Source organism: Streptomyces cavernicola (assembly GCF_029968035.1).
Lineage (GTDB): Bacteria > Actinomycetota > Actinomycetes > Streptomycetales > Streptomycetaceae > Streptomyces > Streptomyces cavernicola.
Genome location: NZ_JASCIQ010000036.1, coordinates 1 through 57,671 on the forward strand (window position 1 = coordinate 1; position 57,671 = coordinate 57,671).

A 57,671-nucleotide genomic window follows, 5' to 3' on the forward strand; every position below is an offset into this window, starting at 1 on the left:
CTGAGATCCGGGCCTTCGGTTTCAGTAGCGGGGACAGGATTTGAACCTGCGACCTCTGGGTTATGAGCCCAGCGAGCTACCGAGCTGCTCCACCCCGCGTCGGTGAGCACAACAGTACGCGAGGCTTTCGACCAGCGCAAATTCCTTGCCACGAGGCCTCAGCGAGGCCCTCGGAGCGAGCCTCAGGCGGTCAGCTCCTGCTGCAGCGCGTCCCGCAGCCGCCCGGCCCGCTCCGCTACCTCCGCCGGACCGAGCCGCACCGCCTGGGCGCACCACTTCTGCCCCTCGGCCAGGTCGCCCCGACGCGCGTAGAGCAGCGCGAGGCGGAGCGCCGCCCGCCCGTGCCCGGCCTCGGCCGCCCGCGTCCACCACAGCAGCGCCTCCGGCTCGCTGCCCTCCCGCGCGAGCAGCAGGCCGAGGTTGAAGGCGCCGCCAAGACTGCCCGCCTCCGCCGCCGCGCGGTACCAGCGCGCGGCCTCGACCACATCGCCGCGGGCCGCCGCCAGCGTGCCGACGCGCACCTGAGCGCGCCGGTGGCCCAGCTCGGCCGCCCGCTCGTACCACTCCTCGCACTCGCTCTTCTCGCTGACCGCCTCGCCGAGCACCGTGCCGGCGGGCGCGCGCGTCTCGCTCCGGTCGAGCAGCGTGCCCAGGCGGTACGCGCCCTCCGCGCTGCCGCCGCCCGCCGCGCACCGCAGATGGCGCTCGGCCGTCCGCAGATCGCCCTCGCGGATCTTGGCGATGCCGACCTGGAGCGCGGCCTCGGTGTGCCCGGCCTTGGCGGCACGCTCGTACCAGACCAGTGCCGTCTCCTCGTCGTTCCGGCCGGCGTGCAGGATGCCGAGGTTGAACGCGGCGTCCACGCTGCCCGCCTCGGCGGCCTTGGAGAACCACGGCTCGGCGCCCGCGGTGTCGCCGACCTGCAGGAGCAGCACGGCGAGCGCGTTGGCGGCCTCGCGGTGCCCGGCGTACGCGGCGCGGCGGTACCACTGCTCGGCCTGTGCCGTGCGGCCCTGCTCGGCGCAGAGCAGCCCGAGGTTGTACGCACCGTTCACGTCGCCCGCGTCCATCGCCGCGCGGTACCAGCGCTCGGCGGTCTGCGTCTCGCCGCGCTCCGCGTGCAGGGCGCCGAGGGCGTTGGCCGCGTTGCCGTCGCCGTCCTGGGCGGCCTTGAGCCACCACACGGAGGCGTTCTCCTCGTCGCCCGCGTCGCGCAGCAGGAAGCCGAGCGCGCAGGCGGCACGCGGTTCGCCGTCCTTGGCGGACGTGAGGTACCAGCGGCCCGCCTCCTTCAGCTCGCCGCGCTGCTCCAGGATCGCGCCGAGCTGCAGCGCGGCCCGGCGGTGGCCGCGCGCGGCAGCCTGCCGGTACCACTGCTCGATCTCCTCGGCGAGCGTCAACTGTGCCCCGGCCGCGACGTCCTCGACCGGCGCCACGACGCTGTCGTCCGCCGCCGGTCCGTCGAGGGCCGGCTCGTCGATGCCGATCACCACGGACGCCGAGCGCAGCAGCCCGGCGCCGAACACGACGGGCCGGGCCGCGCCGCGCTCGGCCGCGCGCACGGTGTGCCGTCCGGTGTTCGGTCCGCCGGTGACGACGCGGTGCCGGGTGCCGGTGGACGGGCCGCTGCCGGGCGGGAGTTCATCGGCGGCGCGCCGCTCCAGGGCACGGGCCAGGCGGTACGCCGCTTCGCGGTGGCCGCGCTCGGCGGCGGCGCGCATCCAGCGTTCGGCGCCGACGTCGCTGCGGTGCTCCAGGAGGTCCGCGAGTGCGTACGCGCCCAGGACGTGGCCCTGTTCGGCGGACTGGCGCAGCCAGTACTCGGCGGCGGGCTCGTCGCCGCGCTCACGGTGGTGGCGGCCGAGGGCGTGCGCGGCCGGGGCGGATCCGGCGACGGCGGCGATCCGCCACCAGCCGGCGGCCTCGTCGGCGTACCCGCGCTGGTGCAGCAGGACGCCCAGGTTGTTGGCCGCGGCGCGGTCGCCCTCGGCGGTCGCGGCGCGCAGATGGGGCTCCGCGCCGTCGAAGTCTCCTCGGCGGAGCAGCAGGGCGCCGAGCACGCTCATCGAGGCGACGTCGCCGGCCTCGGCGGCAAGCCGATGGCGTGCCTCCTCCGCGACCGAACCGGGGTCGTCCCGGTCGTCGGCCGACTGCATAAGTCGCCCTGTTTCCAACAGAGTTGCCTTGTCCCCCATAACGTCCATCGTCGCACCACCTGCAACCCGGGTACACCTTGTATACCCATGCCAGTGAGGTCACTACAACGTTTTGTCGACATGCCCACAGAGAGATAAGTCAAACACAGATCTCTCAACTCGCCCCGCCCGCCGCACTGGTGACTTCAACACCGCCGGTCAGAGCGGTGCACAGATAGGCCAAAAGGGGCGTGGCGCACGCATGACGAAGGCCCGGATCCTGATTCAGGATCCGGGCCTTCGTCATTCAGTAGCGGGGACAGGATTTGAACCTGCGACCTCTGGGTTATGAGCCCAGCGAGCTACCGAGCTGCTCCACCCCGCGTCGTTGTGTTGCAACCGTACCACGGTGCGGAGGGGCGGCTTGACCGCCGGGGACGGGCTCCCGTCCCCGGCGGCGCCGTCAGCTCTTGTCTCCCGGCTTCTCGCCGCTCTTGTTGCCGGCCTCCTCCTCGCGGGCCTTGGCCTCGGCGTCCGTCGCCTTCTTCAGGGCCTCTTCGAGGTCCTTCTGCGCCTCGCCGTACGCCTGCCAGTCGCCCTTCTTGAGGGCTTCCTCGCCGCGTTCGAGGGCGCCCTGCGCGTCCTCGAGGGCCTGCTGGACCGTCGGGTTGGTGGACGGTGGCTGGTCCGGGCTGGTCGGCGGCTGCTCCGGACTCTCGCCCTCCGCACCGAAGATCGCGTTGAAGGCCTCGCCGAGGGTGTTCTTGAAGACCGTCTCGCGGTTGTACTGGACGCCGACCTTCTTCAGCAGCGGATAGTTGGCGCTGCCGCCCTTCACGTACACCGGCTCGATGTAGAGGAAGCCGTCGTTCATCGGCACCGTGAGCAGGTTGCCGTAGACGATGTCCGAGTCGGTGCCTCTCAAGTTGCGGACGAACTCGGCGACTTCGGGGTCACCGTTGAGCTCGCTCTGCACCTGCTGGGGGCCGGGGACGTCCGACTTCACGTTGAGAACGCTTATCGAGCCGTAGCTCTTGCTGGTGGCGTCGGCGTCGACCGCCATGAACGCTCCCAGGTTGGGCCGCCCGTTGGGGGTGAACGTCGTCGTCAGCGAGAACTTCTGGTTCTTGTCTCCCGGCATTTTCAGGCTCAGGTAGTACGGCGGAACCGCGTTCTTCTCGTTGTTGGTCGGGTCGTTGGGGACCTGCCAGACGTCCGAGCCGCTGTAGAACTGCGAGGGGCTCTGCACGTGGTAGCGGGTCATGAGCTCGCGCTGGACCTTGAACAGGTCCTGCGGGTAGCGCATGTGCTCGCGCAGTTCCGGGGAGATCTCGCTCTTCTTCTTGACCGTGTCCGGGAAGGCGCTCATCCACGTCTTCAGGACCGGGTCCTTCTCGTCCCACTGATAGAGCTTGACCGAGCCGTCGTACGCGTCGACCGTCGCCTTGACCGAGTTGCGGATGTAGTTGACCTGGTTCTCCTGGGCCACCACCGTCCGCTGGTTGTTGGCGGCGGTCAGCGAGTCGGCCGTGGTGTCGCCGAGCGTCGTGCGCGAGGCGTACGGATAGCCGTTGCTCGTCGTGTAGGCGTCGACGATCCACTGGATCTTGCCGTCGACCACCGCCGGGTAGGCGTCGCCGTCGATGGTGAGCCAGGGGGCCACCGCCTCGACGCGCTCCTTGGGCGTGCGGTTGTAGAGGATCCGGGAACCCTCGCCGATGGCGCCCGAGTACAGGATCTGCGGCTCGCTGAACGCGACCGCGTACGCCGCCCTGTTCACCGGGTTGGAGAGGTTGACCCCGCTCTTGCCCTGGTAGCTGGTGGTCTTCTCGCCGTCGGCCTCGTAGTCGAGTTCCTTCTGCGGGCCGCCCACGATCGAGTACTGCTGGGTCTTCTCGCCATAGTAGATCCGCTGCTGGTACTCGCCGAGCTGGCCCTTGGTCGGCAGTCCGGACTCGGTGAAGTCCGGGGAGCCGGCCGGGTCGGCCTTCGGGTCGGTGCTGGTGCCCTTGGCCGTGATCGCGCCGTAGCCGTGGGTGTAGGTGAAGTGGTCGTTGATCCAGTTCCGCTTCGGGATGCCGTCGAGGTCGAGCTCGCGCAGACCGATGACGGTGTCCTGCTCCTTGCCGGCCGCGTCCTTGTAGCGGTCGACGTCGAGCGTGGTCGGGAACTGGTAGTACTTCCGCTGGCGCTGCAGCTGGTCGAAGGTGGGACCGACGACGTTCGGGTCGATCAGGCGGTAACTCGCCTGCGCGTCCGCGTCCTTGCGCAGCTGCTCCTTCGGCATCTGCTCACCGGTCTTGCCCTTGCCCGAGTAGTCGGCGACCTTGGCGCCGTCGATGCCGTACGCCTTGCGGGTCGCCTCGATGTTCTGCTCGATGTACGGCGACTCCTTCTGCTGCTCGTTCGGCTCGACCTGGAACTTCTGGACGATGGCCGGGTAGAGGCCGCCGATCAGGATCGCCGAGAGCACCATCAGGCCGAAGCCGATGACGGGCAGCTGCCAGGTGCGCCGCCAGAGCGTCGCGAAGAACAGCACGGCGCAGATCGCCGCGATGCAGAAGAGGATCGTCTTGGCCGGCAGGTACGCGTTCGCGTCGACGTACCTGAGGCCCGTCCAGTTGCCCGCCGCCTTGAACTCGCTGGACTTGACCGCGAGTCCGTACCGGTCGAGCCAGTACGCCACCGCCTTGAGGGCGACGAAGATGCCGAGCAGCACCGACAGGTGACCCGTCGCCGCGGCCGTGGCACGCGCGCCGGGGCTGGTGACGCGCAGCCCGCCGTACAGGTAGTGCGTGAGGGCGGCGGCGATCAGGCCCAGGACGGCGGCCGCGAAGCCGAAGCCCAACAGGAAGCGGTACCAGGGCAGATCGAAGGCGTAGAACGACACGTCAAGGTCGAACTGCGGGTCCTTCTGACCGAACGGGACACCGTTCACCCACATCAGCCACGTGCGCCACTGGCCCGCGGCCGAGGCGCCGGCGATGAGGCCGACCAGGGCGGTGATCGCGAGGAGGATCCACTTCTTGTACGGAGCGACTCCCATTCGGTACCGGTCGAGGTTCTGCTGCTCCATCGACATGGCGCTGAGCGGCGGGCGCAGGCGGTGCGCCAGCCAGATGTTCACGCCGACCGCCACCGCCATGAGCAGACCGAAGACCGCGAACAGTCCGATCTTGCTCCACAGGGTGGTGGTGAAGACGGAGGAGTACTTGACCGACCGGTACCAGAGCCAGTCCGTCCAGAACCCCGCGAACATGACGAAGAGCATGGCCAGTACGGCCAGGACGCCCAGCGTCAGGAGCAGGGTGCGGACGCGCCGGGAGGGTCGGCCCACTCTCATCCGTGGCCCCGATGGGCCTCCGCCGCGGTCCGGCATCTGGAAAGCCAAGGTGCGCACCTCGAAGTTCGCTGTTGGTCGCTGCTGTTGAGCTGCTGACGAGCTGTTGTCTGGGGGCTCAGCGATCGTAGAGCCCATTGATGCAACTTACTGAAGCTTTACTCAGTTCCCGATCTCGGGCATGAACCAGGCAGGATATTGCTCATGCCCAACCAGACCCCCTCCGGACCCCCGATGGCCGCGAGCCCGCTGACCCGCGCCGTGCTCGAGATCGACGACTACGTCGCCGGCATCGGCTGGGACCAGCCCGCCCGTCTTTTCGCCCTCGTCGACACCGCTCAGCTGCGCAGCCAGGAGCCCGGCCTCGCCGACCGCCTCGGCCTCGGCGACGAGCAGCCCGCCGGCACCCTCACCCCCATCGAGCAGGAGGAGCTGCCCAAGGGCAGCCCGCTCGACGAGTTCCTCGGCACCATCGCCTGGCCCGACGCGGTGGCCGGCTGCGCGCTCTCCGTGGAGCGGCTGATGCTGCCGCCGTCCGCGGAGACCTCGGTCCCGAAGGGCCTGAGCGAGGCCGAGTTGACCAAGTGGGTGGCCGAGCACCCGGACCGCCAGGAGGTCCGGATGACGGTCGCCGTGCTGCGCGACGGCGCGCGTGAGTCGGCGCTGCGGCTGCGCGAGAAGGACTCCCCGACCGAGGTCCTCACCGGCTCGGACCTGGTGCCGGGCCTGGCGGACGCGCTGGCGGCGACGTTCGCGGAGTAACCGTTGCTGTTGCCGTTGCCGCTGCCGCTGCTGCCGTAGTCACGGCTGTGGCTGCGGCTGTACGCCAGTGGGGGCGCCCTCTTCGCCGAGGGCGCCCCCACTTCGCTTGTCGTCTACTTCGCGGCCGTGCAGCTCGGGAGGCTGCCGGTCCGGCCCGCGCGGATGTCCTTCAGGGACTCCACGGCGTCGTCGATCTTCTTGACCTTCACGAGCGTGAGGCCCGCGGGGATGTCCTTCGCTGCGGAGGCGCAGTTCTCGGCAGGGGTCAGGAAGTACTCGGCGCCGCGGTCGCGCGCACCCACCGTCTTCATCTCGATGCCGCCGATCGGGCCGACCTCGCCGGTCTCGGTGATCGTGCCGGTGCCGGCGACGAACTTGCCGCCCGTGAGGTCCTCCGGCGTCAGCTTGTCCACCAGGCCGAGCGCGAACATCAGGCCCGCGCTGGGACCGCCGACGTCGGCCAACTTGATGTCGATGTTGAACGGGAAGGTGTGGTCCGTACCCGCCTCGATGCCGACGATCGCGTGCTTGTCGCCCTTCTTCGGGTCGGCGGCCGCGGTCGCGACGGTGATCCGCTCGGTGCTCGTGGGCTCCTTGCCGGCCTTCTCCGCGGCGGCCGCCTCCTTGGCCGGGACGACGGTGAAGACGACCTTCTCACCCGCCTTGTGCTGGGTGACGAGCTTCGCGACGTCGGACGGCTGCTTCACCGCGGTGCCGTCGACGGCCCTGATCACATCGCCCGCGTGCAGCTTGCCCTCGGCCGGCTTCGCCTTCACGACGGTGGAGACGACGACCCGGGTCTGCACGGGGATGTCCAGCTGCTTCAGGGCGGCGACCTTGGCGCTCTCCTGGGACTGGCTGAACTCCTCGGCGTTCTCCTGGCTGGACTGCTCCTCGGTCTTGCCGTCCGGGTAGAGCGTGTCGTGCGGCACCACGATGTTGTCGTGGCCCAGCCATCCGTAGACCGCCTGGAACAGGTTCATGTTGTAGTCGGCGCTGGTGACGCGGACCGTCGTCATGTTCAGGTGCCCGGTCGTCGGGTACGTCTTGTGGCCGCTGATCTGCAGAACCGGTTCGCCGCCGTGGTCCCCGAGCGTGTTCACCGTCGGTCCCGGAGTCATCTCCGAGTACGGGACCTTGATGAGGACTCCCGCGCACAGAAGCGCGATCAGCATCAGGGTGGAAGCGAGCATCGTCGCGGTGCGGCGTGGCATGGAACGACAGTACGGGACAGGTCTGTCAGTGCACCGCCGGGGCCGGTCCGTACGAGCCCGGACCCGGTGCGACGCCGCAGTTCAGGAGACTCGGGCGGGGTCCGAACCGGAACCTGCGCGCTGCATCCGCGACGGCTCCGCGGCGGCCGCGTCCGACAGGGCGGGCCGGCCTTCGTCGGAGTCCTCGGCGGCTGTGCCGTCCTCCGTCTTCTCCATGGCGGCGCGGAACTTCGCGTACCCCGCGAGCTCCGTGCCGTCGCCGGTCCGGCGGTTGCGGGCAGCCCAACTGCCCCACATTCCCGCACAGATCGCAGACATAAGCGGAATCAGCAACCACGCAAGCGCCGCCATGCCGACCTCCCGACCCCATGAGCGACCTCAACCGACTGATCAGCAGATTAACCATCTGCATGGTCAACGCTCGCCTCAGGGGTGCGGTTACGCAACCGGAGCCACAACGTCCACACCTGTGCGTGCAAGGCTCCACACCGTCGACCACGTACGACTCACCGAACCGGACGAGTCCGGTGAGGGCCGACCGGGGGACGCGGGCGGCTCCGGCAGGAGCGCACGGAGCCGCACAAGGCCGCGCGGAGCCGGCTAGCAGGCTCCGACCCACTCCTCCGTGCCGTCCGAGAAGCGCTGGTGCTTCCAGATCGGCACTTCGTGCTTCAGGTCGTCGATCAGCTTGCGGCAGGCCGCGAACGCCTCCGCGCGGTGCGGGCAGGAGACGGCGACGACCACGGCGAGATCGCCCACCGCCAGATCGCCGACGCGATGCACCGCGGCAAGGGCGCGCACCGGGAAGTCGGCGACGACCTTGTCGGCCACGCGCCGCATCTCGGCCTCGGCGGTGGGGTGGCAGGAGTACCCGAGCGCGTCCACGTCCGCCCCGCCGTCGTGGTTGCGCACCGTGCCCACGAACAGGGCCGTGCCGCCCGCCGTGGGGTCGCCCACGGCCGCGAAGACCTCGTCGAGCGAGAGCGGGGCGTCCCTGATCGCGAGCAGGCGGATCGGGTCCGCCTGCGGGTCCGCCGGGGCGCGGTCGAGGTCGTGCGAAGCGCCGGCCGGGGCCTGTGCCGCCTGCTCACCGGGGTGATCGTTCCGTGCTGCCATACCGTCCATCGTGCCCCACGGCACCGACATCCGGAATAGCGGTTTCGACCGGTCGTACGGCCCTGCCCTCGGAGGGAACTACAGAAGTGCAGGCCGTTCCGCCCCGCATGAACCGCCTCTTCCGGCCGGCCGGAACCGCCACACCGCGCGGTGCCCGTCGTACGCCGTCAGATGCCGCGCCTCCGTCGCGCCCTGCGGACGACCGCTGCCGCACCGAGCAGAGCCACCGTCGCGCCCGCCGCACCCGCGGCCGTCGCGTCCTTGCGGCCGAGCCTGCGGCCCGCCACCGTGTGCCGCCCGGAGACCTCCTCCAGGAGCTCGGCGAGGACCTCTTCGTTCGTCCACTGCGGACGCCAGCCCGCGTCGTGCAGACCGGTGCCGCTGACCACCCACGGGTACATCGTGTACGCGAGGTCGCCCGCAGGGGACGGTGTGAGCCCGATGCGGTGCAGTCGCGCGGCAGCGCCCAGAGCGACCGTCGACGGCAGCTCCATGCGGCGGATCCCGCTGAGCTCCTCGACCTCCTCCTGCTCCAGCCACCCGTCACAGCCGACGGCGAGCTCTCCCTCGGCCTTCTCCAGTACGGCGTACTCCAGCGCGCTGCACAGGTCCTCGACGTGACAGAACTGCCAGACAGGACGCGAACCCGCCACTACGAGAAGGCGGGGCGATTCGAAGTAGCGCGTGAGAGCCGTGTCCGTACCGCCCACCAGCACGGCAGGGCGCAGCACCGTCACATTGAGCCCGGGGTGGGCGCGCGGCGCACGGCGCGCGAGGCGCTCGATCTCCAGGAGGTCGCCGACCCCGGTCGCCTCTGCGGTGGCGCGCAACTCGGCGTCCTCCGACAGCGGCAGGTCGTTGTCCTCCAGAGCGCCGTAGACCATCGCCGACGTGCACAGCACGACCCGGTGGACGCCCGCCGCGGCCGCCGCCGTGAGCACCGTCTGCGTGCCCCGCACGTTGTACGCGGTGCGGGCCGCGGAGTCGGACTCCAGGTCGAGGTCGAGCGCCAGGTGCACGACGACGTCCACGCCGCGCAGCTTCTCCGCGATGGCCGGGTCACGGACGTCGAGGATGTGCCACTGCGCCGCTGCACACTCGCCGCGCCGCTCGTCGATGGCCACGACCTGCTTGATCTCGTCCGAGGCCGCGAGGCGCTCGGCGAGCAGCGCACCGATGCCCGATGCGGCTCCGGTCACCGCGACGACGGGGCCGCGGGCCGCGGCCGGGGTTGAGCGGTTTCGCGCTGCGCGAACCTGCGGATCTGGGGAACTCACCAGGCGTCTCCAGCGGTTGTCTTCAGTACGCGCGCGGTTGACGCGTTCGTACCAGGTGGCATCCATCCTGCCGCAGCCCGGAACACTGCGGAGCACCGAGCCCGGAAGCTGTGTCGGTGTCTACGCTGGATGGCAAAGTCGGGCAACGCCGTCGGCACCGAGTCGGCGGCCCAACGAGCCGAGGATTCCCGTGAGTGACACCCCATTCGGATTCGGCCTTCCGCCGGAGGAGCCGGAGAACGGCGACGAGGGCAAGAAGAAGGACCAGCAGGGCGGTGGTGGCCAGGGCGGCGCGGCGAACCCGTTCGGCTTCGGCGGCTTCCCCGGCGCCGGCGCCCCGGGCGGCGGCGACAACCCCTTCGCCGCCATGTTCGGGAACATGAACCCGAACGACCTGGGCGCGGCCTTCCAGCAGCTCGGCCAGATGCTGTCGTACGAGGGCGGCCCGGTGAACTGGGACATGGCCAAGCAGATCGCCCGCCAGACGGTCTCCCAGGGCACCGCGGACGGCACGAAGGACGCGAGCGTCGGCCCCGCGGACCGCAGCGCCGTCGAGGAGGCCGTGCGCCTGGCCGACCTGTGGCTGGACGGCGTGACGTCGCTGCCGTCCGGTGCGAGCACGGCCGTGGCCTGGTCCCGCGCGGAGTGGGTCGAGGCGACGCTTCCGGTGTGGCAGGAGCTGGTCGACCCGGTCGCCGAGCGCGTCGGCACGGCGATGGGCGACGTTCTGCCCGAGGAGATGCAGGCCATGGCGGGCCCGCTGATCGGCATGATGCGCTCCATGGGCGGCGCCATGTTCGGGCAGCAGATCGGGCAGGCCGTCGGCGCGCTCGCGGGCGAGGTCGTCGGCTCCAGTGACGTCGGCCTTCCGCTCGGCCCGGCCGGCAAGGCGGCGCTGCTCCCGCTGAACATCGAGGCGTTCGGCAAGGACCTGAGCGTCGACCTGAACGAGGTGCGGCTGTACCTCGCCCTGCGCGAGGCCGCCCACCAGCGCCTCTTCGCGCACGTGCCGTGGCTGCGCTCGCATCTGTTCGGCGCCGTCGAGGGGTACGCGCGCGGCATCAAGGTCGACACCTCCAAGCTGGAGGACGTGGTCGGCCAGTTCGACCCGCAGAACCCCGAGGAGATCCAGCAGGCGCTCCAGCAGGGCATGTTCCAGCCCGAGGACACACCGGAGCAGAAGACCGCGCTCGCGCGTCTGGAGACGGCGCTGGCACTCGTCGAGGGCTGGGTCGACGCCGTGGTGCACGAGGCCGCCAAGGACCGGCTCTCGTCCGCCGCCGCGCTGCGCGAGACGCTGCGCCGCCGCCGCGCCTCGGGCGGGCCCGCGGAGCAGACCTTCGCCACCCTGATCGGCCTGGAGCTGCGGCCGCGCCGCCTGCGGGACGCCTCGCGCCTGTGGGCGTCGCTCACCGACGCGCGCGGTGTGGACGGCCGGGACGGCCTGTGGGAGCACCCGGACATGCTGCCGACGGCCGAGGACCTGGACGACCCGGACGGCTTCGTGCACCGCGAGCAGTTGGACTTCTCCGAGCTGGACAAGATGCTCGGCGAGGCCGCGAGCGGCTCTTCCGGCGCCAAGCCCGACCTGAAGAAGGACGCCGAGGGCGAGCAGGCCGAGGGCGACGAGAGCGGCGAGGGCGACAGCGAGAAGTGAGCCTCCACGACGACGCGACCCTCGTGCTCAAGGAGTACGAACAGGGCGGCGAGCAGGGCGAGTTGCGCGCCGCCTACCTCGATCACCTGGCGGCGCACCAGGACGGCATGTGGAAGGCCTGCGAGGCGGGGCACATCACGGCGAGCGCGCTCGTCGTGGACCCGTCCCGCGGCCGTGTCCTGCTGACGCTGCACAAGAAGCTACGGATGTGGCTGCAGATGGGCGGGCACTGTGAGCCGGGCGATGCGACGCTCGCTGCGGCCGCCCTGCGCGAGGCCACCGAGGAGTCGGGCATCGCCGGGCTCACGCTGCTCCCCGGCGGCCCGGTCAAGCTGGACCGGCACCCGATCCCGGCGCCCTGCAACTGGCATCTCGACGTGCAGTACGCCGCGTTGGCCCCGGCGGGCGCGGTGGAGGCGATCAGCGACGAGTCCCTGGACGTGCGCTGGTTCGCGTACGACGAAGTGGCGGGCGTGGCCGATGAATCGGTCGTGCAGCTTCTGGAGGCGACGCGCGCGGCACTCTGAGAGCAAGGCATGTGTAAGGGGCGGTCACCACAATGACCGCCCCTTACACATGCTCTCAACAGGTGGGCGTTTCAACCCTGTTGGCGACTACTCCCAGGCGTTGCCGCGGTTCTGACCGCGGGCGCCCTGCTGGCCCATGCCGTACTGCGCGGCGATACCGCTGCCGATCACGGCGTTCTGCGGCGGCAGCAGCTCGCTGGGCTGGACGAGCGCGAAGCCCGTGCCCATGAAGCTGAGCTCCCAGCCCTCACCCGTGTTGCCGCGGCGGCGGCGCACACCGGAGGAATGCGTCTGCGCCTGCATCTGCACCCGCAGGGAGTTGGACCAGGCGACGACCGCGTCCGCGTCGACGTTGACGTACTTCTCCGGCGTGACCTGGAGCATCAGCGGCTGGCCCGACGTCATCAGGGCGACCTTGCCGCTGCCCGTGATGTTCAGCTGGTACTTGCCGGAGCCGGAGATGCCGAACTGGCTGTCCACAGCGATGACTTCGGTGTGCAGCTGGGAGTCGAGCGCGAGGACGTAGCTGCTGTCCACGGTCAGGCCCTGCTGGTCGACGTCGACGATGTGGATGTACTGCGCGAGGTTGGCCAGGTAGACCGTGCCCTGCCCGGAGCAGCGCATCAGGTCGAGGCCCTCGCCGGTGTTGGCGCGGGCGCGGCGCTGCCCCTGCGACTGGTACTCGCCGTCGAACTCCATGAGGCCCTGGTAGGCCACCATGGCGCCCTTGCGGGCGAGGACGTCGTCGTGGCCCTCCAGGGCGACCCGCAGCATCTGCGGGTTCTGGATGGCGTAGCGATCCTGGGTCTGCTGCTCTTGGTGAGCGAAAAGCGGGCTGTGCATGATGTGTTCGCTCCCCCTAGCCCCGGATCCGGAGACGGTCGCTGCTGTCCTCACTGGGCTGTACGACGACGATGCCCTGGCCCGAGAAGGCCATCTGGTACGCCTCGCCGCTGCCTCGGCCGATCATCGAGGAGGCCTTGAAGCTGCGCTTTCCCTTCACCTTGAGGTTCGGGGACCAGGCCACCAGAGCGTCCGGGTCGACGTACGTCTCGTCCTCGCCGCTGCCGCAGTCGACGACGATCGGGGCGCCGCGCGAGGTCAGCGCGACCCAGCCCTGGCCACCGAGCTTCACGTTCCACAGGCCCTGGCCGGCGAACTTGGCGAGCCCCTTGACGCGTTCGACGCCCCACTGGAGGCTCGCGTCGAAGGCGAGCAAGTTGGTGCCGTTGACGGAGAGGCCCTCGCCGTTGAGGTTGATGACGACGACGTCCGCGCCGTAGTCGGCAAGGTAGAGCATGCCGTCGCCGCTGGCCTTCATCAGCGGGGTGCCCTCACCGGTGATCCACTGGCCGGCGATCTGCCGCACGGCCGGCGGGTTCGGCTCGTACTGGACGAAACCCTCGTACGCGACCATCGAGCCGGTACGCGCGAAGACGTCCTGTCCGCTCTGCATGGCGATCTTCACCATGCTGCGGCCGTGATTCTCCATCCGGGCCGCGACGGGAGTCGGGGCGAAGCCCGCGAGCTGCTGGTTCATTGACTTCGCTCCCCTTAGATCTCGTAGGGCTGGACGATGACGAAGTTACTGCCGGGCGCACCGCGGAACTGGAGGTTCACGGTCTCGCCGCTGTGGCCGGGGAAGGCCTGGCGGCGCAGCCGCACCTGGCTGGAGATGATCACCTGCGCGGTGGCGGACCAGGCCACGACGGAGTTGGCGTCCACGAACGTCGTCGGCGTGACCGGCAGCATCACGGGGGTGCCCTTGGTCTTCACGATGACCGTGCCGGTGCCCTGGAAGTGCATCGTGAACAGCGCGCCGCCGGGGATGCCGTGGCCCTCGATCCTACGGACCTCGTGCTGCAGCGACTCGTCGTACGCCAGCACGTTCTCCGCCGAGACGCAGATCGCGTCGCCCTGGAGCTCGACCGGGTGCAGGTGTGCCTCGTTCTCGGCGAGGAAGACCTGGCCGCGGCCGCTGCAGCGCATCAGCTGCATCTCCTGGCCGGTGGCGTTGCCGACGATACGGCCGGCGAAACCGGCGCCCTTGTAGCTGAAGTCGACCTTGCCCTGGTACAGCACCATGCTGCCCTGGCGGGCGAGAACCGGCTGGCCGTCCGCACCGAGGTCGACGCGGACCATCTGCTCGTTCTGCTGCGTCCAGCGCTGGCCGGTGGGCGCTTCGCGGTACTTCTGCAGCGCGCCGGCGACACCGGCGGGAGCGGCACCCTGCGGCGCACCCTGAGGCTGGCCGTACGGGGCGGGGGCGCCGGGCTGCTGACCGGGGAATCCGGCGGGCGGCTGCTGGCCGTAGCCGGGCGGCATCTGCCCCGGGGCCTGGCCGGGCATCTGGCCCGGAGCCTGACCCGGCATCTGGCCAGGGGCCTGGCCGAACTGCGGCTGCTGGGGCGCCTGCGGCGCGGCGGCGGGCTGGCCCGGCTGCCCGTACCCGGGCGGCATGGGCGGGGTCTGGCCGGGCGCGGGCGCGAGGGGCGCGGCGATGGTCGGCTGCGCGTGCACATCGGGCTGCGCCGGGGGCGGCGTGGCTCCACCGGGCGGCGGCGCGAATCCCTGCGCGGGCTGCGGCGCCTGGGGGGCCTGCGGGACGGGCTCGGGAGCCGGAGCGGGGGCGCCCGGCGCACCGAAGGACGGGGCCGGCGCGGGGGCGGGCGCGGGCTCGGCCTGGGCGGGCGCACCGAACGACGGTGCGGGTGCCGCTCCGCCGGGCGGCGGGGCGAAGCCGGGGGCTGCGCCGCCCCGCGGCTGAGGCGCGGCGGCCGGCTGCTCCTCCTCGGCGACCTCGCCGCCGAAGTTCTTGAGCAGCGCCTCGAGGCCGCCGTCGAAGCCCTGGCCCACGGCGGCGAACCGCCAGACGTCCTTGAGGTAGAAGTCGCCCAGCATCACGGCGCGCTCGGTGCTGAACTCCGAGCCGTCGAACGCGTACCGCGCGACCTCTTCGCCGCCCGCGACGATCCGGATGTAACCCGGCGCGACCTGCGACATCTGGCCGGCGCCGTCGATCGTCGCCGTGAAGGACAGCTTCTGGATCTGCGGCGGAATCCGGTCGAGCGTGACGCGGAAGGACTCCGTGTCCCCGGCCTGGGTGCCGAGGAGCTGAATGGACTCCTCCGGCGACTTCGGCTGGTTGAAGAACACGAAATAACGGTCGTCCGAGAGCTGTTCGTTGGCATCGAGGCCGAAGCAGCTGATGTCGAACGTGAGACCCGGGCCGTTGATCTGCACGCCTACGTACAGATCGGTGCCCTGGGTCAGGTCACTGATCTTGGCCTTGTGGCCGCGTTGAAATTCCCTGGCCATGCGTAACGACCGTCCCCCATCCCGAATGTGAATGCGTCGCGCCAGGCTAACCGCTAACTCTGACAACGAGCGAAGCCGGGACGCACCCGGTACAGAATCGCTGCCCGAGGCGTCACAGTGCGCTCACAGGTGTTACACAAAGAGCGCGTGCCGACCGTTGCCCTGGCTGTTCCCAGCAGCGAAAACCGGAGGTCGGAAGCGTTCTCGGCCTCTGAGCCGCTCAGCTGTTCAGCTTCTCGCCGACATCACGCCTCGCGCGTGTCCTGCGGTTCGCTGCGGGCCGCCGGAAGGTGCGGGAGCCGCTCCGCGGAGACGACCCCTTCCAGGTAGCCGCGGGCCCGCTCGGTGCGCGGGTACGCCTCGAGGAGTCGCCAGAAGCGCGGCCCGTGCCCGGGAACGAGGAGATGCGCCAGCTCGTGCAGCAGGACGTAGTCGACGACGTATTCGGGCATGCCCTGCAGCCGGTGGGAGAGGCGGATGCTGCCCTCTGCGGGAGTGCACGATCCCCAGCGGGTGTTCTGGTTGGTGACCCAGCGCACCGTTCTGGGGCGCGCCCTCCCCTGGAAGTACTGCTCGGAGAGGAGTTCGGCGCGCTCGGCCAGCTCCGCGTCACCGAGGAGCCGCTTGCTCTCCTGCGCGGCGAGCTTGTCGAGCATCACGCCGACCCAGCGCTGTTCCTCCGCCTCCGACATCCGCGCGGGGATGAGCACGATCGTGCGGTCGCCCTCGCGATACGCCGAGACCGTTCTGCGGCGTCTCGCGCTCCGCCTCACCTCGACCGCGCTCACTGCTGAGCCGCGTGGCGGCTGGCTGGTCGCGCTGCGCTCAGGGTTCTCGGCGCGCTGCGGTACGTCGGCGGGCACGCCCCGACGTTACCTGCTGGGGCGAGGGGAAGTCCCGGCTCCGGCAGGGTTCCCGGGCGATCGGCACACCCCGGCCAAGATTTGTACGACTAATCCCCCTTGCCTGTGGACAACTCGCGGCACCGAGTCGACGGGACGGGCATGCTGGCAGCGGCTCGGGGGACGAGCGCGGCCCGATCTCGCGTCGGTCGCGCTCGGCCAGGCCGCCGAGCCGTCGAGTCGGTCGCGTCGGCTGCAACGGGAGAGCAGCCGACGCGACCGAACTCTCCTGCAGATTCACGGCATTTCAGGCGGACCAGATCGGGGGGGACGGTCATGCATCCGAGGGTGAAGCCCGCACTGCGGCGCGGCTGGCGGGACTTGACGACGGTGCAGTTCGGCGTGGCCCGCGCCCACGCCGTGGTCCTCGGCCCGATGGACCCTGCGACGGCCGGCCTGCTCGACCTGATCGACGGCACCCGCGGGCCGTCGATGCTGCGTGCGGAGGGAGAGCGCCTGGGCCTACCGCCGGGCCACGTCGACCAGTTGCTCTCCCGGCTCGCCGAAGCGGGTCTCCTGGACGATGCGACGGGAGGAGGCGGGTGCCCGAGCGCCTTGCGCAAACGTCCGGAAGTGCTGGACCGCCTGCGCCCCGACCTCGCCTCGCTCAGCCTGACCGACCGCGAACCGACCGGTGGCATACGGAGGTTGACGGCCCGGCGCGGCATGCGGGTGCAGGTGCGCGGGGCCGGCCGGGTGGGCGCGACGATCGCCGCGGTGCTCTCGGGCGCGGGCCTGGGCCGGGTCGACGTCCTGGACGGCGGCCGGGTGGAACCGTCGGACGTCGCCCCGGGAGGTCTTCCCGCCGAGTCGATCGGGGAGCGCAGGGACGACTCCGCGCGACGACTCGTCCGTCGCTGCGCACCGCAGCGGGCACCGCGCCAGGCCCGGCCGTTCCGCACCGCCCGCTCCTCTCCCCAAGAGCCGCCGACGGCCGCGGGAACGACCGGTCCGGCCGCCTGCACGACGGACGGGACGGAGCCGTACGCGGACCCGGGGCTCTCGCTCGTCGTCCTGGCCCCGCGTGACGGGGTCGCCGCGTATGCCCCCGACCCTCGTCTCGCCGCCCCGTTCATGGAGTCGGGTACGCCGCACCTCTATGCGGGAGTCATCGAGGGCACCGGGGTGGTGGGCCCACTGGTGCTGCCGGGTGCGTCGGCCTGCGCGGGCTGTCTCGACCTCGGCCGTGCGGAGCGGGATCCGGCGTGGCCGCGGATGCTGGCCCAGTGGCGGTCGGGGCGGACGGGGAGGTCTGGGCAGTCGCGTCCGGTGCAGGCCTGCGACCTGGGCCTGGCGACGACGGTCGCGGGGCTGGCCGCCGCCCACGCGCTGACGTTCCTCGACGGCGCGCTGCCCGCAAGTACGGGCACCCGCTGGGAGATTCCGCTCCCCGAGCTCGACTGGCGACCGGAGCCGGTGGGGCCGCATCGGGAGTGCCCCTGCGGCGCTGCCCGGCAACGGAACCCGCTCAGCGAGTGGGAGCGCTTCATGGATGAGAGGGAGGACACCTCCATGGATGGCGAACCGCACGAGACAATGGCCGGGTGAGCGCCGGATGAGGCGCGGCAGTCTGGGTTTTGGAGGGGCGCATGTCTGATCTTCCCCGGAAGGCGGTTACCCGTACCGCCAAGCTGGCCGCGCTGCCCCTCGGCATCGCGGGCCGGGCCACTTGGGGCCTCGGCAAGATGATCGGCGGGAAGTCCGCCGAGATCGTGGGGCGCGAGCTCCAACAGCGCACCGCCGAGCAGCTGTTCAAGGTTCTGGGCGAGCTGAAGGGCGGTGCCATGAAGTTCGGGCAGGCACTGTCCGTCTTCGAGTCCGCACTGCCCGAGGAGGTCGCCGGCCCCTACCGGGCGGCGCTCACCAAGCTGCAGGAGGCAGCGCCGCCGATGCCGACGGCCACGGTGCACGCCGTGCTCGAGGAGCGGCTCGGGGATGACTGGCGCGAGTATTTCCTGGAGTTCGAGGAGAAGCCGGCCGCGGCGGCGTCGATCGGCCAGGTGCACCGCGCGGTGTGGCACGACGGCCGGGAGGTCGCGGTCAAGGTGCAGTACCCCGGGGCGGGCGAGGCGCTGTTGTCCGACCTGACCCAACTGAGCAGGTTCGCCAAGCTCCTTGGCCCGCTCATTCCGGGTATGGACGTCAAGCCCCTGATCACGGAACTACGAGACCGCATCTCGGAGGAATTGGACTACGAGCTGGAGTCCCAGGCCCAGCAGGAGCACGCCCGGGAGTTCGCCGAGGACCCCGATGTGTTCGTCCCCGAGGTGCTGCACCAGAGCGAGAAGGTGCTGGTGACCGAGTGGATCGACGGCATCCCCCTCTCCGAGGTCATAGCCGACGGCACCGAGGAGCAGCGGGATCGGGCAGGCCAACTCCTCGCCCGTTTCCTCTTCTCCGGCCCGGCCCGCACGGGACTTCTGCACGCCGACCCGCACCCCGGCAACTTCCGGCTGCTGCCCGCCGACGAAGGTGACGAGGACGGGGCGTGGAAGCTCGGCGTGCTCGACTTCGGCACGGTCGACCGTCTGCCCGGCGGGCTGCCGTCCACGATCGGGCACTCGCTGCGGATGACGCTCGAGGGCGAGGCCGAGTCGGTCTACGAACTGCTCTGCGGCGAAGGCTTCGTGAAGGAGAACATCGAACTCGACCCCGATGCGGTCCTCGACTACCTGCTGCCGATCATCGAACCGGCCCAGGTCGACGCCTTCACGTTCACCCGCGACTGGATCCGCAGTCAGGCGGCGCGGATAGCCGATCCGCGTTCTCCGGCACACCAGTTGGGCAAGCAGCTGAACCTGCCGCCTTCGTACCTGCTGATCCACCGGGTGACGCTCAGCACCATCGGCGTGCTGTGTCAGCTGGGTGCGACGGTCCGACTGCGGGACGAACTCGAGGCATGGCTCCCCGGATTCCTCGCCGAGGACGAGACGACGGAGGAGCTCGAAGAACACGAGGAGCCCGAGGAGGATGAGGAGCTCGAGACCGCCGAGGGCGATGAGGCAGTCACGGACGAACCGGCGGCCAAGGCCTGAACTTGTGCCTACCTGAGACGGAGACCGAGGAGGCAGTCGCTCACCACCACGAGGAGTCCAAGCGGCCCTCGATGGACCTGATGTTGGCTCGGGCGCAGTCGTCGCAGTAGTAGCGGCGAACGCTGTCCTCCACGGAAAACGTCCAGGTGATGAGCTGTTCGTCCGTCGCGCGGGCACCGCAGCGGGAACACACCACGTTCTCGGCACCCGGCTGCTCATCTGAGTGATGAGGTCGACTGTCCATTTCGTGACGGTACCGCTGTGCCGGAAGCTCCGGGAACACAACGCACCGCGGGGGCCGCTCCGTTGAGAGCGGCCCCCGCGGGGAGCCGGCGTCACCGACCGGTCGGCCGGTGATCACCTTCGTCCTGTCTCGTCAGTGCATGACCGCCATGGCCAGCGCGCGGCGGGCGAGCAGCGAGGCGCGCTCGGCGCGACGCTGCATCCGGCGAGCGCTGATCAGGCGCACGGCCTGGCGCTCGGCGTCGGCCTCGCGCATGCGCTCATGCATATGTGCCCGTGCCAGGGCTTCGGGTTGGAGTTGCATTTCGCGGGTCCTGTTCTGACGCGAGGAGATCGCGCCGGATTCAGTGGTGGTCTCTGGGATCGCGGAGCCGACGGGCTCGCTGGCGAAGGGCTTCATCGGGGCCTGCTTCATGGGGTCGTGCGTCAGGGGGCGGTCGATCGTTCCGGAGGCGTTCATGCGGCGACCGGGTTCTTGCGCGGGCGGCCACGCGGCCGCTTGCGGGCGACGACCACGCCCTGGACGAAGAGCTCGCCGCCCCAGACGCCCCACGGCTCACGCCGCTCCTTGGCGCCGGCGAGGCAGGCCTCCATCAGCGGGCAGGTGCGGCAGAGCGACTTGGCGTACTCGACGTCGGCCGGCGACTCGGCGAAGAAGACCTCCGGGTCGTAGCTACGGCAGGGGACGGGTACGCCGAGGTTCTCGATGGCGTCGTCGAGCGCGGTGAGCGCAGTGAGCGGAGTCAAGGTGTTCTCCTGAAGGCCGGGCGGGGGGAGCGTCTCTGAAGGCGGTACGGACGGGGCGTGCGCTTCGGTCTGCACGGTCGGTGTCTTCCTCGTCTGGTCGTTCCGGCCGGTCGGCCGGGTGGCGGCTTGGTACCAGTGCTGCAAGTCCGTCGGCCCCTTCGCCCCGCTCTCCCCGTTCGGAGAAAACAGAAGGGCCGCGGATCCCTGGTGGGGTTCCGCGGCCCTGAAGGCGCCTGCCTGATCGTCGATCAGGCTGGATCACTCCAGGGTTCGAGCCCGCGGAAGGCCCACATGTGGTGCTGCGTCGTCGTCTGCTTCCGGAGTCCGGCACCGGCTGCCGCAAAGGCATAGGCCTGCGCCTGTGCCGCTGCTACTGCTGCTTCCGGTGCCTTGGTCGGTCGCTCATTGCGCTCGTCCAGGGAAAGGAACGCGTGGGACAGGGAGGCCGGACGCACGGCGGAGATGCCGACGGGCAGACCGGTGCCCTGGTTCGAGAGACCGAGCGGGCAGGTGGCGACGACCGAGCGATCGGTCATTTTGACGACGGTGTTGCTGAAGCTGGCGTTGATGCTGATCACTGGAATCGCCTCCTCTCGGCGTCTCGGGGACTCGGCGCGAACCGGTCCGCTGGCGTACAAGGTTTTAAGTACAGCACGGATCCAGGGCTTCGGAGAAGCCGCTGTTTCCGTGGTTAAGAACCTATGGGGATTGCTGCGGCGTACGCAAACTATTTTTTCGACGAGTTTGTATCAGTCGTCGTCGTCAACTTCTCCAACTCCCACGGGGCGTTCCTCACCTGCGCAGATGGCCAGAACGTCGGCTCCGTAGCGGCCCAGCTTGCGGGCTCCGACGCCGGGGATGCGGGACAGCTCGGCCTCGGACTCGGGGACCTGCTCGGCGATGGCGATCAAGGTCTTGTCCGTGAAGACGCAGTACGCGGGCTGGCCGAGCTCGGCTGCCTCATGGGCACGCCAGCTGTGCAGACGGTCGTAGACCCCCTCGTCCATGTCCGAGGGGCAGTCCTCGCAGCGCATCAGCTTCATCTCGCCCGCGGTGCTGAGCGTGCGGCCGCAGACCCGGCAGAGGACCGGGCCCCGGGGCTTGCGGTTGCGGGCGGGGGCGCGCTCGACACCGGCGGCGACCGAGGACGTACGTGGAGCTGCCGCGGCGGCCGAGCCGGTGCGCAGGCCGTTGAGGAAGCGGCTCGGGCGGCGGGAGGCGCGGCCGCCGGGCGAGCGGGCCAGCGCCCACGACAGCGAGAGGTGCGCGCGGGCGCGGGTGATGCCGACATAGAGCAGGCGGCGCTCCTCCTCGATCTGCTCGTCGGTCTTGGCGTAGGCGATGGGGAGCATGCCCTCGGTGAGGCCGACGAGGAAGACGGCGTCCCATTCGAGGCCCTTCGCGGCGTGCAGGGACGCCAGGGTGACGCCCTCGACGGTGGGGGCGTGCTGGGCGCCGGCGCGCTCGTCCAGCTCGGCGACGAGGTCCGCGAGCGTGGCCTGCGGCCGGGCGCGGGCGAAGTCCTCCGCGAGACGCACCAGGGCGGCCAGGGACTCCCAGCGGTCCCGGACGGCGCCCGATCCGGCCGGGGGCTTGCTCGTCCAGCCCTTCGTGGACAGCACGGCGCGGACCTGGGACGGCACGTCCACCGCATCGTCGAGCAGGGCGTCGTTGGCACCGAAGCGGGCCGCGCCGCGCAGGGCCGCGCCCGCCTCGCGCACCTCGCTGCGCTCGAAGAACCGCTCGGCGCCGCGCAGTTGGTACGGGATGTCGGCGTCGGCCAGGGCCTGTTCGTAGAGCTCGGACTGGCCGTTGGTGCGGAACAGGACCGTGATCTCGCTGGCCGGGACGCCGGAGTCGAGGAGCTTCCGGATGCGGCGGGCGGTGCCTTCGGCCTCCGAGGGCTCGTCGCCGTACTCCGTGTAGCTCGGCTCGGGGCCCGCTTCGCGTTGGGAGACCAGCTCCAGGCGGTGCTCGGCTGCGCGGCCGTGGGCCTGGGCGAGGACACTGTTGGCGAGGTGGACGACCTGGGGCGTCGAGCGGTAGTCGCGGATCAGTTTGACGAGGGTGGCCTGGGGGTGGCGGATCCGGAAGTCCAGCAGGTGGTCGGGGGTGGCGCCGGTGAAGGAGTAGATCGTCTGGCTGGCGTCGCCGACCACACACAGGCTGTCCCGCTCCCCGAGCCACAGCTCCAGGAGACGCTGCTGGAGGGGGCTGACGTCCTGGTACTCGTCGACCACGAAGTGCTGGTACTGGGCTCGGACCTGCTCCGCGATGTCGTACCTGTCCTGGAGGACGGCGACTGTGAGAAGCAGCACGTCCTCGAAGTCGATGACGCCTCGGTCGCGCTTCAGCTCCTCGTACGTCGCGTAGATCTGGGAGATCTCGGCGGGGTCGCGGGGGACGTCGCGGCCGGACTTGACCGCCGCGGCCGGATAGTCGCCGGGGACGGTCTGGGTGACCTTGGACCACTCGATCTCGCCGGTGACGTCCCGCAGTTCGTTGCGGTCGAGGCGGATGCGGCAGCGGGCGGCGGCGTCGGCCACCAGCTGGACCTTGCGCTCCAGAAGGCGGGGCAGCTGGCCACCGACTGCTTTCGGCCAGAAGTACTGCAGCTGTCGCAGGGCCGCGGAGTGGAACGTACGTGCCTGGACGCCGCTGACGCCGAGCTGGCGGAGGCGGCCGCGCATCTCGCCCGCGGCGCGGTTGGTGAACGTGACGGCGAGGACGCTGTCGGCCCGGAGGATGCCGGCCCGCACCCCGTAGGCGATCCGGTGGGTGATCGCTCGGGTCTTGCCCGTGCCCGCTCCGGCCAGCACACACACCGGTCCGTGCAGCGCGGTCGCGACGGCGCGCTGCTCGGGGTCGAGCCCCTCGAGCACGGCGTCCGCGTCCGGCGGCACGGGGGCGTACTGGCTCGCGCCCGGCGGCGGGAAGAGAGTGGAGTGCGTTGCTGGTGTCACCCCGCCAATGCTGCCAGGTTCGCGAAGGCGGGCGAGTCGCTTGTCCACAGGCACGAAGCATTGGTCGTACTAATGCGGGAATGGTGACCGCCTCGCATACGTTCGGTCTGGTGCGACCAAGCAACGGACGAAACATGAGGAGCGCTGGAGACATGCAGGGACCTGTGACGATGTACAGCACCACCTGGTGCGGCTACTGCCGTCGGCTCAAGGGCCAGATGGACCGCGAGGGCATCGCGTACACCGAGATCAACATCGAGCAGGACCCTGAGTCGGCGGCGTTCGTCGAGAAGGCGAACGGCGGAAACCAGACGGTTCCGACCGTGCTCTTCGCGGACGGCTCGACCCTGACCAACCCTTCGCTGGCCCAGGTCAAGCAGAAGGTCGGCGTCTGAGACGCCTGAGACCCGGTAGCCGGCGCTTCGGCCACGCGAAAACCCCCGCCCTGTGGAGCGGGGGTTTTCGCGTACGGGCGTCTTGGGCGGAGGTCAGTGCTCGCCGCCTCCGGCGAAGCCCACCGTGCCGTCCGGCAGAATCGCCTCCACGCGCGCGCCGTGCTCGACGGTGCGGCTGACCGTGCAGTGCTTCTCGTGGGTCAGGCGGACGCCGCGGGCGAAGACCTCGGCGGCGCGGCCGCCGTTGGCGTCGGCGGTGATGTCCAGTTCGTAGCTGACCCGGACCTTGCCGACCCGGCCGTCGTCCTCAGGGGTGGAGACGGATTCCACGACGATGCGCAGATCGTCGTGGTCCACCGCACGCGCGGTGCGGTCGACGACGAGACCGCCGCAGCCGCCGAACGCCGCGAGCAGCAGCTCCACCGGCGTGAACGACGGCTGGCCCGCCTCGTCGTCGGCGGCGGCGATGCGCACCTCGGCGCCCCGATCGTTGCGCGCGGTCCACTGGCGGTAGCCGGTGCGGACGGTCTCGATGCGGTAGTCGGCCATGGTCGGCGCCCCTCTCTCTGCGGCTCGGTCAGGGTACGGGCCGGGGCAGCGGCCTGCCGTACCAGAGCTCGATGAGGCGGGCGGCGATCGAGATGCCGTACGGCGCCAGGACCTCGCCCGACGCGAAGGCCGCGGTCAGCTCGTCCCGGGAGAACCAGCGGGCCTCCTCGATCTCCTCACCGTCCACCTCGATCTCCGAGGACGTGGCACGCGCGACGAAGCCCAGCATCAGGCTGGACGGGAACGGCCAGGGCTGGCTCGCCACGTACTCGACGTCGCCGACGGTGACGCCGGCCTCCTCGAAGACCTCGCGGCGCACCGACTGCTCGATGGACTCCCCCGGCTCCACGAAGCCCGCGAGCGTCGAGAAGCGGCCCTCGGGCCAGTGCACCTGGCGGCCGAGCAGGATGCGGTCGTCCTTGTCCGTGACGGCCATGATCACTGCCGGGTCGGTGCGCGGGTAGTGCTCGGCGCCGCAGGCCGGGCAGCGGCGGATGTGGCCGGCCGCGGCGATGACGGTGCGCTCCCCGCAGCGCGAGCAGAAGCGGTGCAGGCGCTGCCAGTTCTCCAGGGCGACCGCGTGCACCATGAGGCCCGCGTCCCGCGGGGACAGCAGCAGCCCGGCCTCACGCAGGCCCGCGGGCCGCGCGGACTGGTCCATGCGGCCGGGCAGGGAGTCCTTCTGCAGCGCGAAGTAGCTCACACCCTCGTCGTCGGTGCCCAGGAAGTAGCGGTGGGTCTCGGTGACGGGCGCCTCGAAGGCAGGCGTCGTGACGAGCTCCGTGCGGCCGTCGGGGGTGTCGTCGATCAGAACCTGGCCACCGGAGACGACGAAGACGCGGGTCGTCGGGTGGCTCCAGGCGGCGGCCAGCCACGCCTCGTCGAGGCGGTGGTGGGCGGCGCGGTCGATGCCGCTGGGCGCGGTCAGCGACAGGGGCCGGTCAGCGGTGCGGTCGGTCCAGGTGGTCACAGGTGCTTCCAACTCCCCCGGTGGAACGGGCTGTTCGGCAGGACGGGTACGGCGGGGACGGCAGGCCCTAGTTTCGCGGGCGGCGGGGTCAGCTCGAGGCGGGCCCCTCGGGGGTCGCGGGCCAGGTGGCGGCGAGGTCGCCCCACAGATAGGCGGTGGTTTCGACGCCCTTGAGGAGCAGGTCCAGCTCGACCTTCTCGTTGGGGGCGTGCCAGCCGTCGGACGGCACGGAGATGCCGAGGAACAGCACCGGGGCGTCGAGGACGTCCTGCAGATCGGCGGCGGGGCCCGATCCGCCCTCGCGCGTGAAGCGGATCGGCTGCTCGAAGGCGCGCCCCATGGCCCTGGATACGGACTGCAGAGCGGGGTGGTCGAGCGGCGTCAGGCACGGGCGCGTGGCGCCGAGGAACGTGATGCTGTGCCGGATTCCGGCGGGGATCTGCCGGGCGACCCAGTCGCGTACAGCCTGTTCGACCTTGGCCGGCTGCTGGCCCGAGACCAGCCGGAACGAGAGCTTCAGGAACGCCGAGTTCGGGATGATCGTCTTGCCGCCCGCGCCCTGATAGCCACCGCCCATGCCGTTGACCTCGGCGGTGGGGCGGGCCCAGATGCGCTCCAGGGTGGAGTAGCCGTCCTCGCCCTGCGCGGCGTGCGACTTGGCCGTACGCAGCCACTCCTGCTCGTCGAAGGGCAGCTCGGCGAAGAGCTCGCGCTCGCGGTCGGTGAGCGGCACGATCCCGTCGTAGAAGCCGGGGATCGCCACGCGCGCGTGCTCGTCGTGGAGGGCCGCGGCCAGGCGCGCGGCGGCCGTCGCCGGGTTCGGCACGGCGCCGCCGAAGGACCCGGAGTGGATGTCCTGGTCCGGGCCGGTGAAGTCGATCTCACACTCGACGAGACCGCGCATTCCGGTGCACACCGTGGGCGTCGTCTCGGACCACATGCCGGTGTCGGAGACGATCACCGCGTCGGCGGCGAGGCGCTCGGCGCGCTCCTCGACCAGGGCGCGGAAGTGCGGCGAGCCGGACTCCTCCTCGCCCTCGATCAGCAGCTTCAGGTGCACGGCGGGGGTGCTGCGTCCGGTGGCGGCGAGGTGGGCGCGTACGCCCAGGGTGTGGAAGAAGACCTGGCCCTTGTCGTCGGCGGCACCGCGCGCGTGCAGCCGGTTTCCGTCGATGACCGGCTCGAAGGGCTCGGTGTGCCAGCCGTCCTCGCGGGCGGCGGGCTGGACGTCGTGGTGGCCGTAGACGAGGACCGTCGGGGCGTCCGGCTCGGCGGCCGGCCACTCGGCGAAGACCGCGGGGGCGCCGGCGGTCTCCCATACCTCGGTGGTCGGGAAACCGGTCTGCTTGAGCTTGTCGGCCAGCCAGTGCGCACTGCGGCGTACGTCGTCGGCGTGCTCGGGCTGGGCCGAGACGGACGGGATGCGCAGCCACTCCGCGAGGTCGTCGAGGAAGGCGGCGCGGTGCTCTTCGATGTACGCGCGGACGGCGCTGTCCGGGGTGTCGCTCATGCTCTTGAGCCTAGCCGGACGCCGAGGGCGCCCGGTCGGCGTCCCCCCTCGGTCCTCGCCTCGGCCGACCGCGGCCGTCCATCTCGCGCGCGTGGTGCGGGTTTTCGGCGCTCTGCGCGGTGGCCTCGCCCGCGCCTTGCGCTGCGTCCGGTCCGCCGAGGAGGCGTTCGAGCTCGGCGCGGCCGGGCAGCCGCTCCGGGTATGTGGTCTTGCCCGTGCGGACGAAGACGAACGCGGCCTTCACCGCCTCCACCGGCAGGCCGTGCTGCTCGGCCCAGGCGAGCCGGTAGATGGCCAGCTGCAGCGGGTCGGCTGCGCCGCCGTGGCCGGTCTTCCAGTCGACGATCTCGTACGCGGTGGCGGCGCCGTCGCCGGGGCCCGAGCCGTCCGCGCGGTACACGGCGTCGATCCGGCCCCTGATCACCCGCCCGGCGATGGCCAGCTGGAAGGGCGCCTCCACGCAGTACGGCGTGCGGTAGGCGTACGGGGTGTGCTCGAAGGCCTCCTTGAGGGTCTCCAGGTCGCGCTCGTCGGCGATCTCGGCGTCGGCGCCCGGCAGCTCGTCGGGGTCGAGCATGGGCAGTTCGAGGGCCTCGAAGCGGGACTCGATCCAGGCGTGGAACCGGGTGCCCCTACGGGCCGCGGGCTGCGGCGGGCGGGGCATCGGGCGGGCCAGCTCCTGCGCGAAACCGTCCGGGTCGGCGGCCATCCGCATCACCTCGGACGCGGTGAGCGAGAGCGGCACGGGCACGTCCCGCACGGCTGCACGCGCGCGTTGCAGCTCCGCCGTCAGGGACTCCAGATCCTTGTCCCAGGAGGCGACGGTGCGGTGCTCCTCGGGCGTGAGCCGAGGAGCGGGCGCCCGGCGTCGGCGACCTGGGCGCGCGTGCGGGGCGTTCTGAGCGGGCTGAGCGGGCCCTTCGGGCAGCGCGGGTTCCGGGTGCTGGTGGGGGATCTCCGGGCGGGTGCGCGTCCAGGTGTCCCAGGCGTCCGGCGCGGTCGACTCCGCCTCGGGGTGGACCGACTCCGGCACCTCCAGGGGGAGTTCCTCGTACGGGTCCCCCGGGCCGTCGTCGTACGGATCCCCGGAGCCGTCCGCGTACGGGTCGCCGTACGGGTCGTCCTCGTCCGGCGGCGGGGGCCACTCCGGGTCGTAGGCGTCCTCGTAGGCGTCGGCATCTGGGGCGGGGTCGGCCGGCTGTGCCGTCAGGGAGTCCAGGTGGGCCAGGACGGTCTCGGCGGCCGCGCGGCGGCGGGCCGTCGCGGCGGCGTCCAGGGGCAGCGGCCAGGCGACGTCGGCCGTCTCCTCGCGCAGGGCGGGGTTCTCCTCCTCGGGCTCGGGCTCGTCCGCCCAGGCCTCGATCTCGCCGTTGCCCGCGGCGCAGTGGTCGTGCAGGGCGAGGAGGAAGTCGGAGGGGCCGCGCGGCCGCTTCTGGGCGGGGCCCCACCAGTGGCCGGAACCGAGCAGGAGGGTGCGGGGGCGGGTGAACGTCACGTACCCGAGGCGGAGTTCCTCGGTCCGCTGGTGTTCCTTCATCTCCTCGTGGAAGGCCTTGAGACCCTTGCTGTCCCAGGCCTCGACGTCGGGCAGCGTCGCCGCGTCACCGCGCAGCTCGTGCGGCAGCACCTTGGAGCGGGCGGTCCACTTCTCCCGGCCCTGGGCGGACGGGAACGTTCCGGTGACGAGTCCCGGCACCGCGACGACGTCCCACTCCAGGCCCTTCGACTTGTGCGCGGTGAGCACCTTGACGGTGTTCTCGCCGCCGGGCAGCGCGTTGTCCAGGCCCTTCTCGTACTGCTCGGCCGTGCGCAGGAAGCCGAGGAAGGCGAGCAGGGAAGCGGACGGGTCGTTCGCCGCGAAGGAGGCGGCGACGTCGAGGAAGTTGGCGAGGGTCTCGCGGCGGCGGGCGGCGAGGGCGTGCGGGGAGGCGGACAACTCGACGTCGAGCCCGGTGGTGGCGAGGACGCGGTGCAGTACGTCCATGAGCGGGTCGGCGAGGGAGCGGCGCAGGTCGCGCAGCTCGGCGGCGAGGCGGGCGAAGCGCACGCGCGCGTCGGCGGAGAACGGCAGCCGGTCCTGCGGGCCGTCCGCTTCGAGGAACGTGTCGAGCGCGTCCGCGAGGGAGATCACCTCGGCCGGGTCGACGCCTTCGACGGCCTCCGCGAGGCGCCGGTCGGGGTCGGCGGAATCGTCCTCCACGCGCGCGTGCTGCACGAGGAGGCGGGCTCTGCGGCCGAGCAGCGCCAGGTCCCGGGGGCCGATGCGCCAGCGCGGGCCGGTGAGCAGGCGCACGAGCGCGGCGTTGGCACCCGGGTCCTGCAGCACCTCGCAGACGGCGACGAGATCAGCCACCTCGGGCAGGTGCAGGAGGCCGGAGAGGCCGACGACCTCGACGGGGATGTCACGGGCCACGAGCGCGCCCTGGATCTGCGCGAAGTCGTTCGCTGTACGGCAGAGCACCGCGATGTCGCCGGGCTCCTTGTCGGTGGCCACAAGGTGCGCGATGGAGTCGGCGAGCCACTCGATCTCCTCGGCGTGGGTGCGAAGGAGCGCGCAGCGCACCGAGCCCGCGCCCACGGCGTCCGGCGCCGGGCGGAGCGCCTCCACGCCCGCGTGCAGGGCGCGCAGCGGGGCCGCCATGCCGTTGGCGAGGTCGAGGAGACGGCCGCCGCTGCGGCGGTTCTCGCTCAGGGAGTAGCGCGTGGCGGGGCGGCCGTCGGCGTGCGCGAAGTGCTCGGGGAAGTCGTCGAGGTTGGCGACGGAGGCGCCGCGCCAGCCGTAGATCGCCTGGCAGGGGTCGCCGACGGCCGTCACCGCGTGCCCCGTGCCGGCGCCGAACAGGCCGGAGAGCAGGATGCGTTGGGCCACGGACGTGTCCTGGTACTCGTCGAGCAGGACGACGCGGAACTCGTCGCGCAGGATGCGGCCGACCTCGGGGCGGGTGTCCGCGAGGGTGGCGGACAGGGCGATCTGGTCGCCGAAGTCCAGGAGGTCCCCGGAGCGCTTCGCCGCGCGGTACCGCTCGACGAGCTCGGTGAGCTCCTGGCGCGCGGTGGCGGTCTCGGGGACCTTGCGCAGGTCGGCGTTGGAGAGCTTCACGCCGTCGAGCGCGCGCAGCAGCTCGGTGTCGTACGACCGCAGCCGGGACGGTCGTACGAGGTGCTCGGCGAGCTCGGCGTCGAGGGCGAGGAGGTCGCTGACGAGGTCGGGGAAGGACCGGGTGAGTGCCGGATAGGGGCCGGGGGCGTCGCGCAGCACGCGCGCGGCGAGCTGGAAGCGGGTGGCGTCGGCGAGCAGCCGCACGCTGGGCTCCAGGCCGATACGCAGGCCGTGGTCGGTGAGCAGCCGCCCGGCGAACGCGTGGTACGTGGAGATCACCGGCTCGCCCGGTGGGTCGTCAGGGTCGATCGTGTCCGGGTCGGTCACTCCGGCCTTGATGAGCGCGGTGCGCACGCGCTCGGCGAGCTCGCCCGCCGCTTTGTTCGTGAACGTGAGGCCGAGGACCTGCTCGGGGGCGACCTGGCCGGTGCCGACCAGCCAGACCACGCGGGCCGCCATCACCGTCGTCTTGCCGGAGCCGGCTCCGGCAACGATCACCTGCGGGGCGGGCGGCGCCACGATGCAGGCCGTCTGCTCCGGAGTGAAGGGGATGCCGAGGAGCTCCTTGAGCTGCTCGGGATCGGTGATACGCGAGGACACCCCAGGAAGGCTAACGGCGGCCACTGACAACCCGGGCATCCCGGGAGTCGGCGGCCGCCGTCGGAGTGCGCGCCGAGAGGGCGCGCCAAGGGGTCAGGAACCGGCGATGAGGTCCTGCATGTCGGCGATCTCGGACGCCGGCGGGGCCTCGACCTCGATCTTCTCGTTGTAGCCGCTGAAGTTCATGGTGTTGGGCTCGTCACCGCCCTTCGTGACGGCGCGCAGGAAGAACGGCTCGCCCTCGGCCGCGACGTAGAAGGTGACGGTCTCGCCGCCGGACTTCTTCTTGGTGAGGGTGACCGCCTTCGTGCCGTCGACCTCGGAGTCCTCGCCGCGCTTGACGCCGTCGAGGTCGCCCTCCTTGAAGAGGGACTTGAGGTCGCACATGTCGTCGCTCTGGCCGGAGGGCACCTTCACCCAGCGGTCGCCGACCTTCTGGGCGGTGGCCTCGTCGCCGAGGGTGCCCTTCCAGTAGGCGGCGTCGCCCTTCATGTAGCTGGTCTTGTCGACGACGCGGATGTCGACCCGGCCCATGTCGGCGGACTTCATCTCGCCGTTGCACGAGCCGCCCTTGGCGATCTCGAACTCGATCGAGGTGGGCTTGCCGCTCTGCTTGCCCTCGGCCGAGAGTTTCACGGAGTCGACGGCGCTGGTCGCCTTGGACGCCTTGTCGGCGATCTTGTCGGCGCTCATGCCCTCGTAGGGGTCCTTGTCGCCGAAGCAGCCGGTGACGCCGACGAGTGCGGCCGCGCAGGCCACTGCCGTCGCCAGGACCTTCCGATTGGCTGCCATGTGTATGTCCCCTCCTGGGTACCGATGTCGCGTTACGGTTTACGTGGACTTTACGTCGGCGATGAGTGGCGCCCTGTCACTCCCAGCGTGGGATGGATCACGCCCGGCGACGTCCGCGACCCGCCCGAGCGGTGGCGAAAACCCTCACTCCACCACGTGCCGCCCCTCGGCCCGCGCGCTGCACGAGGCCCGGAACGAGCAGTGCGTGCAGTGCTGGCCGGTGCTCGGTGAGAACCGCTCGTCGAGGACCTTGCCGGCCGCGGTGGCCAGCAGGTCGCCCACCCACTGGCCGGTCAGACCGTCCTGGGTCTGCACCTTGGGGAGGGCGTCGCCGCCGTCCTTCTTGGCGGCGGGCTGGCGCAGCTGCACCAGTTCCGCGCCGCCCGGCTCGGGCCTGTGCCCGTCGAAGACGTCGTCGACGGCGCCTTCGCGCACCGCCAGCTGGTAGACGGCGAGTTGGGGATGGCGGTCCACCTCGGCCGCCGTCGGCGCCTGTTTTCCCGTCTTGAAATCGACCACATAGGCGCGTCCGTCGGCGTCCGCCTCCACCCGGTCCATGGAGCCGCGGATCCGCACCTCGTAGGAGCCCGCTTCCAGCGTCACGTCGAAATCGTGCTCAGTGGCGACCGGTGTACGGCCGGGGCGCGTGCCGTTGGTGTCGACGTGCCAGCGCAGGAAGCGTTCGAGCGCCACGCGCGCGTGCTCCTTCTCCTGGGCCGACTTCCAGGGGGCGTCGAAGGCGAGGGCGTCCCACACCGAGTCGAGCCGCTCCATCAGCACCGAGAGGTCGGCCGGTGTGCGCCCGGAGGCGACCTCGTCGGCCAGTACGTGCACGACGTTGCCGAAGCCCTGCGCGGCCGTCGAGGGGGCGTCGGCCTTCACCTCGCGGCCCAGGAACCACTGCAGGGAGCAGGTGTTGGCGAGCTGGTCGAGGGCGCTGCCGGAGAGGGTCACCGGCTGGTCGCGGTCGCGCAGCGGCACCGCGCTGTGCGTGGGGTCGTACATGCCCCACCAGCGGGACGGGTGCGCGGTCGGCACGAGCGCCCTGCCGTCCTCGTCGCGCAGCGCGGCGAGCCGGGCCAGGCGTTCGGCGGCGGCCTCGCGCAGGGTGTCCGAGACGCGCGGGTCGACGGTCGTGGCGCGCAGTTCGGCGACGAGCGCGGCGACGGACAGCGGTCGGCGCGGGCGGCCCGTGACGTTCTGCGGCTCGACGCCGAGCTCGGTCAGGAAGCGGGAGGGCTGGTCGCCGTCGTCCGCCGCCGACTTCACCGCGGTGACGACGAGCCGCTCGCACGCGCGCGTGGCGGCGACGTAGTACAGGCGGCGCTCCTCCGCCAACAGGGCGCCGGGCGTGAGCGGTTCGGCGAGACCGTCGCGGCCGATGCGGTCCGCCTCCAGGAGGGAGCCGCGGCGGCGCAGATCGGGCCACAGCCCCTCCTGCACGCCCGCTACGACCACGAGGCGCCACTGCAGCCCCTTGGAGCGGTGCGCGGTCATCAGGCGTACGGCGTCGGGGCGCACCGCCCGCCTGGCGAGGGTGTCGGCGGCGATGTCCTGCGCCTCGACCTCGCCGAGGAAGTTCAGCGCGCCGCGTCCGCCGCTGCGCTCCTCGGCGCGGGCCGCGGTCGCGAACAGGGCGCAGACGGCGTCCAGATCGCGGTCGGCGTTGCGGCCCGCCGCGCCACCGCGCCGCGCGGTGCGCTCCAGGCGGGTCGGCCAGGGCGTGCCGTTCCACAGCTCCCAGAGGGCCTCCTCCGCGGTGCCGCCGCCGGTGAGCAGCAGCCGGGTGCGCCGCAGCAGCTCGCCGAGGCGGCGGGCCCCGCTCGCGTACGCCGGGTCGTGCGCGACGAGCCGCTCCGGCTCGGCCAGGGCGCGGGCGAGGAGGAGGTCCGACGGGGGCGGTACGCGATTTCCGGCGGCCCGCTCCTCGTCCCGCAGCGCCCGGCCGAGGCGCCGCAGATCGGCGGCGTCGGTGCTGCCGAGGGGCGAGGAGAGCAGGGCGAGGGCGCGCTCGGTGCTGAGCCAGGGGGCGGTGCGGGTTTCCGGCCGCCCCTCTGTGGCGCTGGTTTCCGGCCGCCCCTCTGTGGCGCTGGTTTCCGGCCGCCCCTCTGTGGCGCTGGTTTCCGGCTCCCCCTCTGTGGCGCTGGTTTCCGGCTCCCCCTCTGTAGTGCCGATTTCCGGCTCAACATCAGTGCTGGTTTCCGGCTCCGCACCAGTGCCGGTTTCCGGGGCAACACCAGTGCCGGTTTTCGGGTCAACGCCAGTGCCGGCCTCCGGCTCAACACCAGTGCCGGTTTCCAGCTCAGCGTCCAGCGTCTCCGTGGCCGCCTCCGCCGCAGCCCGCAGGGCCTCCAGGAGGGGGGCCACCGCGGGCTCCTCGCGCAGCGCCACGTCGTTGCCGTCGACCTCCACCGGGACGCCCGCCGACGTGAGGGCGCGGCGGACCGCGGGGATGCGGATTCCGGCGCGTACGAGCACCGCCATGTCGGACCAGGCGACGCCGTCCTCCAGGTTGGCCCGGCGCAGGATGTCGGCGACGTTCTCCAGCTCCGCGCCGGGCGTCGGGTACGTGAACGCCTCCACGCGGCCGCCCTCGTCCACGGAGCGCAGCGCGCGGTGGCGGCGTGCCTGCTCGGCGGGCAGGCGCGGCAGCGGCATCCGCTGGGTGATCCGGCGCGTGGCGTCCAGGAGGGCGGCGCCGGAGCGGCGCGACGTCGTGAGCACCTCGACGGGCGCCGGGCCTCCGTCGGCCCGCCGGAAGGCGTCGGGGAAGTCGAGGATGCCGTTCACGTCGGCGCCGCGGAACGCGTAGATCGACTGGTCCGGGTCGCCGAACGCGACCAGGGTGCGGCCCTTGCCGGCCAGCGCCTGGAGGAGCCGTACCTGCGCGGGGTCGGTGTCCTGGAACTCGTCCACGAACACCGCGTCGTAGCGCGCGGCCAGCTGGTCGGCGACGTCGTCCTGGCGGGCGAGCAGCACCGCGCGGTGCACGAGTTCGGCGTAGTCGAGGACGCCCTGCGCGTCCAGGACGTCCAGGTACTCGGCGAGGAACGCGGCCGCGGCGCCCCAGTCGGGCCGGCCGGTGCGGCGGGCGAAGTCGCCGAGGGCGGACGGGCCGAGGCCGAGCTCGCGGCTGCGCGCGAGGACCGCGCGCACCTCGTCGGCGAAGCCGCGCGTCGTCAGGCAGGCGCGCAGTTCGTCGGGCCACCGCACGCGCGCGCGGCCGCTGTTCTCGAGGTCGATCTCGCCCTCGAGGAGCTCGCGTACGACGACGTCCTGCTCGGGGCCGGAGAGGAGCCGCAGCGGCTCGACGAACAGCTCGGCGTCCTGGTGGGCGCGGACCAGGGCGTAGCAGAACGAGTGGAACGTGGTGGCGCGCGGCGCGGAGACACCACCGATGCGCAGCGCCATCCGGTCGCGCAGCTCCACCGCCGCCTTGCGGCTGAAGGTGAGCACCAGGATGCGCTCGGGATCGGTGCCCTTGTCGATCCGGGCCGCGACCGCCTCCACAAGAGTGGTGGATTTTCCGGTGCCCGGACCGGCGAGCACGAGCAGCGGACCGCCCGCGTGGTCAACCACCGCGCGCTGCGCTGCGTCAAGACCAGGGGGATCCACTCGGGCCGGCGGAGTACGCACCAGTCGGTACGCACGGGTGCCCCCCTGGCGCACGGATGCGTCGGGAGCGCGCCGGTCGGAAGTAGAGGAGCTCACGTGGATCGCCGGTCCTGGTGGGTGTGCTGGGTGGAGAGGGGGCCGTGGGCCCCGGTGGTCGTGCTGCCGCCGTGCCGCGCGAGCGGCGGCGGCGACGGTTTCGGCTGCCGCCGCAGGACTGCCGTGACCGCCGCGCTCGGCATGACCGCCGCGCTCGACGCTACGCCAGTCGCCGCCCCGGACGCGCCGCTTCCCCGGCTTCGTCCTCGTCACATCCGCCACACGCAGGGCACGCAGCGCGTACGGGGCGCACAGCGCGTACGGCCGCGTCGCCCGTACGGTCCACCGGGCGCCCGCGTCTGCCGGGCATGCCGGAAGCTGTCCCTTGTGAGACCGCGCTCAGCCGTGCCTGCCGCGAGACCGCGCTCAGCCGTCTCCGCCGTCCCAGCGCGCCCGCCGCATGTCGAGGCGCTGCTCACCGGCGCCCGTCGTGCGCAGCGGGGTGGACTCGACGCGGTACCGCTCCAGGGCGCGGCGCTCGTGACCCGGCAGCAGACGGCCGTCGGCGCGCACCACGCGCCACCAGGGCACCGCCCCGCCGTACAGCGCCATCACGCGGCCCACCTGGCGCGGGCCACCCTCACCGAGCCACTCCGCGACGTCCCCGTACGTCATGACGCGGCCGGGCGGGATGTGCTCCGCGACCTGGAGCACCCGCTCCGCGTAGTCCGGAAGCTCCGGCAGGCTCTGCTCGCTCATCCGGCCCATCCTGCCGCACCCCACCGACAGTCCGGTCGGGAGCGGCACCATGGTTCTGTGAACCCCGGGTGTGCGTATCAGGGACACAGTCCGACCACGGAATGCACCCTGATGCCCCCCGTTGTCGGTCGGTCGTGCCACCATCGTCCGGGCGGTGACCGGTGATACGCGAGCACAACGAGACGGAGAAGGATCAGGGAGTGCAGCCCCCCAAGGACGAGCGCACCCCTGACACGCCGTCGCGCCCGGACACCGACGGCCCGCGCGAGCAGCACGGCCCGGACGAGCATGCGCCGGGCACGGCCCCCACGCCGCACGGCGCCACCGCTTCCACCGGCCCCGGGGACGAGGTCGAGGGCGACGAACCGTTGCTGCCCGCGCGCGTGCACCGGCCGTCCGACCTCATGCGGACGCTGGTCGGGATCCTGGCCGTGGTGCTCGTGCTCTCGATCGCGGCCTTCGCGCACGGCACGACGTCCGGCCTCGAACAGGACATCAGCAAGGGCACCGACCAGGCGCCCGATCTGCTGATCAAGTTCGCCGGGCTGAGCGCGTCCATCGCGGTGCTGCTCGTGCCGGTGGCCTTCGCGATCGAGCGGCTCATCAAACGCGACGGGCTGCGCATCGCCGACGGTGTGCTCGCCGCCGTGCTCGCGCACGGGGTGACGCTCGCCACCGACCTGTGGGTGGCGAAGGCCGCACCCGACTCGATCCAGGACGCCCTGACGCGGCCGCTCATGGAGGACCCGGGCGCCCTGACCGACCCGGTGCACGGCTACCTCGCGCCGGTCATCGCGTACATGACGGCCGTCGGGATGTCCCGCAGACCGCGCTGGCGCGTGGTGCTGTGGACGGTGCTGCTGCTCGACGCGCTCTCGATGCTCGTCGCCGGGTTCACCACCCCGTTCTCGATCATCCTGACCGTCCTGATCGGCTGGACCGTCGCGTACGGAACGCTCTACGCGGTCGGCTCCCCCAACGTCCGGCCCACCGGGCAGACGCTGCTCGCCGGCCTGCGGCACGTGGGGTTCCGGCCGGTCAGCGCCGCGCGAGCGGAGGACGCGCCGGAGGCGGCCGACGGCGGGGACCGAGGCCGCCGCTACTTCGTCACCCTGGAGGACGGCGCTCCGCTCGACGTGACCGTCGTCGACCGGGAGCAGCAGGCGCAGGGCTTCTTCTACCGCGTGTGGCGCCGGCTCACGCTGCGCGGCATCACCACCCGCCGCAGCCTGCAGTCGCTGCGCCAGGCCCTGGAACAGGAAGCGCTGCTCTCGTACGCGGCGATCGCGGCCGGCGCCAACGCGCCGAAGCTGATCGCCACATCCGAGCTCGGTCCCGACGCGGTGATGCTCGTCTACGAGCACATCGGCGGGCGCTCCCTGGACGCGCTGAGCGACGACGAGATCACCGACGCGCTGATGCGGGACACCTGGCTGCAGGTGCAGGCGCTGCAGTCGCGGCGGCTCGCGCACCGGCGGCTCGCCGGCGACGCGATCCTGGTGGATCGTTCCGGCAAGGTGATCATCACGGATCTGCGGGGCGGCGAGATCGCGGCCGGCGAGCTGGTCCTGCGGATGGACATCGCGCAGCTGCTCACCACGTTCGGCCTGCGCACCGGCGCGGAGCGCGCGGTGGACGCGGCGGTCGACGTGCTCGGGCCCGACGCGGTCGCCGACTGCCTGCCGCTGCTCCAGCCGATCGCACTGACCCGGTCGACGCGCGCCACACTCCGCAAGCTCGGCCGGGAGCGGTCGCAGCGCGAGCGCGAGGCGGTCCTGGAGGCGTCCCGCAAGTCCCGGCAGATCCGCGAGGAGAGCGGCGGCGCCAAGGCCGGGGCGTCCGACCGCAAGGCGGCCAAGGACCACAAGCAGGCGGAGAAGCGGGCCCTGGACGAGGCGCTCGACGTGGCCCGCGAGGAGGACCTGCTCACCCAGATCCGGCACCAGGTGCTGCGGATCAGGCCGCAGGCGCCGGTCGAGCCCGCGCAGCTGGAACGGATCAAGCCGCGCACCCTGATCAGTTTCATCGCCGGCGCGATCGGTGCGTACTTCCTGCTCTCGCAGCTCACCGGCATCGACTTCGCGAAGCTCTTCGAAGAGGCCAAGTGGGGCTGGGTGCTCGCCGCGGTGGCGTTCTCAGCGCTCAGCTATGTGGCGGCGGCGATGTCGCTGCTCGGCTTCGTGCCGGAGCGGGTGCCGTTCCTGCGGACGGTGGCGGCGCAGGTCGCCGGGTCGTTCGTGAAGATCGTGGCCCCTGCGGCGGTCGGCGGCGTGGCGCTCAACACCCGGTTCCTGCAGCGGGCCGGGGTGCGCTCCGGGCTCGCGGTGGCCTCGGTGGGCGCCTCGCAGCTCTTCGGTCTCGGCTCGCACATCCTGCTGCTGCTGACCATGGGCTATCTGACGGGTACGGAGAAGACGCCGGAGCTGACGCCGTCCCGTACGGTCATCGCCGGGCTTTTGACCGTCGCGGTGCTCGTGCTCGTGGTGACGGCCATCCCGTTCCTGCGGCAGTTCGTGGCGACGCGGCTGCGGTCGCTTTTCGCGGGTGTCGTGCCGCGCATGCTGGACGTGCTGCAGCGGCCGCAGAAGCTGCTCACCGGCATCGGCGGCATGCTGCTCCTCACCGCGATGTTCGTGCTCTGCCTGGACGCGTCGGTACGGGCCTTCTCCACCGACGAGACGGTCTCGCTGAGCCTGGCCAGCGTCGCCGTGGTGTTCCTCGCGGGCAACGCGCTGGGTTCGGCGGCACCGACGCCGGGCGGTGTGGGCGCGGTCGAGGCGACGCTCACCTTCGGTCTGGTCGCGATCGGGCTGCCCAAGGAGGTCGCGGCGCCGGCGGTGCTGTTGTATCGGTTGCTGACTTTGTGGTTGCCGGTGTTGCCGGGGTGGCTGTGCTTCAACCAACTCACGCGCAAGGGCGCCCTCTGAGGCTGGTTGCCCTCGATCGCCCTGCGGGCTCGTCCTCAAACTCCCCCAGCTACCGCTGGGAGGTGCCCCCAGGACGGGCTGGATTTGGCCCCCACTTCTTGAGCGCCGGAGGCGGGCGGGCTGGATTCGGCGGTTCCTACATTATGGACCGCACCTGCTAGGAGCTTCACCCGATCTTCCTTGCAGATGCCGCCCCACCCTGCCTACATTGCCGCACATGCGGTCCTACACCACTCAACAGGCAGCGCGGTTGCTCGGCGTCAGTACGGACACCGTGCGGCGGTGGGCCGATGCCGGGCGGGTGCCCACGCGGCGGGACGAAGGGGGCAGGCGGCTCGTCGACGGGGCCGATCTCGCCGCGTTCGCCGTGGAACTCGGGCAGCAGTCCGGGGACGCCGGCGAGGAGTCGTACACGACCGCGCGCAACGCCTTTCCCGGGATCATCACGGCCGTGAAGCTCGGCGACGTCGCCGCGCAGGTCGAGATCCAGGCCGGACCGCACCGGCTCGTCTCCCTGCTGACCCGCGAGGCCGTCGAGGAGCTCGGCCTCGAGGTCGGGATGGAGGCGGTGGCCCGGGTGAAGTCGACCAACGTCCATATCGACCGTGCCTGAACCGAGCGGCGAAGCCTCGGGTTCGGGTCCAGAACGGGGTTCTCCCATGCAGAGCCGGCCCAGCCTCCGCCATGCCCGCCGTGCCCGCAGTGTCCGCCGCACCGCGCCCGCCGCGCTCGCCGCCGCACTGCTCGTGCCGCTCGCCGCGGCCTGCGGCGGTACGGGCGGCGGATCGGGGGCTGCGGACGACGGCGGGAAGACCACGCTGACCGTGCTCGCCGCGTCCTCCCTGACCGATGTGTTCGAGGCGGCGGGGGCCGCGTACGAGAAGGAGCACCCCGGCACGAAGGTCGCGTTCTCGTTCGCGGGCTCGCAGGAGCTGGCCGCGCAGGTGCGCCAGGGTGCGCCCGCCGACGCCCTTGTGACCGCCGACACGAAGACCATGGCCGGGCTGAAGGCCGAGGTCGGCAAGCCCACCGTGATCGCCGAGAACCGCCTCACCATCGCCACCGGCAAGGGCAACCCGAAGAAGGTCACGGGCCTCGACGACCTGGCGCGCGAGGACCTGAAGGTCGTACTCGCCGCGCCGGAGGTGCCGGTCGGGCGGTACAGCGAGCAGATCCTCGACGAACAGGGCGTACGGGTGCACCCGGTGTCGCAGGAACCGAACGTGCGCGCCGTGCTCAGCAAGGTCGAGCTCGGCGAGGCGGACGCGGGGCTCGTGTACATCACGGATGCCGCGGCCGCCCGTGGCAAGGTCGACACCGTGACCGTCCCGGACCGGCAGAACGCCGTCGCCTCGTACCCGGCCGCCGCCCTGAAGGACTCCGCGCACGCGGACGCCGCCAAGGACTTCGTGAGCTGGCTGTCGTCCGCGAAGGCGCAGAAGCTGCTGCGCGACGCCGGGTTCCAGAAGCCGTGACGGCGCTCCCCGACAGCACCGCGAGGAAGCGGCGCGGGCCGTCGCCGCGCGGCCGGGTGCCGTGGGCGCTGGCCCTGCCGGGCGTCGTCGCGGTCGTGTTCCTGCTCCTTCCGCTCGCGGGCGTGCTCGCGGGCGCGCCGTGGCGGACGCTGCCCGACCGGCTGACCGCGCCCGCGGTGACCGAGGCGCTGGGGCTCTCCTTGGCGGTTTCGGGGTGGGCGCTGCTCCTCTCGCTCGTCCTCGGGGTGCCGCTGGCGTGGCTCCTGGCGCGCGTGGAGTTTCCCGGCAAGGCGCTCGTGCGGTGCCTGGTGATGCTGCCGATGGTGCTGCCGCCGACGGTCGCCGGGGTGGCGCTCCTGGAGGGGTACGGGCGGCGCGGGCTGCTCGGCCCGTGGCTCGACGGGCTCGGCGTGACGCTGCCGTTCTCGACGGCCGGGGCGGTCGTGTCCTCCGCGTTCGTGTCGATGCCGTTCCTGGTGATCAGCCTGGAGGGCGCGCTCGCTGGGCTGCACCGGCGGTACGAGGAGACCGCGCTGTCGCTGGGCGCGGGGCCGCTGCGGACGTTCTTCACGGTGACCGTGCCGATGGTCGCGCCGGGCCTGGTCGCGGGCGCGGCGCTGTCCTGGGCGCGTGCGCTGGGCGAGTTCGGGGCGACGATCACGTTCGCGGGAAACCTCCCGGGCACGACGCAGACGCTGCCGCTCCAGGTGTACCTGCTCCTGCAGAACGACCCGGACGGGGCCGTGGCGGTCTCCCTCCTGCTGCTCGTGGTGGCGACGGCGGTGCTCGTCGCGCTGCGCGGCCGCTGGCTCGGCGGAGGCGCGGGCGGCGGCCACGCCAGGAGGCCGGACCGCGCCGGCGACGGGGCGGGCGCCGTGCCCCACACGCGCGGTGCGGCGGACACGGCGGACACGGCCAACACGGCGGCGGCCGAGTACCGCGAACCCGCGGGCCCCGCAGAGCACCCGGATCCCGCCGGGAAAACGGGCACTGCACAGCCGCCCGCCGCCTGGCCCCTGACCGCCGAAGTGGCCGGCTACACGCGTGTGCGCCTCGACGCCTCCCCCGGCACCACGATCGCCGTCGTCGGCCCGAACGGCGCCGGCAAGACGACCCTGCTGCGGGCCCTGCTCGGCCTCACCCCGCGCGCGTGGACCGACAGTCTGCGGCTCGGCGCGCTCGACGTCGGCGAGCTGCCCGTGCACCGGCGCGGGATCGCCTGGGTGCCGCAGGACGGGGCGCTGTTCCCGCATCTGACGGCCCTGTCCAACACCGCGTACGGGCTGCGCGCCCAGGGCGTCGGCAAGCGGCACGCGCGCGTGGCGGCGCAGGAGTGGCTCGACCGGCTCGGCGTCGGCCACCTCGCGCACCGCAGGCCGGGCCAGCTCTCCGGCGGCCAGGCCCAACGCGTGGCGTTGGCACGGGCGTTGGCTGCGCGGCCGCGACTGCTGCTCCTCGACGAGCCGCTCGCCGCCCTCGACCAGACGACCCGCGCGCGCGTGCGGCACGCCCTGCGCTCGCATCTGGCCGACTTCCCCGGGGTGTGCCTGATCGTCACGCACGACCCGGTCGAGGCGGTGTCGCTCGCCGACCGCGTCCTCGTACTGGAGGACGGCCTTCCGGTGCAGTACGCGGAGCCGGCCGAGGTGGCCCGGCATCCGCGCTCGCCGTGGGTGGCCCGGATGCTGGGCCGCAACGCCTGGCCGGGCACGGTGCGCGGCGGCGGGCTCGAACTCTCCGACGGGGCCCGCCTTGTGCTCGCCGAACCGGGCGACGACTCCCCCGCGCCCGCCGAGGGCTCGCCGGCCCTCGCGGTGGTCGGCCCGGAGGCGGTCTCCGTACACCGGGAGCGGCCGTCCGGCTCCCCACGCAACGTGTGGGAGGGCACGGTCCGCGAACTGACCGCGCACGGCGGCCGGTTGCGGGTCCTCGTCGACGCGGCCCCGGAGGTCGTCGCCGAGGTCACGGCGGCCGCGGCGGCGGAGCTGGGGCTTGCGGAGGGGGCGCGGGTGTGGCTGAGCGTGAAGGCCACGGAGATCACAGTGGTGGGGCTGTGAGCGGCCCGTCCCGCCCTTGCGGCGCCGTACGGGCGCGACGGCGGTAGCTCACCTGTACGGCCCGCGCCGAGAGCGCGCCCTGAGCCCCCGGCGCAGGATGGTGCCATGCCTAACCGTCCCGCCCGTACGCGTGCCGCCGCTCTCTCCGTAGCCCTGCTGACCGCCGCGCTCGCCGCGGGCTGCGGGGACGGCGCAGACGCCGAGGACCTCCCGTCGCAGAAGCTGTCCTGGAAGGACTGCCCGGTGCCGTCGGCCGAACAGGGCGGCGGCGAGTCCCCCTCCCCGCTGCCCGGCGGGACCGACTGGCAGTGCGCCACCATGAAGGCGCCGCTCGACTGGGACGAGCCGGACGGCGAGACCATCGACATCACCCTCATCAGGGCCGAGTCCTCCGGCGACGACGAGAAGCGGATCGGCTCGCTGATCTTCAACTTCGGCGGCCCCGGCGGCTCGGGCGTCACGACGCTGCCCGCCTTCGGCGAGGAGTACGCGAAGCTCCGCACCCGCTACGACCTGGTCAGCTTCGACCCGCGCGGCGTCGGCCGCAGCGCCCCCGTGACCTGCCGTACGGACAAGCAGCTGGACGCCTACTACCAGCAGGACGCTTCCCCTGACGACACCGCGGAGGAGAAGGCGTACGTCGACGAGGTGAAGGGCTTCAACGGCGACTGTGAGGAGAAGTCGGGCAAGGTGCTTCCGCATGTGGCGACCACCGACGCCGCCCGCGACATGGACCTGATGCGCCAGGTCCTCGGCGACAAAAAGCTGCACTACTTCGGCATCTCGTACGGCACCGAACTCGGCGGTGTCTACGCCCACTTGTTCCCGAAAAACGTCGGACGCGCGGTGTTCGACGCCGTGGTCGACCCCACCCAGAACGCGGAGCAGGGCTCGCTCGGCCAGGCCAAGGGGTTCCAGCTGGCCCTGGAGAACTACGCGAAGGACTGCACGTCGAAGGAGGAGGAGTGCCCCGTCGGCGACACTCCCGAGGACGTGCAGGCGCGGATCGCGAAGCTCCTCAAGGAGCTTGAGGCGAAGCCGCTGCCGGGCCTCGGCCCGCGCAAGCTGACGCAGACCGCGGCGACCAACGGCATCGCGCAGTCGCTGTACTCGAAGGACTTCTGGGAGTACCTGACGGAGGGCCTGGAGCAGGCGTACAGCGGGGACGGCCAGGTCCTGATGGCGCTCTCCGACTCGATGAACGGCCGCAGCCCCGACGGCACGTACAGCAACATCGGCGCCGCCAATATCGCCATCAACTGCGCCGACGACAAGCCCCGTTACACATTGGCCGACGTGAAGGCGAAGCTCCCCGAGTTCCGCAAGGCCTCCCCGCTCTTCGGCGACTTCCTGGCCTGGGGCATGGTCGGCTGCACGGACTGGGCGGTCAAGGGCGCCGCCGACCACCCGAACGTGAGCGCCGAGGGCTCGGCCCCGATCGTCGTCGTCGGCAACACGGGCGACCCGGCGACGCCGTACGAGGGCACGCGCAAGATGGTCGACGCGCTCGGCAAGGGCGTCGGCGTGGAGGTCACGTACAAGGGGCAGGGGCACGGCGCGTACGACAGCGGCGACCGGTGCGTGCGGCGGGCGGTCGACGGCTATCTGCTCGACGGCAGGAGCCCGAAGTCGGGCACGGTCTGCCCCTGAACCCGCCGTTCCGGGGGCGCGTCCGCCCCTCGGGCGCACGCCCCCGGCGTTGTCCGAGGCCGCCTCTACGATGACAGGACGATTTCCCAGGGGGGAATTCGTTTGCGAGGGGAAGCCGTCCATGCCCGAACCTGCGTCCGCGTTCCTGCCTGCGCCCGTACGTCGGCTGCGCCGCATCGCCGCGGCCGTCCTCGCAGGCGCCCTGCTCGTCACCGGGTGCGGCGGCGCCGGGGAGCGCTCCCCGGAGAAGGCCGACGTGCGGGACGGCGCCCGCCCGTCCGCCAAGAGCAGCCCAGGGCCGGGGAGTTCGCCGCCCGAGCTGCCCGCCGCGCTCACCGGCCAGCGCCTCGACTGGGGCGCCTGTGCGGACGCGCCCGGCGACGGCTGGCAGTGCGCCACGATGAAAGCGCCCCTGGACCACGCCGAGCCGGCCGGCGAGACCATCGACCTCGCGCTCGTCCGCAAGAAGGCCACCGGTCCCGGTCGGCGGATCGGCTCGCTGCTGTTCAACTTCGGCGGGCCCGGCGGCTCCGGCGTGGCCGCCCTGTCGGCCTCCGAGTCGGCGTTCGGCAGCCTCAACTCCCGCTACGACCTGGTGAGTTTCGACCCTCGCGGGGTCGCCGCCAGCTCGGGTGTGCGGTGCCGTTCGGACCGGGAGCTGGAGGCCGCGGGCGCCGAGGTCGACCTGACGCCGGACACGGCCGCGGAGGAGAAGGCGTACTTCGCGGACGCCGCTGACTTCGGCGCGGGCTGCGAGCGCCGCGCGGGCAAGGTCCTGCCGCACATCGGCACGGCCGACGCCGCCCGGGACATGGACCTGATGCGCGAGGTCCTCGGCGACGGCAAGCTGCACTACTTCGGCTTCTCGTACGGGACCGAACTGGGCGGCACGTACGCCCACTTGTTCCCTGAGAACGTGGGCCGGATCGTCCTCGACGGCGTCGTCGACCCGAGCGCCGACACGATGGGCCACGCCAGGAACCAGACCACCGGCTTCCAGCGCGCCCTCGACAACTACCTGAAGTCCACCGGCGCGGACCCGAAGGAGGGCACCCACTCGCTGGTCGCCCTCCTGAAGCGCATGGACGCGAAGCCGCTGCCCGCCGGCGGCGGCCGTGAGCTGACGGAGAGCCTCGCCCTCACCGGAATCCTCGCCTCCCTCTACAGCGAGCAGTCCTGGTCCTCGCTCACCGACGCCCTCGACGCGGCGCGGGCCGGCCGCGGCGCACAGCTGCTCTCGCTCGCGGACCAGTACAACGACCGTGATCCGTCCGGGAGTTACGGCACGCAGAGCCACGCGCAGCGGGCCATCTCCTGCGCGGACGCGAAGAAGCGGCCGACAGCCGCGCAGGCCAGAGCCGCGCTTCCGGAGTTCCGCCGGATCTCGCCCGTCTTCGGCGAGTTCCTCGGCTGGGACACCGCGGGCTGGTGCCACGCATGGCCGGTCCCCGGCGCGCACGAGACCCCCGAGGTGAGCGCACCGGGCGCCGACCCGATCCTGGTCGTCGGCACCACGGGCGACTCGGCGACGCCGATCGAGGGCGCCGAGCGGATGGTCGACGAGCTCGGCCGCGGCGTCGGCGTCCAGCTCACCTACCGCGGCGAACGGCACACGGCATACGGCGGCGGCAGCAGCTGCGTCACCTCGACCGTCGACGGCTACCTCCTCGACGGCAAGGTCCCGACCAGAGGAAAGACCTGCTCGTAGCCGATGCTCGTAGCACCCCCTACGTTCTCCGACGCCCACCCGACCCACCCGCAGGCCCTGACGGCAGGAGCAACAACAGACATGTCCACGCACATACGCGCCTCCCGGCTCGCGGCGGGCGCGCTCGCCCTGCTCGCCCTCGCGGGCTGCGGCGCCGGGCCGCAGGAGCAGCGCCCCGACGGACTGGCCGGGCAGCGGCTCGACTGGTCCGACTGCAAGGCACCCTCCGTCGCCCAGGGCGGCGGCACCCCGCCCGGCAAGGGCTGGGAGTGCGCCACCATGAAGGCGCCCCTGGACCACGCGAAGCCGGACGGCGAGACCATCGACGTGGCCCTGATCCGCAAACGGGCCACGGACGAGGACCGGCGGATCGGCTCGCTGCTCTACAACTTCGGCGGCCCCGGCGGCTCCGGCGTCGCCACCCTGCCGCTCGCCGCCGCGGACTACACCAAGCTCAACTCCCGCTACGACCTGGTGAGTTTCGACCCTCGCGGGGTCGGCGACAGCGCCGGCGTCCGCTGTGTGGACGACCGTGAGATGGACGAGCTGACCAGCGCGAAGGAAGGCGTCCCGGACACCTCGGCCGAGGAGCGGCGGCTGCTCGCCGAACAGAAGGAGTACGTCGCGGCCTGCGAGCAGCACTCCGGCAAGGTCCTGCCGCACCTCACCACGGAGAACACGGCCCGCGACATGGACCTGATGCGCCAGGTCCTCGGCGACGACAAGCTGCACTACTTCGGCATCTCGTACGGCACCGAACTCGGCGGCGTCTACGCCCACTTGTTCCCGAAGAAGGTCGGCCGGGCGGTGCTCGACGCCGTGGTGGACCCGAGCAAGGGCACCGTGCAGAGCGCCATCAGCCAGACCAGAGGCTTCCAACACGCCCTGGACAACTACCTGAAGTCCACCGGCAAGGACCCGAAGCAGGGCACCCGCGAGCTCGCCGCGCTCCTCGAAGGCCTGGACACGAAGCCGCTGTCGACGCTCGACGGCCGCGAGGTCACCCGGAACCTCGCCCTCACCGGCGTCGCCTCGTCGCTCTACAGCGAGGAGACCTGGCCGTACCTCTCCAAGGCCCTCCTCGAGGCCAAGGCAGGCAAGGGCGACACGCTGCTGCTGCTCGCCGACGTCTACAACTCCCGTGACCCGCAGGGCCGTTACGGCAACCAGCAGGCGGCGGGCGCGGCGATCCGCTGCGCCGACAGCAGCGAACGCTTCACGCTCGACGACGTGAAGAAGCAGCTGCCCGCGTACGAGAAGGAGTCGCCGGTCTTCGGCGCGCTGCTCGCCTGGGGCCTGCCGAGCTGCAACGGCTGGCCGGTGACCGGCGAGCGCGCCACGCCCGAGGTGGGCGCCGAGGGCGCGGCCCCGATGCTCGTCATCGGCAACACCGGCGACCCGGCGACGCCGGTCGAGGGCGCGGCCCGGATGTCGAAGGCGCTCGGCGAGGGCGTCGGCGTGACGCTCACGGTGAACGGCGAGGGCCACGGCACGTACGGAGTGAACGACTGCGCGACGCGCACGGTGAACGCGTACTTGCTCGACGGGAAGGTCCCGTCCGACGGGAAGACCTGCGCGTAGCCGAAAGGCCCGGCCCCCAGCGCAGGGCGCCGGGCCCATGATTCAGCCCGTCCGGCGTTTGAGGACGAGCCCGAAGGGCGATCGGCGGCGCCCAAGTCGACGCCGCCGATCGCCCTACGTAAGCGAGGCCTAGTACACCGGCTTGCTCGGCTCGATCTGGTTGACCCAGCCGATCACGCCGCCGCCCACGTGGACCGCGTCGGCGAAGCCCGCCGACTTCAGGACCGCGAGGACTTCCGCACTGCGGACACCCGTCTTGCAATGCAAGACGATCTTCTTGTCCTGCGGGAGGTCCTGCAGGGCGTTGCCCATCAGGAACTCGTTCTTCGGGATCAGCTTCGCGCCCGGGATCGAGACGATCTCGTACTCGTTCTGCTCGCGGACGTCGATGATCTCGATCTTCTCGTCCGCGTCGATCCACTCCTTGAGCTGCTTCGGAGTGATCGTCGAGCCGAGCGCGGCCTCCTGGGCCTCGTCGGAGACGACGCCGCAGAACGCCTCGTAGTCGATGAGCTCGGTGACCGTGGGGTTCTCGCCGCAGACCGCGCAGTTCGGGTCCTTGCGGACCTTCACCTGGCGGTACTGCATCTCCAGGGCGTCGTAGATCATCAGGCGGCCGACCAGCGGGTCGCCGATGCCGGCGAGCAGCTTGATGGCCTCGTTGACCTGGATGGAGCCGATCGACGCGCAGAGCACGCCGAGCACGCCGCCCTCGGCGCAGGACGGAACCATGCCGGGCGGCGGGGGCTCCGGGTAGAGGCAGCGGTAGCAGGGGCCGTGCTCGGACCAGAACACGGAGGCCTGGCCGTCGAAGCGGTAGATCGAGCCCCACACGTACGGCTTGTTGAGCAGCACGCAGGCGTCGTTGACCAGGTAGCGCGTGGCGAAGTTGTCGGTGCCGTCGACGATCAGGTCGTACTGGGCGAACAGCTCGAGCACGTTGTCGGCCTCGAGCCGCTCCTCGTGCAGGTTCACCTTGACGTACGGGTTGATGCCGAGGACCGAGTCCTTCGCGGACGCGGCCTTCGAGCGGCCGATGTCCGCTTGGCTGTGGATGATCTGGCGCTGCAGGTTCGACTCGTCGACCTCGTCGAACTCCACGATGCCGAGCGTGCCGACGCCGGCCGCGGCCAGGTACATGAGCGCGGGCGAGCCCAGGCCGCCGGCGCCCACACAGAGCACCTTGGCGTTCTTCAGCCGCTTCTGCCCGTCCATCCCGACGTCGGGGATGATCAGGTGGCGGGAGTACCTGCGGACCTCGTCGACGGTGAGCTCAGAAGCTGGCTCGACCAGGGGTGGCAGCGACACGGGAACTCCGTAGATCGGTAATGCGGAACAGTTGTTCCTCAGTAACGCTGCCACACCCTTCTTCATTCCGAGACTGAGCGTCCGATACGCGAGACGATTTCGTCCCAGTACCCGGGCAGCGCCCCGAAGGGGTCGACCGTTCCGTGCCGGTCGGTGCGGTCCGTGAACCAGATCGTGCCCGCGCCCTGCCAGCGGGCCACCCGCAGCGCCTCCTCCAGGTGGCCGCCGGGCACGCCGTGCACCAGGTGGCAGAACCGCTCGGGCGGGTACTCGGCGGTCCACTCGGCCACCTGCGACCAGCGGTAGTCCGACCACTGTCCGGAGAAGGTGACCAGCTGGTCGGCCTCCTCCGCGTACCCCGGATACGGGTGCGTGCCGTGCCCGAACACCAGGTGCGCCTCGGGCAGCAGCGCCCTGAGGGTGCCCGCGACGCGCCGGGTCTCGGGCAGGGCGGCGCGCTCGCCCGGGGCACGGTGCAGCAGGAAGCCGTCGATCCGGTACCAGTCGAGGTAGCGGTGCGCGTCCGAGACCAGTTCGCCGAAGTCGCGGGTGCCGTGGCACAGGTCGAGGTGTCCGAGGACCCGTACGCCCGCGTTGCTGAGACGGCCCGCGGCCTCCAGGCAGTGCGGGTCGGGTCGGTCGCCCGGACCGTTGGCGACGTTCAGGACGACCCAGTGCAGCGGGGTGTCGGGGCGGTTGAGCTCGGCCCACTCGACGGGCGCGAGCAGCGGGTGCGCGTAGCCGGGCACGCCCAGGCCCATGGTGGAGCCTGCGAGGGCGTGCGCGGGACCCGTCCGGTCGATCAGATGCGGCATGCCGCCTCCATCCAGATGTCGGCGAGTGACTCTTCGAGGTTGATCCGGGGCCGCCAGCCGAGCCGGTCGCGCGCGGTGCGCACATCGGCCTGCTGCCAGCTGCCGCAGCCGTCCGGGTACGGGTAGACGGCCGGGATCGCGTGGTCCGCGTCGGGGCGGGGGTGCCCGATGGTCGGGCGGCCGGTGGGCCCGGCGTCCAGCTCGTGCAGGGCGCCGCCGTATCCGGCGACCCGGGCGAGCACGGCGGCCGCGTCCCGAAGCCGTACGGCCCGGCCCGAGCCGATGTTGACGACGCCCTGCGCCGCCGACAGGGACGCGGCGTGCACGGCCCGCGCCACATCGCGTACGTCGACGAAGTCCCGCTGCACGCCGAGCCCGGCCAGCTTCAGCTCGCCGTCGCCCGCCTGCATGGCGCGCCGCATGGCCTCGGCGAGCCGGCCGAGCGGGGTGGCGGGCGGGGTGCCGGGCCCGGCGGGCGAGAACACCCGCAGGACGACGGCGTCGAGCCCGGACCCGAGGACCAGCTCGGTCGCGGCGAGCTTGCTCACGCCGTACGGGCCGCCCGGCCGGGGCGCGGCGTCCTCGGCGGTGGACGATCCGGGCTGGCTCGGCCCGTACTCGGCGGCGCAGCCCAGCTGCACGAGCCGCGCCCCGCAGCCGCTGCGGCGCAGCGCCTCGCAGACGGTGGCGACGGCCACGGTGTTGTGCCGGGTGAGCTCGCGGGCCCCGCCGCGGGTGGCGCCCGCGCAGTTCACCACGACGCCGGGGTGCACCGCGTCCAGGAACCGGGCGAGCGCGCCCGGACTGCCGCTGGCGAGGTCGAAGCGCACGTCCGCGTCGTCGCCGCGACCGAGCGCGGTGAGCTGGACGGCGGGGTCGGCGAGCAGCCGGTCGGCGACGTAGCGGCCGAGGAATCCGTTGGCTCCGAGGAGCAACACCCTCATCGGGCGCCCCCAGGGACGGAAGCTCGGTGAGCGAGGGTGGTCATCTGGCTTTCTCCTTCAGGGTGTTGCGCACAGTGGAGGCCCGCGGGGTCGGTCACGCGGGAGGGGGGTGGGCTGGTCGAGGGGGCGGCGGTACGGATCGCCGGGGGCCACCGGGAGGCCGCCCCGACAGAGACAGAGGGCTCCGGCCCCGCCCCGACAGAGGCAGAGGCAGAGGCAGAGGCTGAGGCTGAGGGGCGGACTTCCTGAACAGCGCCGTAGGAACAGGTGCCCCCGGCCAACCTCCCGTGGCCCGTCACCCAGGTGCGAGGCCTGCTCGTCGAGGCGCGGGTCACCGGTGGGCTCCCGGTGCCGTGGGCGCGTGGGCGGAGGCTCGGGTCAGGCGGCGGGTGGCGGCGACGAGCAGGACGAGGGTCCCGGCGCCGCAGGCGAGTACGGGGACGGCGCCCGCGCCCACCGTTTCGACGGGCAGCGCCAGCCACCAGCAGCCGGGCAGCCGCGCCCCGAGCACTGCGGCGACGGCGAACCCTTCGAGCAAGCAGACCCCGCCCAGCACTACGCCGGGCACGACCCGGAAGCCGTACGAAGTGAGCATCCGGGCGAGCAGCAGCAGTACCGCCAACAGCGCCGCCCCGTAAGGCGGTTCGGCCCGGCCGAGGAGCCGTCCGGCGAGGACGAGCAGGCCGAAGGCGGCCCCGGCTTGCAGGGCGACGACAGCGAGGAGCAGCGGGCGCGCCCCGGCCGCGAACTCCTCCAGGCCGCGGCTCTGGCCGAGCCGCCGCTGCGCGCCCACGGCGAAGATCCGGGCGCACCAGACGGCGGGCGCGTACGCGAGGGCGAGGCCGAGCAGCGCGGCGGTGTCCAGCGGCCAGGGCGCGTCGGGCCCGCCGGCCAGGGCGGCGCGCAGGAACCCGTCGCCGACAAGGGCGTACAGGAGCAGAAACAGGCTCCACGCGCGCGTGCCCGGCACCGCACCGCTGCGGGCGCGCAGCGGACCACGGCGCAGGGCGATCCGCAGCGCGACGGCGAGCGCCAGCACGCCGACGGCGAGGGCGATCAACCGGTCGCGCCCGTGCGTGAGTTGGTACGCGGCGACGGTCGCGGCGCCCACGGCCGGGGGCAGCAGCGCGAGCAGGGCGTGGGCGCGGGGCGGGCGGCCGAGGGCGGGCCCGGCTTCGGGGGCCGCGCGGACGGCGGCGGGCCGTTCGTCGCGCGGCACGCGGGCGTACATCTCCTCGGCGAGCGAGAACACGTCCCGGTGCCGGTAGCGGGCGGCGGTCCGGTCGGTGACGCCGTGCGCTTCGAGGCCCGCGGCGATCTCCAGCGGGTCGACGGCGCGTTCGCAGAGCTCGCGGTGACGGTGGATCAGCGCCTTGACGGGGTCCACGGCACCGCGCCTCGCGACCCTCCGCTGAGGCGCGGGCTCGGACGCGGGCGCGGGTGCGGACTCGGGCGCGGGCGCGGGCGCGGGCTCGGGCGCGGGCTCGGGGCCGGGCGCGAGGCCAGGCGCCGGAGTGGGTGCCGGAGTGGGTTCCGGAGTGGGTTCCGGGGTGGCGGCGGCCGTGGTTCCGACCTCGCTCGGGGGCGCGCTCTCCGGCTCGATCACCGGCGCATCACCCACACCCGTACGGGACTTGCTCATGCCTCCCCCTCACTGCTCGCGGCAGCGCCGAAGGGCTCCGGCCGGCGCACGGCAGCGCCTGCGGGCTCGGGCCAGCGCACGGGCTCCGGGATGCGCGCGGGCGCGGGGACCGGTGCGGCCAGCGCCGCGGCGGAGCGCGCGTCCCAGCTCCCGGGGCTCCTCGGCGTGACCGGCGCATCGCTCACGCCCGTACGGATGTCGCTCATGCCTCCCCCTCGCTCACCGCTGCCGCGGCGGCCACCGCGCCGACGGGCGCACCGGCGGACGCGGGAGGCACGCCACCCGAGCCGAGCCCGCCGGCCCCACCGTCCACGCCACCCGAGCCGAGCCCCCCTGGCCCACCAGAGTCTCCGGACCCACCGGAGTCTCCGGACCCGCCGAGCCCGCCGGGCTCACCGGCCCCACGCCCCTCCGCCGCCCAACTCGGCCCGCCCCGCGCCCCCTTGCGCGCGGCGAGCCACTGGCCGAACTGCGGCCCGGCTTCGCCGTCCGTGCCGGGCGCGGTGGACCAGCGGCCCGCCACGTGCGTCTCCGCGGGATTCGCGAAGGGCAGCGGGTCGCCGTCCGCGTCCAGGACGTCCCGGCGTACCGGGCAGTGGGAGACGATCTCCAGGTAGAGCGCCTGGAACGCGGCGATGTTCTGCTCCACGGTGAAGAGTTCGAGCGCCCGCGCGCGGGCGGCCGCGCCCAGGCGCTCGCGGCGCTCGGGGTCGCGAAGGAGTGCCACGCACGCGTCGGCGAGCGCCTTCGGGTTGCGCGGCGGGACCACGAGCCCCGTACCGCCGATGACCTCGACGACCGCGCCGGTGTCGGTGGACACGGTCGCGCGCCCGCAGAACATCGCCTCGACGAGGCTGATCGGGAAGCCCTCGACGACGCTGGAGAGGACGACGACGCTGCCCTCCCCGTACGCGTCCGCCAGCTCGGGCGCCTCGGGGCCGCCCAACTCCTCGAAGGAGACGGGGTTGTCGCCCACCGCGTGCACGCCGTCCGCCTCGTCCGGGAAGAGCTGAGCGGCAAGGGCGCGGCAGTGCGCGAGATAGGTCTCGCCCTCCTCCCCGTGCGCCGGTACGCCGACGATCCGCAGCCGGGCCTTCGGCTCCTCCTTGCGCACCTCGGCGAACGCGTGCAGCAGACCGACCAGGTCCTTCGCGGGCTCGATCCGGCCGACCCACATCAGCGTGTCCGGGTCCGCCTGGTCCGCCCCTGCCTCGCCGACCTCCGCGAACCGGCCGGCGGCCATGCCCGGGTAGACGGTGCGCAGCTTGGCCCGCTCGGCGCCGCACTTCTCCTGCCAGCGGCGGGCGTGCGTGTTGCCCGGCGTGATGAGCGCGGCCTGCCGGTACACCTCGGCGGCGAGGCGCCCGTGGAAGGCGGCGACGAGCGCACGCGCGGGAGCGCCCCCCTGCTCGGCGGCGCCCGCGAGGTAGTGCGCGCGCAGCTGCACGCCGTACTCGGTGACGAGCAGCGGCACCCCGAAGAAGTGCTGGGCGAGCAGACCGGGCAGTGCGGCGCAGCCACCGGAGGCGGCGTGGCAAAGATCGACGGAGCCGAGCCCGCCCTCCTCGTCCTCGTACCAGTCGAGGGAGAGCGGCCGCAGCGCCTGCTCCAACTGCGCGGCCACGGCGAGGAGATCGGGCACGCGGGCCTCGTGGGCGGCGCGCGTCGCGCCGGGGGCGCGGCAGGCGCGCTCCAGGGCGCGTACGGCGGTCTCGGAGCGCAGCGCGACGGCGAGTCCGCCCTCGTCGCGGGCGAGTTCGGCGAGCCCGTAAATTGCGCTGGCGAAACGGTCCGCCACTTCCACCGAGACCGAGGCCGCCCCCTCAGCGGCACCCACACCACCCGCGCCCGCACCAGCCGCACCGCCCGCACCGCCCGTGCAGATCGCGGCGGCCAGCTCGCCGTAGTGCGCGGCGAAGCGGCGGCGCTGCCGGCGGCCGTAGGTGACACCGTCGCCGAGGAAGGCGTGGCCGCCCCCGGCGTCGTCGGCACTCCACAGCGGCGCGGTGCGCACCCGGTCGACCTGGGGCGGGAGTTCGATCCAGCCCTGCTGCTCCTGATGAGCGCTGCGGGCGAGGGCGAAGACGTCGAAGACGTGCTGCTCGAGCCCGCGCACGAGCCGGTCGCACCAGAGCCTGGCCTCACCGGTCACATACGGGTAGCCACCCTCCGTGAGCAGTCCGATGCGCACGAGTACACCCCCGATCTCCCTTGTGGGGGGCCGCCGTTGCTCGGTCGGCCCTGCAGCGGGACGAACGTACGCGGGGACGGCGGCGACACGATGGACAGTCGTCCGCCGCGCCACCAAAAGGGGTGAACGGTCGTAACTTTCGCGCGCGAGTAGCGTTCTGTTGCGCTACGCCGCGATTCGCTTACGGAGCGTCAATTCCCGGGGAAGGCCCAGGCGTTGGGGCGGCACTTGACGCCGTCGTACTCCAGGAACTTGGTCTGCTGCTGCATGACCGGCGCGAGCGCCCCGTCCTTGCTGCACATCACATGGTTGAAGCCGAGCCGGTGGCCCACTTCGTGGTTGATGAGCATCTGCCGGTACGGATGAATGGCGTCGCCGTACGTCTTCGCGCCCTGCGCCCAGCGGTAGGCGTTGACCATGACGCGCTCGGTGGCGGCGGAGTCGCAGGAGACGTTGTCCACGGTGGTGTCGAGGCCGGACTTGGCGCACCACACGCCGGTCGTGCCCGGACTGGCGAGCGTGATCACGAAGTCGGGCTTGCCGCTGGATATCCGCTCGAAGGTCCGCCCGCCGCCGTGCGCCCAACTCCGTTCGTCGTTCAGGGTCTTCTGCACGGCCTGCGCGAACAGCTTCCCGTCGAGGCCGAGCCCCTTCTCGACGTCCACGCGGTACCGGAACTTCTGGCCGGGCCCCGGCGCCTTCTCGAAGCCACCGATGGCCTCGAACTCCCCGCTCGCCTCCAGATCGGCCGCCAGCGGGTACTTCTCGCCCATCTTCTGCTCGTACGTCTGAGGCTTCGGCTCGGACGGCGGCGGGCGCTCGGCGTCGCGGGACGCCGAGGCCTCGACCTCGGCCTGCTCGCGCACCTCGCCGGCGTCGACTGCCCCGGGGCGCGCGTCGCCGTCCCCGCCGGTGAGCTGCACGGCGACGAGCACGGCGAGCACGGTGGTCACGGCGGCCGCGGCGATCCCGGTGACGGTGCGCGCCTTGCCGCTCTTCTCCCGTACGGCGTCCGGCTGTCCGCCGTCGGGGCCGTCGGCGGCCTCGTGGTCCCGGTCGGTGACCGCGTCGTACGGGTCGCCGGGGCCCGCGGGCCGCCTGCGCGGGGCACCGGCGGCGAACACGTCGTCGGAGTCGGGGCCGTCGTGCGGGTCGAGCCCGTCGAACGCCGCGACGTACTCCCGCCGCGGTCCCGGTACGCGAGGCTGCGCGCCGGTGACGGCAGGGTTCGGCGAGACGTACCCCGGAGTGCCCGACTCGCCCCAGGCGCCGCCCTGTTCGCGGTGCTCGGGATGCGGGCGCGGCGCTTCGGACACGGGGCGCGCGCCCCGCCCACGAACGGCCTGGGCCTGAGGCCGAGCCTGAGTCCGGGCAGGGGCCTGGGCAGCGCTCTGGGCAGCGGTCTGGGCCTGGGGGCGGGCCTGCTCCTGCGGCTGCGCGGAGCGCCGACGGCGGCCGGGACCAGGGTTCGCCGCGGGCTGCGCGACGGGTATGGCCCCCGTGTCGGACTGCTCGGCGCCGCCGCGCCGCGAGTGCCGTCCCACGCGCCCTCTCAGCTCCCCGAAGTCGTGTCGTGTTCCGCGAGCAGTTCACGGAAGGCCGCGGCCACCGTGTCCGGGTACTCCATCATCGCCACGTGCCCCGCCTCCGGCAGGGTCAGCAGCCGCGAGTCCCTGAAGGCCCGCGCCGCCTTCTGCGCCATGCGGTACCCCACCAGCTGGTCCCTCCCACCGTAGACGAGGAGAGTCGGTGCGAGAACCCGCTCCGCCTGCCGCCACAGACCGTGCTGCCCGCCGAGCGTGTACGCGTCCACGATGCCACGGGCCGAGCGCGCCATCGCGTCCCAGAAGTAAGGGAGTTGAAGCCTGCGCTCCATCTCGTGCACCGCGTTCGCGAAGCCCTCGGGGCTGACCCGCGACGGGTCGCCGTAGCAGAGCCCGAGGACGCCGCGGGTGCGCTGCTCGGGCGTCCAGTCCCGGGTGAGGCGCGCGAAGAGCTGGACGACGCCGGGCACCGCGAGCAGCCCGGTGGGCACCGCCGTGCGCTGCACGCGCAGCTCGGGCAGGGCGGGCGAGACCAGCGTCAGCGTCCGCACCAGATCGGGCCGCACGGCCGCGACGCGGGTGGCGACGGCCCCGCCCATGGAGTTGCCGAAGAGGTGCACGGGCCCGCGCCCGGAGCCGTCGAGCAGGCGGATGACCGCGCGCGCGTGCCCGGTCACGGAGTAGTTGCCGTCGTCGGGCGGCGGGGACTCCCCGAAGCCCGGCAGGTCGACCGCCTCGCCGTCCACGACGTCCGCGAGCAGCGGCATCAGGTCCGACCAGTTCTGCGAGGAGCCGCCGAGCCCGTGGACGTACAGCGCGGGCGGCAGGCCCTCCGTCGCCCCCGGCCTGGAGCGGACGGACAGCGTGAGCCCCGGCAGGGTCACCGCATGCAGCCGCTCCCCCTCGGCGATCCGCACGGGCAGCGTCGCGGGGGTCACCGCGGCGGCGAGGGCTCCCGGCAGCTCGGTCGACGACATGGGGCAATGTTACGAGACGATCACGTGTTGGATCACGTGTTCGCCGTCACAGGGCTGACCGGCGACCGCCGCACGCCGACCGCACGACCGCATAGCGCCACGAAAGGGACTCTCCTAGGCTCTTAGAGAGAGCGGGACACTCCCTCGTGTGGAGGGCGCCCGCGCCGGAAAGGGGAGCCAGCATGACTGTCGACCCGAGCGACCCCGAGACCTTCGATCCAGAAGAGCCCGAGGCTGACCTCGACGAGGAGACCCCGGAAGCGGACGCCGCCGAGCAGCACACCGACCTGCGCCAGGAACGCGCCGAACCGCTCCCCCACTACGACCCCTCCACCGCGAACCCGGCGGACGCCGCGGAACAGGCCCGCGTCGTCGACCTGGACGAGGACGACTACCGCTGACCTGCGCCGACCTCGGCCACCACCGGGCGCGCGGCGCCGGCGTCGCGCGGGTGGTCCGCGCCCTGCACGGCCGCCCGGGATATCACCCTTTCTCGCCCCAAGACCGGCCTTGTTCCCTGTCCGCTCCGTGAAATTCTCGGTCCGCACCGCGCACACGACGGTTACCGAAAAGTACGATGGCGGCGCGGCAGCACACCGCACACGGAACGGCCCTTGGATGCGTCAAGGCCGTGCTCAATGACATGGGAGGCGGCGTGACAGCCATCGAGCAGACAGATGCGGCGCGCCCGCGGGGCACGCGCCTGCCGCGCCGGGCCCGTCGCAACCAACTCCTCGGCGCCGCCCAGGAGGTCTTCGTCGCGCAGGGCTACCACTCGGCGGCCATGGACGACATCGCGGAGCGGGCCGGCGTCAGCAAGCCGGTGCTCTACCAGCACTTCCCGGGCAAGCTCGACCTCTACCTCGCACTGCTCGACCAGCACTGCGACGCCCTGCTGCAGTCCATCCGCACGGCCCTCGCGTCCACGACGGACAACAAGCTCCGGGTCGCCGCGACGATGGACGCGTACTTCAGCTACGTGCAGGACGAGGGCGGCGCGTTCCGCCTGGTCTTCGAGTCCGACCTGACGAACGAGCCCGCGGTCCGCGAGCGCGTCGAGAAGGTCACCCTGGAGTGCGCGGAGGCGTTCGGCGAGGTGATCGCCGAGGACACCGGGCTGCCCAAGGACGAGGCGATGCTCCTCGGCGTCGGCCTCGGCGGCCTCTCGCAGGTGGTCGCGCGCTACTGGCTCTCCAGCGACAGCAAGGTCGACCGCGACAAGGCGGTGTCCCTGCTCACCTCGCTCGCCTGGCGCGGCATCGCGGGCTTCCCGCTGCACGGCACCGAGGG

Annotated in this window: 45 protein-coding genes and 2 tRNA genes (1 of these 47 running past the window's edge); 15 read left to right on the forward strand and 32 right to left on the reverse strand. The window is 72.2% G+C overall.

What is annotated here, in order from left to right:
- Window positions 1–25: 25 nt before the first annotated feature.
- The 4 genes from QIS96_RS28345 to QIS96_RS28360 all read right to left on the reverse strand — a co-directional run bounded on the left by QIS96_RS28345 (window position 26) and on the right by QIS96_RS28360 (window position 5,514).
- Window positions 26–99 (reverse strand) — tRNA-Met (locus QIS96_RS28345).
- Between the two features lie 83 nt (window positions 100–182).
- A complete protein-coding gene (locus QIS96_RS28350) occupies window positions 183–2,204 on the reverse strand; it encodes a tetratricopeptide repeat protein (protein WP_282545625.1) in 2,022 nt (673 codons plus the stop codon).
- Window positions 2,205–2,446: 242 nt separating this feature from the next.
- Window positions 2,447–2,520: transfer RNA gene (locus tag QIS96_RS28355), tRNA-Met, on the reverse strand.
- A 78-nt stretch (window positions 2,521–2,598) separates the two neighbouring features.
- Complete coding sequence (locus tag QIS96_RS28360; protein ID WP_282545697.1) at window positions 2,599–5,514, reverse strand: UPF0182 family membrane protein; 2,916 nt, start codon at window positions 5,512–5,514, stop codon at window positions 2,599–2,601.
- A 165-nt stretch (window positions 5,515–5,679) separates the two neighbouring features.
- Between QIS96_RS28360 and QIS96_RS28365 the strand changes: the two genes are divergently transcribed.
- Complete coding sequence (locus QIS96_RS28365; protein ID WP_282545626.1) at window positions 5,680–6,237, forward strand: PPA1309 family protein; 558 nt, start codon at window positions 5,680–5,682, stop codon at window positions 6,235–6,237.
- Window positions 6,238–6,350: 113 nt separating this feature from the next.
- Here QIS96_RS28365 and QIS96_RS28370 read toward each other — a convergent pair whose 3' ends face one another.
- The 4 genes from QIS96_RS28370 to QIS96_RS28385 all read right to left on the reverse strand — a co-directional run bounded on the left by QIS96_RS28370 (window position 6,351) and on the right by QIS96_RS28385 (window position 9,844).
- Complete coding sequence (locus QIS96_RS28370; protein WP_282545627.1) at window positions 6,351–7,451, reverse strand: YlbL family protein; 1,101 nt, start codon at window positions 7,449–7,451, stop codon at window positions 6,351–6,353.
- 81 nt (window positions 7,452–7,532) lie between these two features.
- Window positions 7,533–7,769 carry a hypothetical protein gene (locus QIS96_RS28375; protein WP_282545628.1) on the reverse strand — a complete coding sequence of 79 codons (237 nt, stop codon included), beginning with the start codon at window positions 7,767–7,769 and terminating at the stop codon, window positions 7,533–7,535.
- 282 nt (window positions 7,770–8,051) lie between these two features.
- Window positions 8,052–8,567 (reverse strand): molybdenum cofactor biosynthesis protein MoaE, encoded by a 516-nt coding sequence (locus tag QIS96_RS28380; RefSeq protein ID WP_282545629.1) that lies wholly within the window; start codon window positions 8,565–8,567, stop codon window positions 8,052–8,054.
- Between the two features lie 167 nt (window positions 8,568–8,734).
- Complete coding sequence (locus QIS96_RS28385) at window positions 8,735–9,844, reverse strand: SDR family oxidoreductase (RefSeq protein WP_282545630.1); 1,110 nt, start codon at window positions 9,842–9,844, stop codon at window positions 8,735–8,737.
- A 190-nt stretch (window positions 9,845–10,034) separates the two neighbouring features.
- Here QIS96_RS28385 and QIS96_RS28390 point away from each other — a divergent pair, with 190 nt between their 5' ends.
- Together QIS96_RS28390 and QIS96_RS28395 are read left to right on the forward strand one after the other, a co-directional pair.
- Window positions 10,035–11,501: a zinc-dependent metalloprotease gene (locus QIS96_RS28390; protein ID WP_282545631.1), complete on the forward strand. Its 1,467-nt coding sequence runs from the start codon at window positions 10,035–10,037 to the stop codon at window positions 11,499–11,501.
- Window positions 11,498–12,028, forward strand: a complete 531-nt coding sequence (locus tag QIS96_RS28395) for an NUDIX hydrolase (protein ID WP_282545632.1) — start codon at window positions 11,498–11,500, stop codon at window positions 12,026–12,028. Before QIS96_RS28390 ends, QIS96_RS28395 begins: the two co-directional genes overlap by 4 nt.
- An 87-nt stretch (window positions 12,029–12,115) precedes the next feature.
- On the opposite strand, the gene QIS96_RS28400 is transcribed toward QIS96_RS28395, so the two are convergent.
- The 4 genes from QIS96_RS28400 to QIS96_RS28415 all read right to left on the reverse strand — a co-directional run bounded on the left by QIS96_RS28400 (window position 12,116) and on the right by QIS96_RS28415 (window position 16,209).
- A complete protein-coding gene (locus QIS96_RS28400) occupies window positions 12,116–12,871 on the reverse strand; it encodes an AIM24 family protein (RefSeq protein WP_282545633.1) in 756 nt (251 codons plus the stop codon).
- A 16-nt stretch (window positions 12,872–12,887) separates the two neighbouring features.
- Window positions 12,888–13,568: an AIM24 family protein gene (locus tag QIS96_RS28405; RefSeq protein WP_282545634.1), complete on the reverse strand. Its 681-nt coding sequence runs from the start codon at window positions 13,566–13,568 to the stop codon at window positions 12,888–12,890.
- Window positions 13,569–13,582: 14 nt separating this feature from the next.
- The gene (locus QIS96_RS28410) at window positions 13,583–15,346 is read right to left on the reverse strand and encodes a TerD family protein (protein ID WP_282545635.1); all 1,764 of its coding nucleotides are present in this window, start codon (window positions 15,344–15,346) and stop codon (window positions 13,583–13,585) included.
- A gap of 245 nt (window positions 15,347–15,591) precedes the next feature.
- Entirely contained in the window at window positions 15,592–16,209 is a 618-nt protein-coding gene (locus QIS96_RS28415) for a M48 metallopeptidase family protein (RefSeq protein WP_282545636.1), read from the reverse strand.
- A 315-nt stretch (window positions 16,210–16,524) separates the two neighbouring features.
- Between QIS96_RS28415 and QIS96_RS28420 the strand changes: the two genes are divergently transcribed.
- Both QIS96_RS28420 and QIS96_RS28425 read left to right on the forward strand, forming a co-directional pair.
- Complete coding sequence (locus QIS96_RS28420) at window positions 16,525–17,796, forward strand: ThiF family adenylyltransferase (RefSeq protein ID WP_282545637.1); 1,272 nt, start codon at window positions 16,525–16,527, stop codon at window positions 17,794–17,796.
- A 41-nt stretch (window positions 17,797–17,837) separates the two neighbouring features.
- Window positions 17,838–19,283: an ABC1 kinase family protein gene (locus tag QIS96_RS28425; RefSeq protein ID WP_282545638.1), complete on the forward strand. Its 1,446-nt coding sequence runs from the start codon at window positions 17,838–17,840 to the stop codon at window positions 19,281–19,283.
- A gap of 40 nt (window positions 19,284–19,323) precedes the next feature.
- Here QIS96_RS28425 and QIS96_RS28430 read toward each other — a convergent pair whose 3' ends face one another.
- From QIS96_RS28430 to QIS96_RS28450, 5 genes are all read right to left on the reverse strand, one after another.
- Complete coding sequence (locus QIS96_RS28430; protein WP_282545639.1) at window positions 19,324–19,527, reverse strand: hypothetical protein; 204 nt, start codon at window positions 19,525–19,527, stop codon at window positions 19,324–19,326.
- Between the two features lie 132 nt (window positions 19,528–19,659).
- Window positions 19,660–19,986, reverse strand: coding sequence for a hypothetical protein (locus QIS96_RS28435; RefSeq protein WP_282545640.1), 327 nt, complete (start codon window positions 19,984–19,986; stop codon window positions 19,660–19,662).
- Window positions 19,983–20,348, reverse strand: a complete 366-nt coding sequence (locus tag QIS96_RS28440) for a WhiB family transcriptional regulator (RefSeq protein WP_282545641.1) — start codon at window positions 20,346–20,348, stop codon at window positions 19,983–19,985. Before QIS96_RS28440 ends, QIS96_RS28435 begins: the two co-directional genes overlap by 4 nt.
- 173 nt (window positions 20,349–20,521) lie before the next feature.
- A complete protein-coding gene (locus QIS96_RS28445) occupies window positions 20,522–20,851 on the reverse strand; it encodes a hypothetical protein (RefSeq protein ID WP_282545642.1) in 330 nt (109 codons plus the stop codon).
- 171 nt (window positions 20,852–21,022) lie between these two features.
- Complete coding sequence (locus QIS96_RS28450; RefSeq protein ID WP_282545643.1) at window positions 21,023–23,236, reverse strand: ATP-dependent DNA helicase UvrD2; 2,214 nt, start codon at window positions 23,234–23,236, stop codon at window positions 21,023–21,025.
- A 152-nt stretch (window positions 23,237–23,388) separates the two neighbouring features.
- On the opposite strand from QIS96_RS28450, the gene QIS96_RS28455 reads away from it, so the two are divergent.
- Window positions 23,389–23,631: a mycoredoxin gene (locus tag QIS96_RS28455; protein ID WP_282545644.1), complete on the forward strand. Its 243-nt coding sequence runs from the start codon at window positions 23,389–23,391 to the stop codon at window positions 23,629–23,631.
- A gap of 93 nt (window positions 23,632–23,724) precedes the next feature.
- On the opposite strand, the gene QIS96_RS28460 is transcribed toward QIS96_RS28455, so the two are convergent.
- From QIS96_RS28460 to QIS96_RS28490, 7 genes are all read right to left on the reverse strand, one after another.
- A complete protein-coding gene (locus QIS96_RS28460) occupies window positions 23,725–24,180 on the reverse strand; it encodes an OsmC family protein (protein WP_282545645.1) in 456 nt (151 codons plus the stop codon).
- A gap of 28 nt (window positions 24,181–24,208) precedes the next feature.
- The gene (gene nudC / locus QIS96_RS28465) at window positions 24,209–25,150 is read right to left on the reverse strand and encodes an NAD(+) diphosphatase (protein WP_282545646.1); all 942 of its coding nucleotides are present in this window, start codon (window positions 25,148–25,150) and stop codon (window positions 24,209–24,211) included.
- An 88-nt stretch (window positions 25,151–25,238) separates the two neighbouring features.
- Entirely contained in the window at window positions 25,239–26,660 is a 1,422-nt protein-coding gene (locus QIS96_RS28470) for a dipeptidase (RefSeq protein ID WP_282545647.1), read from the reverse strand.
- A gap of 10 nt (window positions 26,661–26,670) precedes the next feature.
- The gene (locus QIS96_RS28475; protein WP_282545648.1) at window positions 26,671–30,360 is read right to left on the reverse strand and encodes an ATP-dependent DNA helicase; all 3,690 of its coding nucleotides are present in this window, start codon (window positions 30,358–30,360) and stop codon (window positions 26,671–26,673) included.
- A gap of 93 nt (window positions 30,361–30,453) precedes the next feature.
- On the reverse strand, window positions 30,454–31,152 hold the full coding sequence (locus QIS96_RS28480; protein WP_282545649.1) for a hypothetical protein: 699 nt from the start codon (window positions 31,150–31,152) through the stop codon (window positions 30,454–30,456).
- 144 nt (window positions 31,153–31,296) lie between these two features.
- Entirely contained in the window at window positions 31,297–34,863 is a 3,567-nt protein-coding gene (locus QIS96_RS28485; RefSeq protein ID WP_408907270.1) for an ATP-dependent helicase, read from the reverse strand.
- Window positions 34,864–35,229: 366 nt separating this feature from the next.
- A complete protein-coding gene (locus QIS96_RS28490; protein ID WP_282545650.1) occupies window positions 35,230–35,562 on the reverse strand; it encodes an MGMT family protein in 333 nt (110 codons plus the stop codon).
- Between the two features lie 200 nt (window positions 35,563–35,762).
- Here QIS96_RS28490 and QIS96_RS28495 point away from each other — a divergent pair, with 200 nt between their 5' ends.
- The 7 genes from QIS96_RS28495 to QIS96_RS28525 all read left to right on the forward strand — a co-directional run bounded on the left by QIS96_RS28495 (window position 35,763) and on the right by QIS96_RS28525 (window position 46,960).
- Complete coding sequence (locus QIS96_RS28495) at window positions 35,763–38,489, forward strand: lysylphosphatidylglycerol synthase transmembrane domain-containing protein (RefSeq protein ID WP_408907271.1); 2,727 nt, start codon at window positions 35,763–35,765, stop codon at window positions 38,487–38,489.
- Between the two features lie 217 nt (window positions 38,490–38,706).
- The gene (locus tag QIS96_RS28500) at window positions 38,707–39,102 is read left to right on the forward strand and encodes a TOBE domain-containing protein (RefSeq protein ID WP_282545652.1); all 396 of its coding nucleotides are present in this window, start codon (window positions 38,707–38,709) and stop codon (window positions 39,100–39,102) included.
- A gap of 46 nt (window positions 39,103–39,148) precedes the next feature.
- A complete protein-coding gene (modA, locus tag QIS96_RS28505) occupies window positions 39,149–39,964 on the forward strand; it encodes a molybdate ABC transporter substrate-binding protein (RefSeq protein ID WP_282545653.1) in 816 nt (271 codons plus the stop codon).
- Complete coding sequence (locus QIS96_RS28510; RefSeq protein WP_408907272.1) at window positions 39,961–42,021, forward strand: ABC transporter permease; 2,061 nt, start codon at window positions 39,961–39,963, stop codon at window positions 42,019–42,021. The genes modA and QIS96_RS28510 overlap by 4 nt, the downstream gene beginning before the upstream one ends.
- Window positions 42,022–42,126: 105 nt before the next feature.
- Window positions 42,127–43,671 carry an alpha/beta hydrolase gene (locus QIS96_RS28515; protein ID WP_282545654.1) on the forward strand — a complete coding sequence of 515 codons (1,545 nt, stop codon included), beginning with the start codon at window positions 42,127–42,129 and terminating at the stop codon, window positions 43,669–43,671.
- Window positions 43,672–43,792: 121 nt separating this feature from the next.
- Window positions 43,793–45,379, forward strand: coding sequence for an alpha/beta hydrolase (locus QIS96_RS28520; protein ID WP_282545655.1), 1,587 nt, complete (start codon window positions 43,793–43,795; stop codon window positions 45,377–45,379).
- Between the two features lie 81 nt (window positions 45,380–45,460).
- Window positions 45,461–46,960 carry an alpha/beta hydrolase gene (locus QIS96_RS28525; RefSeq protein WP_282545656.1) on the forward strand — a complete coding sequence of 500 codons (1,500 nt, stop codon included), beginning with the start codon at window positions 45,461–45,463 and terminating at the stop codon, window positions 46,958–46,960.
- A 129-nt stretch (window positions 46,961–47,089) separates the two neighbouring features.
- Here QIS96_RS28525 and moeZ read toward each other — a convergent pair whose 3' ends face one another.
- The 8 genes from moeZ to QIS96_RS28565 all read right to left on the reverse strand — a co-directional run bounded on the left by moeZ (window position 47,090) and on the right by QIS96_RS28565 (window position 56,381).
- Complete coding sequence (gene moeZ / locus QIS96_RS28530; protein ID WP_282545657.1) at window positions 47,090–48,268, reverse strand: adenylyltransferase/sulfurtransferase MoeZ; 1,179 nt, start codon at window positions 48,266–48,268, stop codon at window positions 47,090–47,092.
- 62 nt (window positions 48,269–48,330) lie between these two features.
- Window positions 48,331–49,083, reverse strand: coding sequence for a spherulation-specific family 4 protein (locus QIS96_RS28535; protein ID WP_282545658.1), 753 nt, complete (start codon window positions 49,081–49,083; stop codon window positions 48,331–48,333).
- The gene (locus QIS96_RS28540) at window positions 49,071–50,027 is read right to left on the reverse strand and encodes an NAD-dependent epimerase/dehydratase family protein (RefSeq protein WP_282545659.1); all 957 of its coding nucleotides are present in this window, start codon (window positions 50,025–50,027) and stop codon (window positions 49,071–49,073) included. Before QIS96_RS28540 ends, QIS96_RS28535 begins: the two co-directional genes overlap by 13 nt.
- Window positions 50,028–50,358: 331 nt before the next feature.
- Window positions 50,359–51,669: a hypothetical protein gene (locus tag QIS96_RS28545; RefSeq protein WP_282545660.1), complete on the reverse strand. Its 1,311-nt coding sequence runs from the start codon at window positions 51,667–51,669 to the stop codon at window positions 50,359–50,361.
- Window positions 51,666–51,875: a hypothetical protein gene (locus QIS96_RS28550; RefSeq protein WP_282545661.1), complete on the reverse strand. Its 210-nt coding sequence runs from the start codon at window positions 51,873–51,875 to the stop codon at window positions 51,666–51,668. Before QIS96_RS28550 ends, QIS96_RS28545 begins: the two co-directional genes overlap by 4 nt.
- The gene (locus QIS96_RS28555) at window positions 51,872–53,860 is read right to left on the reverse strand and encodes a DUF3492 domain-containing protein (RefSeq protein ID WP_282545662.1); all 1,989 of its coding nucleotides are present in this window, start codon (window positions 53,858–53,860) and stop codon (window positions 51,872–51,874) included. The genes QIS96_RS28550 and QIS96_RS28555 overlap by 4 nt, the downstream gene beginning before the upstream one ends.
- Before the next feature lie 191 nt (window positions 53,861–54,051).
- Window positions 54,052–55,404, reverse strand: a complete 1,353-nt coding sequence (locus QIS96_RS28560) for a DUF3152 domain-containing protein (RefSeq protein ID WP_282545663.1) — start codon at window positions 55,402–55,404, stop codon at window positions 54,052–54,054.
- A gap of 8 nt (window positions 55,405–55,412) precedes the next feature.
- Window positions 55,413–56,381, reverse strand: coding sequence for an alpha/beta fold hydrolase (locus tag QIS96_RS28565; RefSeq protein ID WP_282545664.1), 969 nt, complete (start codon window positions 56,379–56,381; stop codon window positions 55,413–55,415).
- A 182-nt stretch (window positions 56,382–56,563) separates the two neighbouring features.
- Here QIS96_RS28565 and QIS96_RS28570 point away from each other — a divergent pair, with 182 nt between their 5' ends.
- Complete coding sequence (locus QIS96_RS28570) at window positions 56,564–56,782, forward strand: hypothetical protein (protein ID WP_282545665.1); 219 nt, start codon at window positions 56,564–56,566, stop codon at window positions 56,780–56,782.
- Window positions 56,783–57,036: 254 nt separating this feature from the next.
- Window positions 57,037–57,671, forward strand: partial view of a TetR/AcrR family transcriptional regulator gene (locus tag QIS96_RS28575; protein ID WP_282545666.1) — the 5' portion only. It continues 13 nt past the right edge of the window; only the first 635 of its 648 coding nucleotides appear in the window; it begins with the start codon at window positions 57,037–57,039; its stop codon lies beyond the right edge, outside the window.

Excerpts from the sequence above, each read along its gene's own strand:
- QIS96_RS28480 (WP_282545649.1), bottom strand. The coding sequence starts at position 31,152 with ATGGCAGCCAATCGGAAGGTCCTGGCGACGGCAGTGGCCTGCGCGGCC.
- QIS96_RS28435 (WP_282545640.1), bottom strand. The coding sequence starts at position 19,986 with ATGAACGCCTCCGGAACGATCGACCGCCCCCTGACGCACGACCCCATG.
- QIS96_RS28520 (WP_282545655.1), top strand. The coding sequence starts at position 43,793 with ATGCCCGAACCTGCGTCCGCGTTCCTGCCTGCGCCCGTACGTCGGCTG.
- QIS96_RS28515 (WP_282545654.1), top strand. The coding sequence starts at position 42,127 with ATGCCTAACCGTCCCGCCCGTACGCGTGCCGCCGCTCTCTCCGTAGCC.
- QIS96_RS28535 (WP_282545658.1), bottom strand. The coding sequence starts at position 49,083 with ATGCCGCATCTGATCGACCGGACGGGTCCCGCGCACGCCCTCGCAGGC.
- QIS96_RS28545 (WP_282545660.1), bottom strand. The coding sequence starts at position 51,669 with ATGAGCAAGTCCCGTACGGGTGTGGGTGATGCGCCGGTGATCGAGCCG.
- QIS96_RS28430 (WP_282545639.1), bottom strand. The coding sequence starts at position 19,527 with ATGGACAGTCGACCTCATCACTCAGATGAGCAGCCGGGTGCCGAGAAC.
- QIS96_RS28525 (WP_282545656.1), top strand. The coding sequence starts at position 45,461 with ATGTCCACGCACATACGCGCCTCCCGGCTCGCGGCGGGCGCGCTCGCC.
- QIS96_RS28470 (WP_282545647.1), bottom strand. The coding sequence starts at position 26,660 with ATGAGCGACACCCCGGACAGCGCCGTCCGCGCGTACATCGAAGAGCAC.
- QIS96_RS28410 (WP_282545635.1), bottom strand. The coding sequence starts at position 15,346 with ATGGCCAGGGAATTTCAACGCGGCCACAAGGCCAAGATCAGTGACCTG.
- QIS96_RS28570 (WP_282545665.1), top strand. The coding sequence starts at position 56,564 with ATGACTGTCGACCCGAGCGACCCCGAGACCTTCGATCCAGAAGAGCCC.
- QIS96_RS28460 (WP_282545645.1), bottom strand. The coding sequence starts at position 24,180 with ATGGCCGACTACCGCATCGAGACCGTCCGCACCGGCTACCGCCAGTGG.
- QIS96_RS28370 (WP_282545627.1), bottom strand. The coding sequence starts at position 7,451 with ATGCCACGCCGCACCGCGACGATGCTCGCTTCCACCCTGATGCTGATC.
- QIS96_RS28380 (WP_282545629.1), bottom strand. The coding sequence starts at position 8,567 with ATGGCAGCACGGAACGATCACCCCGGTGAGCAGGCGGCACAGGCCCCG.
- QIS96_RS28540 (WP_282545659.1), bottom strand. The coding sequence starts at position 50,027 with ATGAGGGTGTTGCTCCTCGGAGCCAACGGATTCCTCGGCCGCTACGTC.
- QIS96_RS28565 (WP_282545664.1), bottom strand. The coding sequence starts at position 56,381 with ATGTCGTCGACCGAGCTGCCGGGAGCCCTCGCCGCCGCGGTGACCCCC.
- QIS96_RS28360 (WP_282545697.1), bottom strand. The coding sequence starts at position 5,514 with ATGCCGGACCGCGGCGGAGGCCCATCGGGGCCACGGATGAGAGTGGGC.
- QIS96_RS28400 (WP_282545633.1), bottom strand. The coding sequence starts at position 12,871 with ATGCACAGCCCGCTTTTCGCTCACCAAGAGCAGCAGACCCAGGATCGC.
- QIS96_RS28455 (WP_282545644.1), top strand. The coding sequence starts at position 23,389 with ATGCAGGGACCTGTGACGATGTACAGCACCACCTGGTGCGGCTACTGC.
- QIS96_RS28405 (WP_282545634.1), bottom strand. The coding sequence starts at position 13,568 with ATGAACCAGCAGCTCGCGGGCTTCGCCCCGACTCCCGTCGCGGCCCGG.
- QIS96_RS28500 (WP_282545652.1), top strand. The coding sequence starts at position 38,707 with ATGCGGTCCTACACCACTCAACAGGCAGCGCGGTTGCTCGGCGTCAGT.
- QIS96_RS28365 (WP_282545626.1), top strand. The coding sequence starts at position 5,680 with ATGCCCAACCAGACCCCCTCCGGACCCCCGATGGCCGCGAGCCCGCTG.
- QIS96_RS28425 (WP_282545638.1), top strand. The coding sequence starts at position 17,838 with ATGTCTGATCTTCCCCGGAAGGCGGTTACCCGTACCGCCAAGCTGGCC.
- QIS96_RS28490 (WP_282545650.1), bottom strand. The coding sequence starts at position 35,562 with ATGAGCGAGCAGAGCCTGCCGGAGCTTCCGGACTACGCGGAGCGGGTG.
- QIS96_RS28350 (WP_282545625.1), bottom strand. The coding sequence starts at position 2,204 with ATGGACGTTATGGGGGACAAGGCAACTCTGTTGGAAACAGGGCGACTT.
- QIS96_RS28420 (WP_282545637.1), top strand. The coding sequence starts at position 16,525 with ATGCATCCGAGGGTGAAGCCCGCACTGCGGCGCGGCTGGCGGGACTTG.
- modA (WP_282545653.1), top strand. The coding sequence starts at position 39,149 with ATGCAGAGCCGGCCCAGCCTCCGCCATGCCCGCCGTGCCCGCAGTGTC.
- QIS96_RS28375 (WP_282545628.1), bottom strand. The coding sequence starts at position 7,769 with ATGTCTGCGATCTGTGCGGGAATGTGGGGCAGTTGGGCTGCCCGCAAC.
- QIS96_RS28550 (WP_282545661.1), bottom strand. The coding sequence starts at position 51,875 with ATGAGCGACATCCGTACGGGCGTGAGCGATGCGCCGGTCACGCCGAGG.